The organism is Allorhizobium pseudoryzae (assembly GCF_011046245.1).
Lineage (GTDB): Bacteria > Pseudomonadota > Alphaproteobacteria > Rhizobiales > Rhizobiaceae > Neorhizobium > Neorhizobium pseudoryzae.
On record NZ_CP049244.1, the window covers coordinates 403,108 to 460,778 of the forward strand.

Consider the following 57,671-nt stretch of genomic DNA (forward strand, 5'->3'; position numbering starts at 1 on the left):
GACGACGCTGCATGAGGCGTCGCGTCGAGGCACGCCGATCGTGGTCTTCAATCCATTCAAGGAACGAGCGCTGGAGAAATTTGCCGCCCCGCAGGATCCGGTCGAGATGGCCACGTTCTCTTCGACGGAGATTGCGTCAGACTATCATCAGCTCCGCATCGGCGGCGATCTCGCTGCGATCAAAGGCATGATGAAGCTGATCTTCGAACGCGATACCACAGATCTCGCCATGGGTGGCTCTGGCGTCCTCGACCGTGCCTTCATCGCCGATCATACACTGGGCGTGGATGACCTGCGCCGGGATGTCGAAGAGACGAGTTGGGATGATATCTTCACCTATTCCGGCCTTTCACGCGCTTCGATCGAAAGCGCCGTAGATGTCTACTTAAAAGCCAAGAATGTCATCCTCTGTTACGGCATGGGACTGACCCAGCATGCGAACGGCACTCATAACGTTCAGCAGACAACCAATCTCTTGCTGCTGCGCGGCAATATCGGGCGCCAAGGAGCCGGCATATGCCCTTTGAGGGGCCATTCGAACGTTCAAGGGGATCGGACAGTGGGGATTACAGAAATCCCGAATGTGTCCCTTCTAGACGGCATCCAACGTGCCTTCGGATTTCGCCCCTCAGCCGACAAAGGCCACAATGCCATTGAAGCAATTAAAGCGATTGTCGAAGGTCGATCCAAGGCACTGATCTGCCTCGGTGGCAATCTGGCAGTCGCGATGTCGGATCCGACCGTGACATTCCCCGGGATGCGCAAGCTCAATCTTGCTGTTCATATTTCTACCAAGCTTAATCGATCTCATCTACTCCCCGCAAAGACATGCCTGATCCTGCCATGCCTCGGTCGAACCGATCTCGATACCCAGGCTTCCGGTCCGCAATCCGTGACGGTGGAAGATTCCATGTCTATGGTTCACGCCTCACGGGGCTTTCTCAATCCGCCGAGCCCACTCCTAAAGTCCGAGCCTGCCATCTTGGCCGGCATCGCGCAGGCGACGTTGGGTAGTCGATATGGGATCGACTGGGCCGGCATGATCGAGAATTATGATCGTATCCGTGACAAGATCGAGATCGTCTTCCCGGATTTTAAGGATTTCAACAGGCGCATTCGCGCGCGCGGCGGTTTCCGGCTGAATGTTCCGGCATCCCGGCGTGAATGGCACACCGCCACAGGCAAGGCACATTTCCGCATCGCGTGCGGCCTTGACGAAGACCCTCGCCTCAAGGACCCAGACACGCTCGTTATGGCCACAATGCGCAGCCACGACCAGTACAACACGAGCATCTATGGATTGGATGACAGATATCGGGGAGTGTTCGGTCGCCGCGACATCATTTTCGTCAGCCCCGCCGACTTGAAGGCGCGCGGCCTCCAGGACGGCGATCTCATCGACGTCCATGCCATAACCGAAGGACCGGAGCGGTCGGTACGTGGCTATACTGCCGTGGCCTATGATCTTCCGCAGGGCTCGATCGGCGGCTACTATCCGGAGATGAACGCCATCATTGCCCTCGGCCATTACGATCGCAGATCCGGAACTCCGGCTTATAAGGGAGTTCCGGTCAGGATCACACGCTCACAGGCTACGTGATCCGGAAAGGCATTCCAACCGAATGAGGGGCCCGAGAAAATCCGAAAGCATAATCGGCTCTCGGCCAAAGCCGGCGCATCCGACTTTCTGCTGGCCCCCTTTGGAGAGGGACAAGCCCGGAAGCCGGCCCAAGTCGCGCTGGAGCAGGATGCCGAAATCCGGCGTCATTATGGGACGGCATGCTGCATCGCAACAATGGCATGCGCACGATGAATGCACCTTCGCTCGGAGAGCTTGTGCATCTTGGCGGCGTTTGGTCCGGCCAAACGCTCTGAGGGTGTTGTAAAGCTCGGTCTCGCGTTCACTGAACTATCTGAGAACGGCGCGCAACATAGGCGACTTGTCAACCATGCGCTGCAAGGTTCGACGATGCATAGCCAAACTGCGAGCGCTCCGAGAAACATTCGCCCCGCAGGATATCAGCACCTGACGGATATGTTCTTCACGCACGGCGTTTGGTGCTGGCACGCAAGGCTGTTCAGAAAATCTGCGTATGTCCTCGTTGAAGAGGATTGCCAGAACAAAGCTTTCCGACATTGGTTTTGGCAGCACATCGGCTGCCCCCGCCTGCGTCAACGCGACCGCGACCGAAATATTGCAGTATTGGCTGTGGACGATTGTTCGACAGGCAGGATGGTGGACGGCCAGCAAACGAAGAATATCATGGCCCGTCCCGTCCTCAAATCTCAGCTCCGTGACGCAATAATCGATCGGCGAATTCGTGATATGGTGAGCTGCTGCTTCTACGTCCTTTGCCAACAAAACGCGATGTCCGTTGCTTTCAATCATTTGTTTTATAATTGAACCCTGCGAGTTCTGAGGGTCGACAATCAGTACAATTTTTTGTAATTCAACGCTACCAGTGTTGCTTTGCGCACGCCCGTTTTGCATACCTGTCAATCTCCTTTAGACAATGACAGGCTACGCCAACCGACGGCCTTGCTACACTATACTTTGCGGTATGTTTGCCCATACACTATGGCAAACTGTCGCGTTTCATGTGCGGGGGGTGAATTCGCTCTCAGTGCGCTTCGGCAAGGCCAGCGCCAGCTCTAAGCACTCGATCAATTTGGTGAGGTTGACCGGCTTTCCCAGGAACGCCAACGCTCCGCCATCAAGAACGGCCGCGCGGGTTCTATCGTCGTGATATGACGTCATGAAGATCATCGGAGGGCGATCCGCCTCATGGTTCAAGCGCCTCTGAAGTTCGATGCCGCTCAAACCAGACATTTTGACATCCACCACCATGCAATCAATCGCGGATCGCGGCTGAAAATCCAAAAACGCTTCTGCGGAGGCGAACAATCTACTTTCGTAGCCCAGCGACTTTACAAGATCATCGAGAGCTTCGCGGATTGCCAAATCGTCATCGACAATCGCTATAATGGAGGAATGTGACACGGAGATCGGACTTCCTGTGTTTCGCATCGATCAGCAGCGTCCTAGATCGTTGCGGGTTTCGTTGAGCGCACCGAGAACTCATGAGCCTGCTCGGTTGCACGGACCAGTTCAGCAAGCGATCTGACCTGCATCTTGCGCATCACATTCCCGCGATGCAGCTTCACGGTGATCTCACTGATGCCGAGTTGGAATGCGATCTGCTTGTTCATGAGCCCCTTCACAACCGCTTCCAACACCTGTTGTTCTCTCAACGTCAACGTCTGAAATCGTGCCGTCAGCTCCTGAAAGCGACGCGCCTCGCGACGTCGATCCGCATCACGTTCCAGAGCGGACAGAACAGCGTCAAGGATATCCTGATCACGAAATGGTTTTGCCAGGAAATCGACAGCCCCGGCTTTCATTGCACGAACGCTCATTGGTATATCGCCGAAGCCGGTCATAAAGACGATGGGTGTCAATCGGCACGGAAACTTGACCCCATATCGGCGTCCAATGTTGACCCCCATGTTGACGATCAGCACCTGGATCGCCCGGCGCTGGCCGGGGTTGCAGAGGGCGAACCAGGTGCGAGTGATGGGGCTCTTCGGCTTTAGCTTTGAGAGCGGTTTTTGAAGCGCCAGGACTCGTTGCCAGTTTCGACGATCTCGCAGTGATGGGTCAGCCTGTCGAGGAGCGCGGTGGTCATCTTGGCGTCGCCGAAGACGGTTGGCCATTCGCCGAACGCGAGATTGGTGGTGACGATGATGGATGTGCGCTCGTAAAGCCTGCTGATCAGATGGAATAGAAGCTGGCCGCCGGCCTGGGCGAAGGGCAGGTATCCGAGTTCGTCGAGGATGATGAAGTCCAGGCGGTTGAGATAATCCGCGGTCCGGCCTTGCTTGCCGCTGCGCGTCTCCGTCTCCAGCCGATTGACCAGATCGACGACATTGTAGAAGCGCCCGCGTGTGCCGTTGCGGATGAGCGCGCGGGCAATCGCGATGGCCAGGTGGCTCTTGCCGGTGCCCGTGCCGCCGACGAGAACAACATTGCGCTGATCGGCAACAAAGGCTCCGGTGGCCAGATCGCGGACAAGGCCTTCATTGACGGGTGTGTTGGCGAAGTCGAAGTCGTCGATGTCTTTGGCGAGCGGCAGTTTGGCGATGCTGAGCTGGTAGCGAATGGAGCGCGCCTGTTTCTCGGCGATCTCGGACTGCAGAAGATCGCCAACGATGCGCGGCGGTTCATGCTGGCGCTTGATGCCGTTGCCCATGACCTCGTCATAGGCGCTGCGCATGCCGTAGAGCTTCAAGGTGCTCATCAATTCCAGAACCTGTGTGCGTTCCATCAGCTTGCCCTCCTGAGGCTGTCATAGCGTGCGCAATCGGCGACCGGCTCATGGGTCAGCCGCAGTGCATCGGGGATTTGTAGGGGCGCAGCCGGAGCCGGATCGCGACGACGCGCCAGGATGTTCAGAATGACGGCAGCCGAGCAGACACCCTGTTCAAGCGCCTCCTGACAGGCGGCCTCCACGGCCGTGATCCCGTCGCCTGGCACGCATCCGAGGATAGTAACCATTTGCCGATCGCCATCATCGACTGTCTTCAATCGCTTGCGGACCTTCTCCATCGCCGCTGGCATTACCCAGTCGCGGAACGGCGCGCCATTGCGAAGAGCGCCGGGTTTGCGGGCCAAGACAGGCACATAATGCCAGGGATCATAGACCGTCTCGCCGCGTCCGAAGCTGCGCCGATGTTCGGCGATGACCGTGCCATCCTGCTTGACGACAATCCGGTCGGCATAGGCGTGGACTTCGACCGGGCGGCCGACTGCCGTTGAGAGGACCGAGTATTTGTTGTTGTCGAAACGGACCGTGCAGGTCTTGGACACCGAGGCCGGAACGCAGTGAAAGCCGTCGAACGGACCGACATAGGGAACGAGACTGCCGCGCTCGGCCTCGAACATCTGCCAGATCGTCTGGTCGGCCTGTTCCGGATGGTTGTGCGCCTTGGCATAGGCAACACATTTATCGAGCAGCCAGACGTTCAATTCCTCAAGGCTCTTGACCCTCAGGCGCGGGGTGAAGAAGCGTTCGCGCACCAAGCCAACCTGGTTCTCGACCTGCCCCTTCTCCCAGCCGGAGGCGGGTGTGCAGGCGACAGGCTGAACGAGATAATGACTGCACATCTGCAGGAAACGGCGATTGTATAGCCGCTCCTTGCCGACGAACACGGCCTCCACTGCCGTCTTCATGTTGTCGTAGATGCCGCGTGTGCAGGTGCCACGGAAGAAGGCAAACGCCTTGTCGTGGGCGTCGAACACCATCTCCTGGCTCTCGCGCATATAGGCGCGGGCAAATATCATGCGGCTGTGGCAGAGCCGGACATGGGCGACCTTTACGGTCGTCGTCGTGCCATTGATCAGCACGATCTCGTGGCTCCAATCGAACTGGTAGGCTTCGCCGGGTGCATAGTAGAGAGGCACATAAGCCTGCGCCGTCGCTGATCCGCGGTTCTTCGCCCAACCCTTGGCGTAACGGCGGATCGCATCATAGCTGCCGTCGTATCCGAGCGCCCGCAGCTCCTCGTAAATCCGGATCAGCGTCAGCCGTTCGCGCGATGGCCTGCCTTCGTTCGTCACGAGAAACTGCTCGATCTCCGCCTTCCAGGCCCCTGTCTTCGGCAAAGGTTGCCGCTCGCGCTCGTAAGAGAAGTCGGTCTCATCGGTGCGCAATATCTTGCGGACCGTGTTGCGGGAAACATGCAGTTCGCGGGCGATCTTCTTCATCGACCAGCCTTGAACATGAAAGGCCCGCCGGACGCGCGCAATCGTATCCACTCGCTTCAACTCCCTCTCCATCCGCCGTCAAAAGACGGATGGTCAGATAAATCCGAAGGGGGTCAAAATTGGACGCCGATTACCCCGCTAATGGGGTCAATTTTGCACGCCGAAACACAAGCGGCCGAGCGGCTCGCATAAACAGGCCGGATACACGACCGCAAGCACCGTCTCTGCCGTGACGTTCAAATTACTCCTTGCAAACCGGGAGCGGTCCATACACATCGTTTCGATCCACGCCTCCGCGAGGGAGGCGACGTTTCTCCAGCGACCCGCCACCATTTCCAACGAAGTTTCGATCCACGCCTCCGCGAGGGAGGCGACTTTCGAGATCGACGACAGGAGAGCCGTCCAAGCAATCGTTTCGATCCACGCCTCCGCGAGGGAGGCGACGGGTGCGGGACGGTCGGGCGGAGAACAGGCTCTCGAACAGTTGCACATTCGTGGTGACGATGACCGGAGCCGCCCAATCCTCCATCGCCAGCTTCAGCTTGTCGCGCCGCTCCCGCGCTTGAAACTTCTCCTCGTCAATATTCGAGTGATGTTCCAGCACATGCTCGTCGCCCAGGACACTGCGGAAGATGGCGGCTGCCTGGTCGATGATCGAGGTAAAGGGAATGGCGTAGATGATGCGTTGATGACCATGGGCTTTGGCATGATCCAGCGCAAAGCCGAGCGAGGCGAGCGTCTTGCCGCCGCCAGTTGGCACGGTCAGGGTGAACAGGCCGGGCCGGGCGGTCGCCTTGCTGCGCACGTGCGACAGGATGTGGGCACGCAGATCATTCAGTGCACCGCCCTTGCCGGATGTCCCGGACCGGCCGGAAAGGCCAGCCATGTGCGCCTCAAAACGTTCCCAAAAATCCGGGATCAGATCTTGCAGAGGCGGCCAGTCGCGATCCGCCTGCCGCTCGCCCTGAGAGACATAGAAGGCCTCGGTATCCCTGAAATCTGCATCAACCAGACACGAAAAGACCATTCGCCCAACAAAGGACAGGGCGAAACCCTGGCGCTCGCGGTCCTCGACCACAAAGCGCGTCAGGTTGTCTGCCATGCCGGAGATGCGAGCGGCAAGGTCGTCCCCCAACTCGTTGCGCCAGGCGTCAGCGATCCTGAGAGGCTGCCCGATCCGCAGGTTGAAACTCCCCCCGGTGGCATTGTCGCGATCCGGCAGGCCGGCATGGTGGCCGAGAATGGCATAGGCGATGATTTCCGCCACGGCCTTGTCCGGCCCTTGCGCAAGATCGCGCAGCACCTTGGCGCCAGCTGTCGAATGGTCTACCGACGCGCCCTGTCCTGCAATATAGGCCTGAAAGGCAGGATCATATTTGCCGAGATCATGAAACAGGCCGGCAACATAGGCTGCGCGCGCCAAACCGATCTTCTCACCGAAACTGCCGGACAGCCGGGCAACATTCAGCAGATGCGCATCAAGCCTCTGCCAATCGCTCCTGTCTCCGCAATTGCCGCTGTGACCAAAGTAAATCACAATCCAACCTATCGGCCGCCGCCTTGAATGGCGACCGCCCCCATGGATGCGTCGTGCAAAACTGGTATTGTATAAATCGGAGCACTTTACAATCCAAGGATGCGCCAAGGACGTTTAAATGGGCATCGCGCGCACTGGATCCGAAATCCATCAAAGACATCGTCAAGCAACGCGTGCCCACGTCTGGTGATATCGGATCGTGTCGTTGCTGATGGCGAGGTCTCAGGCGCTCCAGCGGCAAGTGCGGCTTTCAGCAATCCGCGCCATGGATCGGAACCCACCAATCCGATTAGGCGGTCTCTTTTCTGACGACCAAGCTCCGAATGAAAAATTGGATCAGATCTTGACAAAAGCCAATTATGGCTCGTCCGACGCAGACTGTCTCCGCGTAGCACGTCAGCTTCGCTACCTCTAGGTGAAACAGCACAACAAAGCCCGTGCATCGGCACATTAGCACGGCCTGCTTTAGAATCTGTTAACCATAAGAAGGAACTATAACCCAGTATCGTCAACACCTTGCGGCATTCCCCGAGGCGTAATCTAGGTCCTGTTGACAAAGTGGATTCCCAAATCAGCGGAAGCATGATTCAAGACTGCTTTTTAGGAGGCAGCTTTGGCTCGTGGCGACCTGACGGATATGGAGTGGCGGATCATTGAGGGTCTGTTACCCACCGAACGTGGTAGGAAATCCCGGCCCTCGCACGATAATCGACGATACCTGAACGGTATGCTGCATGTTCTTCGGGTCGGCTGCCCCTGGCGCGATATGCATGAGCGCTACGGAAAGTGGAACTCGGTCTATGTACGCTTTCGCCGTTGGGCCGAACAGGGCGTGTGGGACGCTCTTCTTGAGACCTTGGTCGAACTTGGGCTAACGGATGACTGGCAGCACATGATCGACAGCACCACGGTTCGCGGCCATTCGCAGGCTGCGGGCGCTAAAGGGGGACTTATCAGGAGGCTTTTGGTCGATCACGCGGCGGCTTTACGACGAAAATCCACGCCCGAGCAGACGGTCAGGGACGCCCTCTTGGCTTCATCCTGACGGGCGGAGAGGTTTCGGACTACAACGCCGTTCCGGACCTGCTGGCGATACCGGTCGGCAAACCGAGGCTGTTCCTTGCCGATAAAGGCTATGACGGCGATTTCCTGCGTGAAGAACTCCTGATCCACGGGATCAGGCCCGTCATTCCGCCGAAGGCCAACCGGAAGAACCCGCCTGCCTGCGACTTCCGGGCATACAAGGATCGAAACCGCATAGAGCGGATGTTCAACCGCCTCAAGCAGTTCCGTCGCATCGCGACCCGATACGACAAGACCCGAAAATCCTTCGCAGCATTCCTTGCCCTGGCCGCCGCAAAGATATGGCTGCCATACTTTGTCAACAGAACCTAGTTCTTTTCAAGGGAAAGTTTTTGATCGAGGCGCGATTGACATTTGTGGCGCTCATGCTGGCATTGGTGGGATGCAGCACGACCGGTGGCGTCAGACAGCCAAGCGGGCCTGAACTCGTGGCGGCCGACAAGGCGCTCATCATGCCTCCCCCCGGCGGACCCGGGATTGTCGGCGTCGTGCAACAGTCGCATGAAAACGGCACCGAGCAGACCGTGTCGCTGACAACCGTCTCCCGCATCCCCGGACAGAACTACCTCAAGATCAGTTTCTCGGGCGGTCGCGACGCCGAACAACCCACAAGCATTGCCTATCGGCCACTGGGTGAAGCGACGCTGCGCACAGAAATGAATGCTGCGGCACCAGGCGTGCAACTGACCCGCTCCACGCTTTATCTGCAGAACGCCTACGGGCCGTTCGGCTATGCTTCAGGGCATAGCCGCCATGGCGACGTGTGCATCTATGGTTGGCAGCAGCTTCGGTCCCGCTCGACAGGGAACGGCTTCGGGCGCGATTTCGGCATGATTCAGGTTCGCCTGCGCCTGTGTGACAACAGGGCGACCGAGAACGAACTGCTGAGTGTTCTTTACGGATATACGATTGTGGGTGGTTTTCAGGGAGAGATCTGGAACCCCTACGGAAGCCCGGCCCCGATCGATCCCCGTCTTGGCCAGACCGGACAGCCGATCTATCCGACACCAGACGCGGCAGCACGCCTGGCAGCCTTCGGATACTCTGCGGCCACTCCGATCACGACCAACTCGATACGCCCCGTTGCGGACCGGACCGTGCGCGCATCCACCGCACCCCACCCAACGCCGGCCCCCGCCCACCGCGTCCCGGTTCCAGGCGTTGAGGCCGGCGTCATCACCATCCCATCACCGCCAGCGGACGCCTCCGTCACCGGAAACGCGACGTCCGTGGTGGTTCCGTCACCTGACTGCATAGGCACGACAGCCATACCGGCAGCGTGCTCCAACAAAGGCGGTAGCAAACCCTCGCGGTGAAACGCGGATGTCTACCGAAGGAATAACGATGCGTAATGCGCCAAGCATCATTGTGTGGTCGATCATGGCGATTTGCGTCATTGGCCTTATCACGCTCCCCGTCAATCTGCAGACGCAGTTGATCGTGAGCGTGATTGTGGTTGCCATCATGGCCGCCCTCAAGATCCTGGGCGTCGGAGGACGCTGGCGGCTTGTGGCCCTCGCCTTCGGCATGGCCATTGTCTGGCGCTACGTCTATTGGCGCACCACGGAAACACTGCCGCCCATCAATCAGCCGGAGAACTTCATCCCCGGGCTTTTGCTGTACCTGGCGGAGATCTACAGCGTCATGATGCTGGCGCTCAGTCTGTTCATTGTTGCCATGCCCCTCGACTCGCGTCCGTCGCGAGCAGCGCGACAAAAGACTTTTCCTTCGGTCGATGTGTTCATTCCGACCTACAACGAAGACCCCGTTCTTCTGGCCAACACGCTGGCCGCGGCAAAGGCGATCGATTATCCGGCTGACCGGCTGACCGTGTGGCTTCTGGATGACGGCGGTACGATCCAAAAGCGAAATTCGACGGATGTGCGAGAGTCCGAAACGGCACTGTCGCGTCACGCCGAACTGACCCGTCTTTGCGACGCGCTCGGCGTGCGCTACCTCACGCGCGAACGCAACGAGCATGCAAAGGCCGGCAATCTCAACAACGGGCTTCAGCACTCAACGGGCGAACTCATTGCCGTGTTCGATGCCGACCACGCACCCGCACGCGACTTTCTCCTGGAAACGGTCGGATATTTTGAAGACGATCCGAAGCTCTTTCTGGTGCAGACCCCGCATTTCTTCCTCAATCCGGATCCGCTGGAGCGCAACCTACGAACCTTTGAGCGGATGCCAAGCGAAAACGAGATGTTCTACGGCATTATTCAGCGCGGACTGGATAAATGGAATGCGTCGTTCTTTTGCGGATCGGCAGCGGTTCTCAGCCGGAAAGCCCTTGATACAACAAAGGGCTTCAGCGGTCTGAGCATCACGGAAGATTGTGAAACCGCTCTTGAACTGCACAGTGCCGGGTGGAACAGCATCTACGTCGACAAGCCATTGGTCGCCGGCCTGCAGCCTGCGACCTTCGCAAGCTTCATCAGCCAGCGCAGCCGGTGGGCGCAGGGCATGATGCAGATACTTCGCTTTCGCAGACCGTTCCTCAAGCATGGCCTCACCCTGCCCCAGCGCTTCTGTTACATGTCGTCGACGCTGTTCTGGCTCTTTCCGTTTCCGAGAACGATTTTCCTGGTGGCGCCGCTGTTCTACCTGTTTTTCGATCTTGAGATCTTCACCGCGTCGGGCGGCGAATTTCTGGCCTATACGCTTTCCTACATGCTCGTGAACCTGATGATGCAGAACTATCTCTACGGCTCATTCCGGTGGCCGTGGATCTCCGAGCTCTACGAATTCGTGCAGACCATCCATCTGCTGCCGGCGCTCATCTCCGTCATGCTGAACCCGCGCAAACCGACGTTCAAGGTCACCGCCAAGGACGAATCCGTTTCCGTCAGCCGCCTGTCCGAGATCAGTCGCCCCTTCTTCATCATTTTCGCGGTGCAGGTCGTGGCGCTCGTGGTCACGATCTACCAGATCTATGCCGAGCCCTACAAAGCCGACGTGACATTGGTGGTCGGCGGCTGGAATCTCCTCAATCTCATTCTTGCCGGCTGCGCACTGGGAGTCGTGTCGGAACGCGGCGAAAAATCCTCGTCGCAGCGCGTTCGCGTGCGCCGCCGCTGTGAATTCGGCATCGAAGACCAATGGTATCCGGCCTCCATTGACGACGTTTCCGTCGGGGGGGCGGGGCTGCAGGTTTTCGGGCGCGATCTTCCCTCGATCTCGAAAGGCACCGAAGCGCAGATCCGTTTTCGCTCCCATAGCCAGACTGATCCAGTCGTCCTGCCGATTTTGGTAAGACACGTTAGCACGCAGGCCACGGGCGACGCGGCGCTCATCGGCTGCCAATACAGGCCAAGGGACCCGCAGGACCACAGGTGGATCGCCGACCTCATTTTCGCAAATTCCGAGCAGTGGGAGGAGTTCCAGCAAACTCGCCGGCGTAACCCGGGCATTCTGCAAGGCACGATCTGGTTTGTGGGCCTGTCGCTTTTCCAGACCAGCCGTGGCTTGATTTACCTGTTCCGCGGGATGGGAAGGAGCAAATGATGGCAAGATCCACGCTTCCCGCAGGTATCGTCGCGCTGATCGGCATGCTTTGCGGGCCGTTAGCGCACGCCCAGCCCGTCCCCTTTGATATGTCGCCCGAGGGTCCGGCACAGCCGCCTGCTGCACAGGAAACGACACCACCTCTGGCTCTTCCCCTTCCGCTTCCCGGCATTGATGGAAGCCCGAAGCCATCAGCACCGTCCGTGCAAGCAGCGGCCGAAGGCGACGACATCGATCGGCGATATCTGGTACCGGCCGAGGAGCTGACGCTTTCCGGCGAGTTCGCCCGCCGCGTCTGGACCATCTACCTGCCGGAACAGCAAGCCAGCCTGCCGGCTACGCTTTCGCTCGGTTATCGAAACTCGATCGTGATCGCGCCGGAAGCGTCCCGCCTTTCGGTTTATCTCAATGGGCGGGTACTGTCCGAGGAAACCATTGCGGCGACCGACACGCAAAAGGTGCTCAACCTCCAGATCCCCGAGGGGATGCTCCAGACGGGCGCCAACCGGATCGAGATGCGGGTGAACCAGCGTCACCGGACGGATTGCGATATCCGTTCGACCTATGATCTCTGGACGAGGATCGATCCGGCGCAAACCTATCTCAGCTTCCAGGGCAAGGCGTCCGCCCTTCCATCCGTTGCCGAGACGGTAAGGGCCATCGGCGTGAATGAGAGTGGAGGGACGCGGTTCAACATCGTGGCACCCGCTCTGGGCCAGTCGGCGGTTGTGTCGCCCCTTCTTCGGCTCTCCGAAGGACTTTCGCTGCTGGCGGCGATGCCAAACCAGGACTTCGTCTTCAGCAGTACAAATGCCCAAGCTTCGTCACCCGGCACGTTAACCATCGGCGTCGGCACCGCATCAGAACTGCAACCGCTGTTCCCGGATTTGCCTGCCGCCGCGCAAAGCACCGGCATAGCCTCGATCGTTACAGTTTCCCGCACGGGACAGAACATCATTCTGATCTCCGGTCCCACATGGAGCCATATTCAAGGCGCTATCGAGGGCCTCGTCGCGCCGCTCGACTGGACACCCAGCGTGCGCCGGGACGTCATTTCCACGCAACGATGGATGGCACCGGATGCGCCGCTCTTGTTTGGTGGAGAACGTCTACCGCTGTCGCAGCTGGGGGTGGATACCATCGAGTTTCCCGGTCGCCGGGTGCGAACCTCGTTTTCGATAGCGGTTCCGGCGGATTTTTATGGCAACGCCTACGGCGAAGCGCAGCTGCTGCTGGATGCCGCTTTTGCGAACACTGTCGAACCGGGCAGCCATATCGATGTCTACGTGAACGGAAACATCGCTTCCACGGTGCCAATCACATCGACCAAAGGCGGAATTTTTCGCCACCTGCCCGTCAAAATCGCGATGCGGCACATACGACCTGGCGTTAACACCATTGATATCGAAGCCATTATCCTGACAAAGGAGGATGCTGTTTGCGCACCGGCAGCGACGGCCTCGTTGCAACCCCGCCTGGCTATCTTCAACACATCCGAATTGCTGATGCCGAAATTCGCGCGGATCAGCCAGAATCCCAATCTGGCGGCTTTGGCCAACACCAGCTTTCCCTATGCCCGCAAGACGAATCCACTGATGTTGTCCGTGGACCGTTTCGACGCGGAAACGCTGGGCGCGGCGTCCACCTTCCTCGGAAAACTGGCGCTCATGGGCGGACAACCCATACCGATTGAGCTTCTGGTCTCGCCGAACGCCATTGGCGAGCGCAATGCGATCTTCTTCGGCACCATTTCGCAGATGCCGCCCAAGCTTCTAACCCAGCTCAGCCTGTCGCCCGATATCGCGACGGCCTGGCGACCGGATGTCAATGCCCCGGCACAAGGCGTCGAGACATCGCAAACCTTCGAGAAGTGGCGGTCGCGCGTCAGTGGTGGCATATGGAGCGGCCAGGTCGGCAGCCTGCAGGAATGGCTCCGACGCAACTTCGACCTATCCGCATCCTCCTTCCAGTTCATACCACGTGATGAGGTGCTCTTTACCCCCTCAGCCAGTCAGTCCTTGCTTGTGGCACAAGGTGCCAGTCCCGAGGGACGGGCAAGCTGGACGATCGTCACAGCCCCGACGACTGCCGACCTCCGGCAGGGTGTCTCTGCGTTTGCCCGGCAGGATCGGTGGGATCAGATCGCCGGAAGAGCAACGGCCTTTGCCGACAAGACGGACGAGGTGCAAATCGTCCCGGCTCTCCACGTCGATTTCATCTGGACCGGCCCGATGACGCTTAGCAATTACCGTCTCGTCCTTACGAACTGGCTGTCCACCAACATCCTGGCTTATGCACTGCTGCTGGTCGGGTTTACGGTGCTGTTCGGACTCTCGACGGCCTCGGTGCTGAACCGACTGGGGAGAAACCAATGACCCTCCATGTCTCGGCCTTCCTGGCCGTTCCATTTCTGATTGTTCAGCCAGCGCTCGCCACCCCTCAGTCGGACCCTGCGATCCTTGAACAGGAATGGGCTGACTACAGGTCGGAGCGCCGCGACGAAGCCGGCAGGATCACCGGTAACGAAGGCATCGTCCATAGCGAAGGCCAAGGTGACGGTCTTGCAGACCGTGTTGTGGATGGGAAAACCCTGCCAGACCAGCCGCAATCCAACGACTTCGCCACATTACAGTTGCTCGGACTGGCCTATGCAAGGGAGCAACATCCGAGATGTCTCTAAAACTCCCTCTCTTCATCCTCACCATGGCTGTCGCGGGCGGCAGCCTTTTTACCACGGTGCAGGATCGCGGACCGGTACCGGTCAATGCTCTGTCAGCGCCAGATGGCGCTGCCCAGCGTCAAGGCAGAATATCCGGCGCGCCCCCTCTCGTTGAGCCGTCCCATGTTGCCGAGCAGGTTCGCACAGCCCAGTTGAAAGAGCCAAACGAGGCAGTCCCTGCCCAGAATATGCCGTTCGATGAATTTGACGTCGTAGAGGCTCAGCAGCCTTCCCAACAGCAACCGGCTGAACCACCATCTGGCGAAGCTCGCGCACCATCGCAGGCACGACAACAAAACAACGGACAATCCTCCCCCGTAGCGGCGCCACCGACGGCTAGCCCCCCTGGACCGGACCTTACGGCATTGCGGTATTTCGCGGCGCAGGGCGATACGGCCCGCCTTCAGGCGGAAATCGCAAGACTTCGCTCGCTTTACCCGAACTGGACGCCACCTGCCGATCCGCTGGCCGTTCCGACCGGACGTGACGAACAGCTCGATCAGATGTGGAAGTTCTACGCGGACGGAAAGTATGCTGAGGTTCGCAAGGCCATTGCGGACCGGCAGGCATCCGATCCGCGCTGGCAGCCGCCGCAGGATTTGCTGGACCGGGTGAACGTGGCGGAGACGCGGACACGGCTGATCACCGCTTCCGAGCTGAAGCAATACGAAACCGTCATCGACCTCGCCTCTCAGACCCCCAGTCTCAGAAACTGTAGCGATGTCGATGTCCTGTGGCGGCTCGGTGAAGCCTTCATCCAAACGAAGCGGCAAGATCGCGGAGAGGCCGTCTATCGGTATATCTTGACGAATTGCTCCGACCCCGAGCAGCGGCTTGCAACAGTGCAGAAGGCATCGACACTGCTCCCGCCGGAGGCGCTGGCGCCCTTGCTGTCGCTGGAACGGGGCGACGAGTTTGCCTCCGTTCGCGATGATCTGGCACGCAATCGCGTGGCGCAGGCCAATAAGAAACCAGGCAGCGCTGTGCCGCCGGATGATCTTGCACGCCTGAAGGCTATCGCGGAACGGGACGGAAAGGCAACGGACGCGCTGCTGCTCGGCTGGTACGCCCTGCGGCATGACGACATGAACGAAGCGATGAAATGGTTCAGCGCCGCACGGGGTTTGGAAGACAGTTCGTCTGCCTCACAAGGCTTGGCGCTCGCCATGATCAGCCTCGACAAGGCCGGCGAAGCGGAAAACGTCATGTACAAGTGGCGCAACGATTCCGAGGAAGCCTCCGCTACCTATCTTGCCACGACGGCAAACCTGATGGCGGAAGATCCGCCGCCTTTGCTGTCCGAGGAGGTTCTGCGTCGTATAGCGGAAACGGTGATCGAGAAAAAATACGTGCCGACAGCACAGCAGTTTGGCTGGTACGCGCGCGCCCTTAACCAGCCGCAGACTGCGCTTCGCTGGTTCCAGACCGCCCTCGGCTGGAAGCCTGATGATGAACCCTCCGCATACGGCCTTGCCGTGACACGCCAGCAGTTGAACGACCGCGCAGGCGTTGCCGAAATTCAACGTCTTTGGGCTGGACGTTCGGCGCGGATCGCCAATCTGGGCCTCGTGACGCCGCCAATGGCCTCTGCTCGCGTGGTCAGACCCGGAGGACAGCTGGTTCAGCAACAGCCACAGCAAAGTGTTGTGCCGAGCGACAGCGTTCGTCCGCCCGAGACGACAGCCACGCCGCGACAAGTGCGGTTGGTGCGCGCGGACAAGGCCGGATCCGCATCACGCGTCTCGTGTTCAAGCTATGCCGATCCTGCCGAATTGCCCCCTGCTGCCGCATTGGCGCGGGGATGGTGCCTGATGGATCTCAAACGGCCGCTGGAAGCCGTCCGCGCCTTCGAGATCGCCTTGCGCAGCGACAACATCCGCGTGAAGCAGGACGCCGCCTACGGCGAGAGCCTAGCCTATCTGAGGCTGGGCCTCACCAGCAAGGCCGCCGTTGCGGCCGCAAAGGCGCCTCAGAGACCTGAACGTTCGGCCGAACTTCAGATCGCGATCCTTGCCGATCGTGCCAACGCCGCCTTCAACTCCGAACGGTATCGCGAAGCCCTCGTCTATCTCGACCAACGTTCGACGCTGCAACCGGAAACGAGCGATCTGTTGGTCCTTCGTGCCTATGCGCTCATGAAGCTTGGGCGTCCGGACGATGCGCTTCGCATTTTCGAGCTTGTGGCTGAAACCGGCAACCGCGCTGCTTCACGCGGCCTCCAAGAGGCCCGGATCGCATTGGGTCTGGACAGGAACTGAGGCGCCAGTCAGCGCTTCGACTGTGACCTTCTGCCAGAAGAGAGGCTTATTGCATCGCGTGTGTGTTTCGGCATGGAAAATTGGCTCTGACGCCATCCGGTGGTCAGAGCCCAGCCGGCGGCACTGACGCGGGCCTGAAGGATGCCGATTTTCCCTCGTCCGTCCATCTGGCGTTTGCACGATTGAGCTTGATGATCTGCCCCTCTGTCTGTCCATTTGACCGCGGCGAAGTGATAGCGGTACTTTCCAAAGCGATCTATCAGAGGCTGTCCATGGATTTGTTATCTGTTGCTATCTTTGCCGCCGCTCTGCTTCTGAACGCGGGAACTCCGGGACCGAGCATTGCTGCGCTAGTCTCGCGTGTGATCACCAGTGGTTGGCGCGATGTGATCCCGTTCATCGCGGCTATGTGGATCGGTGAGGTGGTATGGCTCACAATGGCAATGGCCGGTCTCACTGCCATCGTAAACACCTTCGAGTTTGGCTTTCATATCTTGAAGTGGCTAGGTGTTGCTTACCTCTGCTGGCTGGCGGTCAAGATGTGGCATAAGCCCGTTGACGAAAGCATGGGGGATCTTCCTCAGCGGGTCTCGCCATTGTCCATGTTCGGTGCGGGCATGGCGCTCACCTTGGGCAACCCGAAGATAATGGTGTTCTACCTTGCCCTTCTGCCGTCCTTGATCGACCTATCGAAGACGGGATTCGCGGAATGGTCAATCCTCGCCGCCGTTACACTGGTTACACTGGCCGGCATCGATCTCACTTGGACATTCCTTGCGCATAAAGCACGGCTTCTCTTGCGGACCCCGCGTGCCGCACGGGTTGCCAACCGGATCGGGGCCACCGCTTTGGCTGGGGCGGCGGCTGCCATCGCGGTTCGCAATTGATGATCAACGGGAGGCGCGCCTGCAGAGGGCCGGTTTTGCGGCGCGCCCCCAAGTCAGGGGCGCAATCAATCGGTGGACCAACGGATGGTCAGGCAGTGGGAATCGTCCCGCCGTCGATCACATGTTCTGTGCCCGTAATAGACGATGCTCGATCCGATGCGAGGAAGGCGATCAGGTCGGCGACCTCCTCGGGCGCGGCGGGTCGTCCAAGCGGTATGCCGCCGAGGGAGTCCACGATCACCTGCACGGCAGCGTCATATTCAATGCCGGCTTCAGCGGCGATGCGCTGGGCCAGGCCGTTGGCGCCGGGATTGGCGATCCAACCGGGCGAAACCCGCAACACCCGTATGCCCTTGGGAGAGACTTCCTTGGACAGGCTTTTGCTGTAGGTGTTGAGCGCTGCCTTGGCCGCTGCGTACCCGGTCGTCGCCTCCGGCAGTGGTAGATGTCGCTGGATCGAGGTGACATGGATGACGACGCCGCTTCCCTGCGCGACCATTCCGGGAACGAGCGCGCGGTCCAGTCGGACGGCCGGAAAGAAGTTGAGGTCGAATTCCTTGTCCCATTCCTCATCAGAGAGCGCAGCAAAGCCGCCTGAAGGAGCAGAAGAACCGCCCAGCACGTTGACGAGGATATCGATCCCGCCGAGTTCCCGATGCACCGCATCGACCACGACCTGAACTCCGCCCTTGGTCGTCAGGTCAGCCTCGACAAATGCTGCGCCGGAGAAGTTTTCCGGCTTCTTGCGGGCAGTGGTCAGCACGCGGGCGCCGAGATCCTTGAAGAGCGCGACGGTTGCAGCACCCGCACCCGAAGTGCCACCGGTAATGAGGGCTCTACGGCCCTCCAGCGTGAGAAACGGGGTCATACCGTGATCTCCAGTTCAGCGATCTTGTCGCCCGAAAGGACGAAAAAGTAGCGAAGGTCGATGGGGCTGCCCGGGAAGGTACCGACGAGATGGGCCGTCACCTGCGTCTTGTCGTTCTCCGTGCCGATGAAAAAAGGCTCGACGCTATAGCTGTATTGCCCGGACTCGTCCGCCACCCACTGGCGGATCGCATCACGGCCGCGATGGGTCTCGCCCTTGTCCTTTACGCGGCCGCTGCTGGTAAAAAGGGCAGCGACAGTATCGGGGCTGCCTTTTCGGTCCGCATCGAAATAGGCTTGAATGGCCTTGGGTAGTTTAATCGTCATCTGGTTCTCCTGTCTCGCCTCTGCCTTTGCGACCGAGGCTTCGATCTCCGTTCGAGGGTGACTGGCTTCAAGATAGACGACCCTTATTGACGAATAAGCGGGATAAAGGAGGATGTTGTATTGCGAAAAGAGGGACAATGACGCGATTCGTTCTTGCTGATCTTGATGCCGTTCTCAGCATCGCCCGCCTGGGGTCGTTCAGGGCTGCCGCCCTTGATCTCGGCATGTCCACGACTGCCTTGAGCAATTCGATCGCCAAGCTGGAGCAGCGCCTCGGCATCCGCCTGTTCAACCGGACGACCCGAAGCGTCTCGCTGACCGATGCGGGCAGGACCTTTGTGGAACGCGTAGGCCCCGCGGTCACCGATATCCGCGATGCCATGCTGGCGGCACAGTCGCTTCAGGAGGTCCCAACGGGCACGCTGCGCATCAACGCGTTTGCCACGGCAGCGCGGGAAGTGATGGAGCCGCTCATCCTGTCATTTCTGCAGCGCTATCCCCAGGTCCATGTCGACCTGGTCACCGAGGGACGGATCGTCGATATCGTTGCGGCCGGTTTCGACCTCGGGCTGAGACCGGCCGATCTCGTCCCGGCAGACATGATCGCCGTGCCTCTGGGCCTGAAACGCAGCAATGCGGTCGTGGCGTCGCCGGAATTTCTGCGCACCCATGGGAGGCCAACGGTACCAGCCGACCTTTACCGATTTCGCTGCATCCGCGTACGTCTTCCCAACAACGCGCTGTTTCGATGGAAATTCGAGAAGGACGGAAATGCCGTTCAGATCGACGTCCAGGGTTCGATTACCCTGGACGAGTCGAGCCTCGTGCGAATTGCGGCGCAAAACGGCGTCGGCCTCGGATATGTCATGGAAGCGGACGTGCGCGAAGACATCGCGGCCGGCAGGCTGGTACGTGTTCTCGAAGACTGGACGCCGGCCCTGGCACCGCTGGCGCTCTACTATCCCGGCAGGAAAAATCCACCGGCCGCCTTCACTGCGTTCATCCAGGCTGCCCGCCATTTTGCCAAGGGGTGATCGCGCAGGCGTCGTACGGGGCTATTGCTCAGGGTCGGGGTATTCCACACCTCTCTTCACCCTGAGCGAACCGATGTCGGCGCAGGCCTCTATGCCTCCAGCGTCAACGCTCGCCGGTCAGACAAGGGCATTCTGGGTGATGAGAACCCGTCGTATATCCTCAGGAACAGCCTTTCCTGTCTGCATCCAAAGGGCTGCGGCCACGCCGGCCGCGTGCCCGGTGGCAAAGGCCGTGCCCATCACCCGTACCGATCCATAGGCCGTCTGGTCGGCACCGACGACACGTCCTGCGAGGTAAAGATTGGCGATATCCGCAGCCTGGAGCGAGCCCATCGGGATATCGGCAAAACCTTCGCCGCCGAGATCGGTAAAGGAGGCCCGGCCCGGCGCCTCGTGCACCTCCATCGGCCAGGCGGCGCGGCCGATGCCATCGGAACGGCGTGCGCCGGTCTTGAGTGCGGCGCCGGTCATGTCCTCGCACGACTGCGGCCGGCGGGTCTCGCGGATGCCGATCTGTGGTCCGGTCGCCACCAGATAGGCCCGCTCGAAACCGGGCATCTGTTTGATGAGTGCGAGATTGCGCCAGGCCTGCCGCCGTGCCTCCCGCTCGACGACGCAAAAATCTTCGCCACTCAAACCGCCGAGGGGAAGATCGATCGTCATCCACCACACATCGCCCGATATCGGAAGCCGCGACATCACGCCGCCATCGGCGCGCAGAATGGGCGTGTCTGATGTGGCATTGTAGTGTGCGATGATGCCGGACAGCACTGCCCGGTCAAACGGGGCATCGGGTGCCACGCCGCCAATCCGGACGGGCATCGAGGCTGGCTGCACATGGTCGCCGCGACGGATGTCGCTCGTCAGGCGGGCGCCGGCTAACACTGACAACGTCGCCTCGCCGCTCGCATCGATGAAACTGCCGGCCTCGATCGTAACGGTCCCTGCCTGATCGGCGAGCGTGACGGAGGTGATGCGGCCCTCTTCCTTGGTAACTGCTGTCAGCTTGCTGTGTAGCCGCACCTCAACCCCAGCACGCTCGCACATCCGGTCAAAGGCGAATTTCACCGCTTCCGGATCAAGCATAACGATCCAGTTTCCGCTTCGCGATATGATCGGCGCGACGGATTGGCCGATGGTTTCAAGCTCCGCAAGCAATTCAGCGCCGATACCGAGCACGGCCGACACCGGCGTAGACCCCTTCTGATAGAAGCCGCAATAGGCGAGCACCTGCGAATTGGATGCAGCGCCACCGAGAAAGCCGTATTGTTCGATGAGAACCACCCGCGCTCCCAGACGCGCTGCGGCAACAGCCGCGCTCATGCCGCCGGCACCGCCGCCAATCACGACGACATCTGTCTTCTCCTGCCGGGCGTTAAGCATGATGGTTTCCGTCCATGATCCCCATAGCCTGCGCGAGCAGCTCGAACTGAGCCTTGGCCATCTCGACCCCGGTCTGCACGGCAAGACCGCGTGCAGCGGCGGCCTTCAGGAACACGGTGTGCTCGGGCGAGGTGATGACCTCGGCGGCCAGGCCGTCTGCCGGCATCATCTCGATGATGCTCTGCGCCACCGGTTGCGGGTCGAAGTCGCGCATGCCGGCGGGCGAGCAGTTCACCACCAGATCGAACGGTTGCACGTCGCCGGTCGCCACGGCGCAATGGCATTCTGGAAAAGCGGAGGCGAGCTTTGCCACCAGCATCTTGGCGCGCATCGCGTCGATGTCCTGGATCGAGAGTTCGGCAAGGCCTGTCTCAGCCAACGCCTGGGCAATAGCACTGCCGGCGGCCCCTGCACCGATCAGCAGGGCCGATTTGCCTTCGACCGAAAAACTCCGCGCGCGCAGCGCATCGACAAAACCGGCTCCATCGGTCATGTCCCCCGACAGATGTCCGTCGGGATGACGCCGCACGACATTGACCGCGCCGAGAAAGCGCGCGCGCGGGCTCAGATCCTCGATGAGCCTCGCCACCGCATTCTTGTGCGGGATGGTGACGACAAAACCGTCGAGGTTCTGCCATCCGCGCGCCATCGCCACGAAATCCGCGACCTGGCCTTCCGTTAGGTCGACCGCGATCATGGCGCGATCGAGCCCGTTATGCTCGAAATGGCGATTGAAGTTCTCCGGCGATTTCACCTGGGCGATAGGGGAGCCGATGATGGCCACGAGGCGGGTAGAAGCACCGATCATGTCGTACCAATCCATTCTGTTGCATCGAGCATAGCGGTGGCAGCGCCATTGACGCCAATACGTAAAGAGACGACATACATAAACAGAAGTTATAGCTTGAACGCGGGGAAGCGTGGCCACACCGAAACTGAAAGAACGACATCTCGAGATCTTCCGCATCGTCATGGCGACCCAGTCGCTGACGGCTGCGGCGAGGCATCTCGGCGTCTCCCAACCCAGTCTCTCGGTCGCGATCAAGCGGTTGGAGGATCAATTGGGGGTGGCGCTGTTTGCGCGCATCTCCGGCCGCATGGTGCCCACTGAGGAGGCGCGGCTGATCCTGGCCGAAGTGGAGCGGGTCCACCAGCAGTCCGAAATGCTGTCCGATGTCGTCTATTCGATCGCCCGCGGCCAGGCCACGACGTTCCGCTTTGGCGCAACCCCCAGCATCGGCATGCGCCTGCTGCCCAAGGCGGTTCGGCAGTTGCAGCTCAAAGGCACGGCCGGCACCTATTATTGCGATTCCCTGCCACAGCGCGATGTCAGGGATTACCTGCTATTCGGACAGGGCAGTTGTGTGGCCACCATCGCCACCGTGGAGGACCCGCTGATTGATACGGTGAAGATCGGGGAAGCCAACCTCGTCTGCGTGGTGCCGGCTGGCCATGCGCTGGCCTCGCGATCATCGGTCACGCCCGGGGACATCATGGGCGACACGCTGATTTCCTTCGCACCCGCCACGACGCACGGCCTGCATATCGACGAGACCTTCCGGCGCTGGGGCATCGTGCGTGAAACCTCCGTCTTCGTGCATTTCGTCGAGGCTGCGCTGTCCTTCGTCGCGGAGGGGATCGGTATCACCATCCTTGACGCTTTCTCGGCGATGGACTGTACATCGAGCGGCCTCGTTGCCATACCGATCGAAAACAGCGTCACTGTCTCGGCCTATGTGCATTCCTGCCTGCTGCGGCCGCGGCCGCTGGCTGCCGACAAGCTGATCGCCGAGTTGCGCACCATCGCTGCTGCTGCAGGAATGCGTTGAGGAGAGACGGACGTGACGAATAAGGAAGCGCTTTTTGCCGGCTTTGCCGAGACGGTGATCGAGACCACGGATGTCCATTTTTCGGTTCTGACCCATGGCCGCGGACCGGCGGTGCTGCTTTTGCACGGGTACCCGGAAACGCGCGCGGCCTGGCATCGCATAGCGCCCTGGCTTGCCGAAAGCTGTAGCGTCGTCGTGCCTGATCTGCCGGGCTATGGACGCAGCCGCGTGATTGCCGATTTCGAAGGCGCCGGTTCCAAGCGCCGCATGGCGGCGAGCTTGGTTGCGATGATGGGTGCACTTGGCCATGAGACATTCGCCGTTGTCGGCCACGATCGCGGCGGTCGGGTCGCCTACCGTATGGCACTGGATTTTCCCGACAGGGTAAAGGCGCTGGTATCCGTGACCGTCGTACCCACGCCAGAAATGTGGGAAGGCGCATCCAAGGCATTCGGCATGGGCGCATGGCACTGGTTCATGATGGCTCAGCCCGCGCCGCTACCGGAAAAGCTGATGGCCGGTGACCCGCGATCCCTGCTCGACACCACGCTTGAAAAAATGGCGGGCGGGCTCGATCGGCTCGATCCCAGAGCGCTCGCCGATTACCGCGCCTGCTTCGATGATCCCGCTGTGCGCCACGCCATGTGCGAAGACTACCGTGCCGGTGCGACCACCGACGAGGCGGACGACCTCGCGGATAGGGCAGCCGGGCGGATGATCGAGGTGCCGGTGCTGCTGATCTGGGAGGCTGGGCGACGCTATGGCGGCGGACGCGAGCCGCTTGATATCTGGCGCGACTGGGCAAGCAACGTCGAGGGGGTGGGGCTAAACGGTGGCCACCTGCTGCCGGAAACGGCGAGCGAACAGGTGCGCGAACGGATAGAGGACTTCTTCGGGAGGATCGGCCATGGTGGCTAACGATCTGGGCGTTTCTGGAACGGGCTCTGCCGAGCAGCTTCTCAGCCTGCGTCAGATCGAGGTTTTCCACACCGTCATGAATGCGCGCTCGATCACGGGGGCGTCCAAGGTGCTCAACGTATCCCAACCGGCGCTGAGCCGCACGATCCGCCGAATTGAGGACCTTCTCGGCATCGCCCTGTTCATCCGCGATCGAAACGGGCTGGTGCCGACATCGGAAGCGCTGGAGATCTACGCCGAAATCGATCCGCTGTTGCGCCAGCTGACCGGTGTCGGCGCACAGATTGAACGCATCGTGCGCGGCGAGACTGCGGTCTTCCGGATCGGTTCGACGGCGAGCGTCGCGCGCGCACTGGTGCCGCAAGCGCTGCGCGAGCTCTCCCAGGAAGTGCCCGGCATCGAACTCTTCTTCGATGTCCTGCCGGTAGACCAGATCGAGGACTACCTGACGACCGGGCGCGGGGAAGCGCTGGTGACGATCGCAACACCCGATCACCCCTTGATCGCGATCGAGCCGGTGGGTCGGGCCGATCTCGTCGCCGTCATTCCCCGCACCCATCCGCTATCAACAAAGACGCTGGTCAGGTCCAGGGATCTTGCAGGCGCCGACTTCATCGCCTTTGCCGCTGGCGGCGCCCATCAGCGCGTTGTGGACAGCTTTCTCGACCGCGCCAAGGTCAAGGTGAATGCGCGAGCCGTCGCCCGCTTTTCGGACACGGCACTCGCCCTTGCCAACGAGGAAATGGGCATCGTCCTCGTCGATTACATGACGACGCTTGGCCCGCTCGGCAGCAATCTCGTTGTCCGGCCGATCGAGAACGCGCCGCAATTCGAAGTCTCGGTGCTGTGGAACCGCCGTCGCCCGCATTCGGCAAATCTCCAGAAGCTGATCGAAATCCTCAGCCGCAAGCTCGCCAATCTGCCGGCACTCGGCTGACGGCCCGCAGCCCACCAGCAAGCGGCGTTCGTCACTCCCCATGCTCTCAGGGCATGGGAAACATAATCATTATTGGTTGTCATGCCCGATCGCGGGTGGCAATGAAGGCACATGGCGCCGGGGAGGCGTCATCTATCGGAGGAAACAGACAATGCAGTTCACAATGAAACGCCGTCAGGCGCTTTGGGGCATGGGCGCCTTGGGTGCCGCTGCGGCATTCGGCCTTCCTGCCCGCGCAGCCACCCGCAATCTTGCCGTCCTGCACCTTGCTAGCCACGCACCGAGCTTCATTGCCTTCGAGCGCGGTTACTACAAGGACGCCGGCCTCGACATTCAACTGAAGTTCTTTGAAGCGGCGCAGCCGATGGCCGTTGCCATCGCTTCCGGCGATGCCGATTTCGGGGTGACCGCCATGAGCGGCGGCCTGATCAGCCTGGCCCAAAAGGATGCCGTCAAGGTCATCGGCGGTGCACTCACCGAGGAGAAGGGCATCACCGGCGCGATCGTGCTCGCCTCCAACAAGGCCTACGATGCCGGCCTGACCGATCCGGCGAAACTGGCGGGCAAGAGCTTCGGAATCACCACTGCCGGCTCGTCGTTCCACTTCATGGCCCACAAGATCGCTCAGGCCAATAACCTCAAACTCGCCGACATCGAGCTTCGCCCGTTGCAGAAGCTGGGCGCTATCGTCGGTGCGCTGTCGACGGGCCAGATCGACGCGTGGGTCATCCAGCCGAGCGTCGCCAAGAAAATGATCCGCGAAGGTGCTGCCAAGCAGATTGGCATCATGTCGGATTATGCCCCCAACTATCAGGTAACCACCGCCTTCACGTCGACCAAAAACGCGAAGGACGAGCGGGCAATGACGGAATCCTTCATCAAGGCCTATTCCCGAGCTGTCGCCGATTACAATGCGGCATTCGTCGACAAGACCGCCGACGCGGCCGAGGTCGATGCCTTGGCGAAGATCGTTCACAAATATGTCGAGAGCGACAGCCCTGCGGATGTAGCCAAGCAGAACCTGATCGATGGCTCGATGCGCATCAACCAAGGCCTCGCTTTGTCGCTCGATAGCTGCGTCGAACAGCTCGAGTGGTTCAAGGCCGAAGGCATGGTCAAGGACGCCATCACTAACGAACAGCTGTTCGACACGACCTACGTGAAGACGATCTGATTATTCGACGTTCGGCATGCGGAGGCCAACCGGCCTCCGCCGGGAGACCGCCATGGACCTGAGACTCAACAATATCAGCCACTATTACGGAGCCGTCGAAGTCCTCAAGGACATCTCGCTCGACATACCGCAGGGGCAGATCGTCTGTCTGATTGGTCCGTCCGGCTGCGGCAAGTCCACGCTCCTGCGCTTCCTCGGCGGGCTTGAGCGCCCGTCGAAGGGCGAGGTTCTGCAGGTCGGCGATGCGCCCGCGGATTCGCTCAACCCGCTGACCTATGTCTTCCAGCATTTTGCGCTTCTGCCGTGGCGTTCGGTGGAAGGCAATATCAAGCTCGTTCTCGAAAATCACGGCCTCAGCCGTCGCGAAATGGATGACATCGTCACAGACGTTCTGGAGCGAACCCGCCTTTCCGATTTCCGTTCGGCGCTTCCAAAGCAGCTGTCCGGCGGCATGCGCCAGCGCGTCGCCATCAGCCGAGCGCTTGCCGTGCGGCCCGCCGTCATGCTGATGGACGAACCCTTGTCTGCGCTCGATAGCCAGACCCGTGAGCTGCTGATGGATGATCTGGTGTCCCTGTGGACCCGTCAGCCATTTACCTCCGTCTATGTGACGCATAATCTCAACGAGGCGGTGAGGCTTGGGCACCGCGTCGTCGTGCTGTCTCGCCGTCCCGGCCGTATCCGCGACATTGTTGATATCGAAATCCCGCTCGCAGACCGTCATCTCGGTGATCCCCAGCTGGAGGCCAAACAGGCCCAGCTCTGGGACCTCATGCGCGAAGAGGCCATGGCGGCGGACAAGGAGCTGGTCAATGTCTGAAACCACATCGACGGCAGGGCGTGTACCGCTGATGGACGCACACGACCGCAACTCCGGTCGCATCAAGGCCGTCAACTTTCGCGGCGGCGGCTTTGCCCCGGTGCCGGTGCGCGGGATGGGACTGATCGTTTTCGTGGCACTCATCGCGCTTGCGGAAGCCGGTACGCGCAGCGGCTTCATTTCCAACCTCACCCTGCCCCGCCCCTCTGCCGTTTTGGACACCTTCGTGCAGCTCTGGCAGACCGGCCTTCTGTGGAAGCATCTTCTGCCCTCGCTGCAGCGCCTGCTCATCGGCGGCCTGCTGGGCGTTTCTGTCGGCGTCGCCCTCGGCGTCCTGATTGGTCTGTTCAGCTATGTACGCGCCGGCCTCGTTCCGCTGGTCGCCGCTCTGTTTCCGATCCCGAAGATTGCGCTGCTGCCGCTGTTCGTCATCTGGTTCGGCATTGACGAGATGTCGAAATACATGCTGATCGCCTTTGGCACCTTCACCCCGACGGTGGTGGCGACCTACGGCGCCGTCGACAATGTCGATCGGACCCTGATCCGCATGGGTCAGAGCTTTGGGCTGAGCTGGTGGTCGATCGTGCGCAAGATCGTCCTTCCGGGCGCCTTTCCCGCCATCCTGTCCGGGCTCCGGGTCTCGATCTCGATCGCGATCATCCTGCTCGTGGCTGCCGAAATGCTCGGCGCACAGTATGGCGTCGGTTCCTACATTCTCGAAGCCGGTTCGCTCTACGATCTCGAAAAGCTGTTCGCTGGCGTGACCATCCTGTCCGTGCTCGGCCTGATCGTCAGTTTCGTCATCGGCAGGGTCGAAAAGCACTTTCTCAGCTGGCGCTGATAACCTCCGCGTCCTGATTTCTTGGAGACTGCACCATGCTTGCCTTGCAAAAGACCCGCGCCGCCGCGGGGCTGGACTTCCGCGCGCCCGATAAACCTGCGCCCCAGGCCGGAGAAGTGCTGGTGCGCGTCCATTCCGCCGGGATCTGCGGCACGGATCTCCACATCGCCGCCTGGACACCGGGCTATGAGTCGATGGAAAGCGCGATGCCGGTCACGCTTGGCCATGAATTTGCCGGCACGATTGTAAAGGTCGGGCCGGGCATTGCCGAGGAAGTGCTGGATATGCGGGTGACGGCGCGTCCGTCCACCACCTGCGGCCGCTGTGCGGCCTGCCTCGCCGGGGACGATGATAACTGCAGCGCCCGCAAGGGAATCGGCATCGGGCGTAACGGTGCCTTCGCGGCTCTGGTCAGTGTTCCCCATGCCAATTGCCACCGGGTGCCGGACGGGCTCGACCTGTCGATCGCGGCCCTGACGGAGCCGATGACCGTCTGCGCCGAGGCTGTCGCCACCGCGGATGTTCGAGCCGGCCAGACGGTGCTGGTGATCGGCCCGGGCTTCATCGGACAAGGCATCGCCATCCTCGCACGGGCCAAAGGCGCAAGGGTCGTAGTTCTCGGACGCGATGACCAGCCGCGGCTCGCCGCGTTGCGTGCGGCCGGTTTTGCCGACCTGATCGACACGCAGGACACGACGCTGGACATGGCCCTGACCGACTATCCCCCCTTCGATGCCATCATCGAGGCGGCCGGAGTACCGTCTCTGGTCAATGCCAGCCTGCCGTTCCTGAAGAAGCGCGGCATCTTCACGGTTGTCGGCATTCATCCGCGCGCTGCCGAGATCGACCTGACGCGGCTGGTGCGGATGCATCAGCAGATCCGCGGGTCGTATCGCGCGCCGCCGGCGACCTGGGACGACGTGCTGCGTTTCCTCGAAACAAACCAGGGCCTGATGCGCGGGCTGATCAGCCACAGTTTCGCCCTCGCCGATGCGCTGGAGGGCTTTAGGCTTGCACACACCCGTGTCGCGTCGAAAGTCATGCTGACGATCGGTGACGCACCATGAGTAAGGCCTTCCTCGCGCTCTGGAACGATTTTCCTACCGCCATGCGGGACGAATACGAGACGTGGCACACGTTCGAACACGTGCCCGAGCGGTTGACGCCGCCCGGCATCCGCGCCGCCCGTCGCTACGCCGCCTTCGGCGCCGCTTCGGATCGCTATTTCACCATCTACGAGCTCGATGATACAGCAGCGCTCGAACATCCCGACTATCTGGATCTCGTGCGCCACCCCACGCCGTGGTCTTCGAAGATGCGCCAGCATTTCTCCCAGGTTCTGCGCATACCGGCCGAATGCATCGCCTCCGGCGGCCGGGGGACGGGCACCCATGTGCTGATCCAGGCCTATTCCGTGGACCGCAGCCAGGCTGACGGCGCATCGGCCAAACTGGCCTTGGTTCTTCAGGATCTGGTCTCCGCCGGGCGGATGCTCTCCTATCGCATCGGGCTTGCCGAACCGAACCAGAAATACGAGGTGTTCGAGCAGGAGCCACAGGCGGATACGGGCATGCTCAATGTGGTGTTGCTTGCCGAAAGCAGCAGCCGTGGCGGACTGGAGGAGATCCATCCGACACTTGCGACGGCGGCCAAGGATGTGCTGCAACCGCAGGCCACTCTCCGCGATGGAGTGATGGAGCTGCTGGTAAGTTTTCATGACATCGACGTACCCGCGAACCGCTCCCAGATCTTGGCCAGCGAGACGATGAGGGCACGCTTCACCGACGCCAGCTGCGGGACCAGCAGCCCCGATCGGAGAAGCCGGAAGCTCCCTGGCTCTCACTCCGGCCAGGGTTGAAGAGGCGCCGACAAGGCATGTCGGGAGGCACTACGGGTTAGATTTTATCCGGGAGCGCCACGACGACAGAGGCAGTCCGTCAAGCAATAAATAAGAATAAAGATAGCCTAAGGGCGCTTTCCAGACGATCCGGGATCAAAGAGCCGCGCTCGACTGTGCTTTCACTGGAGGAGGAAGCCGTCGTTGTCGCCTTTCGCAGGCATACAGTGTTGCCGCTTGATGACTGCCTCTTTGCGCTCCAACCGACCATCCCTCATCTGACGCGCTCGTCACGGCATCGAGAACCCTCCAGAGCGCCCATGGAACATCCTGTCAATTGGCAGACGCCATGGGCACAAACGTTCGGATCAATGCTGGTTGGCCTTACTGCGATGTTGTCATGTATCTGCTGAGGATTTCGGAAATTTCCGGGCCGTCCTTATTATCGTCAACCTTCGCGCGGTCCTCAACCGAGTGCAGATGATGATCCATGATCTGCACCGCCGTTGATACGTCCAATTCCTTGAGCGCCTCGATCAATCGGACATGTTCATCGATCCCGCATTCGGCCGAATGCGGCCGGCCAAAGCGCGCAAGGATCAGCGATGAGCGCGACACGACCTGACTGATAAAGTCGATCAGCAGCTTGGAGCCGGTCAATTCCGCCAGAAGAATGTGAAACTCGCCTGCGAGCCGGATGGAGCGCGGTGACGCGGCCCGCAGAGCACGCTCCTCTTCCTTCACGTGTGAAATCAAGGCGTCGATGCCATCTTTTGGCATGCGTTTGCACAGCCGCTCGATCACTTCCCGTTCTAGGCAGCGCCTCAGGGCGAACACTTCGTCTGCCTCTTCCAGGGTCGGCATGGCAACCGATGCCCCGCGGTTGGGCTTGATCTCGACCAGTCCGTCAGACGCCAGTCGAAGCAGCGCGTTGCGCGCACTCGTGCGACTGACACCAAAGGTGTCACCGATGGAATCTTCCGGGAGTTTGACGCCTGGTTTCAGCGCCTGCTCGAGAATTGCACGCCGCAATGATGCGTAAATCGCGTCGCTGCGGCTTTGCTGAGTGGACATGCACGGCCTCCGGCACGGGACGAATTGATCTGTTGCGGCCTTATAGCCCAGGTTTCGCATTCTATCGACCGCAAATTTTTGAACGCAAATTTTTGTTGAAATTGCATGCAATCGACGATAATACTTCCTGCCAATGGGCCGTACAGATCATGCCTTTCGACCGGAAACGCTACCTGACGACGAGTCGAAGAATCTTCTCGTTGAGGATATTGCATGCAATTATGATCCGCCAACGAATGCCAAAAAAGGGGAACACAATGAACATTCTAATGAAGACGATTATGGCCAGCACAGCGCTTCTGGTGCTGTCACTGCCTGCTTCGGCCGAGACGTTTCGCTGGGGAGCATCGCGGGATATCGGGTCGCTTGACCCTTATTCCTACGGCGACAGTTTCACGCTTGGCGTTCTCAACCACGTCTACGAAGGTTTGGTGCGCTATGACCGGAATCTGGAAATTGAACCGGCGCTGGCAACATCCTGGGAAATCCTGTCGCCAACAACCTGGCGCTTCAAGCTGCGCGAAGGCGTAAAATTCCAGAACGGTGCCGAGTTCACCGCAGACGATGTGCAGGCTTCGCTGAAGCGCGCGTCTGATCCCAAGTCGCCGTTGAAAGGCAATATTCCCGCCTACAAGGGGTCGCGCGTCATCGATGCCCATACGATCGAGATCGACGTATCGGAAAACTATCCGCTTCTGCTCAACGATCTGACGACGATCTACATTTTCGACGCGGGCTGGCTGAAGGACAATAACGCGGAGGCACCCACCGATGTCGGTTCGGGCGTCGAGGGCTTTGCCACCTACAATGCCAACGGAACCGGTCCCTTCAAGGTCGAAAGCCGTCAGCCTGACGCCAAGTCGGTCTTCGTCAAGTTCGATGGCTGGTGGGACAAGCCGCAACACAATATCGACCGGATCGAATTCTCACCGATTGCCTCTGACGCGACGCGCGTTGCTGCTCTGCTGGCCGGTGACATTGATTTCACCGACAAGGCACCGGTGCAGGATATTCCGCGTCTCGAAGCGTCGCCCACCGTCAAACTGCTTGAAGGCACGGACCTGCGCACCGTCATGCTTGGCTTTTCGCAGCGCGACCAGCTGATTTCCGGTGCGCCCAACCCGATGAAGGACGTGCGTGTGCGCCAGGCGCTGCAGCTTGCAATCGATCTGGATCTCATCCAGAAGCGTGTCATGCGCGGCAAGTCGCGCAATGCTGGAACGCTCGTTGCGCCGCCCATTCCTGGCTATGATGCAGCACTCGATACCCCGATCAAGGCAGATCCCGACAAAGCCAAGGCGCTCCTGAAGGAGGCCGGCGCCGAGGGCTTCGAATTCGATTTCAACTGTACCGACACATTGGTCAACGAGGAGCAGATCTGCCAGGCGATCGCCTCGATGTGGTCGCGTGTCGGTCTGAAACCGAAACTCGATCAGGCCCCGCGTGCGGTCCAGACGCCGAAGCGGTCGAGCGGCAAGGTGGATGTCTACACACTCGGCTGGGCGACGTTGCCCATGCTCGATACCTACAGCCTCACGTCGCAGGTCCTGCACACCAAGGAAGGGACGTTTGGGATCTTCAACTGGGGCGGATGGTCCGACAAGGAGTTCGACGCACTGACCGAAGCAGCTGCAACAGAACTCGATCGCACCAAGCGGCTTGCCCTTGAGGCGCAGTCCTTAAAGGTAGCCAAGGAGCATGTGCTGATGATCCCGCTTCACCAGCAGCCGCTCACCTGGGCAACGACCAACAAGGTCGCAGATCTGCCGCTGATGCCGGACAATCTGCCGCGCCTCTGGCTGGTGAAGAAGTAAGTGAAGCAGATGCGTGCCGGTAATCCGGCACGCATCCTGCCATCCGTTTTTCTCATCCAGGACGCTGCACCATGATCGTCTTCCTCATCAAGCGGATTGGCAATGCCATTCTCGTGATGCTTGCCGTCGCCTTCCTGGCCTTCCTCATCTTCCGCTTCCTCGGCGATCCCGTGGAAATGATGATGAACGAGAGCGCAACGCAGGTGGAGCGCGACGAATTGCGCGCACGTCTTGGGCTGAACGATGGCTTTCTCGTCCAGTACGGTCGTTTCGTCGTCAATGCCGCGCAAGGCGAATTTGGCCTGTCCTGGCGCAATCAGCAGGCCGTCGTGACGCTGATTGCCGAGCGCTTTCCGGCAACGTTCGAACTGGTGCTGATTGCCACCATCATCTCACTCGTTGTGGGAATTCCGCTCGGCGTGTTTACGGCCATCGGGCGGGGCCGATGGTGGGCGGAGAGCCTTCAGTTTTCGTCTGTCATCGGCGTGTCGCTTCCAAGCTTTCTGGTCGGGATCCTCCTCATCCTTGTCTTTTCCGTGTCACTCGGCTGGCTGCCGGGATACGGACGCGGCGAGGTGGTCAACCTCGGTTGGTGGACAACAGGCTTACTGACCCCATCGGGCCGGGCTGCCCTGGCGCTGCCGGCGCTGTCTCTCTCGCTCTTCCAGGTCACCCTGGTGATGCGCCTCGTGCGGGCAGAGATGCTCGAAATTCTCCGAACGGACTTCATCAAGTTCGCCCGGGCGCGTGGCGTGCCGCGACGGCCTCTCTGGTTCCGGCATGCCCTGAAAAACTGCCTGATGCCGGTCATCACGCTCACCGCCATGCAGATCGGCAATCTCATCGCTTTTGCTCTCGTCACGGAAACGGTTTTCCAATGGCCGGGCATGGGCATGCTGTTCATGCAGGCGGTGACCTTCGTCGATATCCCGGTCATGGCCGCCTATCTGTGCATCGTTTCCTTCATCTTCGTTGCGCTGAACACCGTCGTCGACATCGCTTATGCCGTGATCGACCCGCGGCTGCGCAAAGCCTGAGACGGCAAGGAGCTCCCATGACACTCGTTCACCCCGGCAGTCCCCCGCAAAAGTCTCGTCTCGGGTGGGTGGCGCGCCTGCATAATTCCGATCTCTGGTGGAGCTTCACGCACAAGCCGTCTGCCGTTCTGGCAGCCATCGTGCTGGCTGTGCTCATTCTTTCCGCCTTCTTCGCGGCGTGGATCGTGCCCCAGAACCCCTATGATCTTGCGGCGCTGGAACTGCTGAATGCCGAAATACCGCCGATCTGGCATGCGGACGGCCAGTGGCCATTTCTGCTTGGCACAGACCTGCAGGGTCGCGACATGTTGTCGGCCATCCTCTATGGCTCGCGCGCGTCGATCATCATCGGGGCCGCCTCGGTCGCCGTGTCGCTCACCATCGGCGCCATTCTCGGGCTCATCGCCGGCTATTACGGCAAATGGGCCGACGGCCTGCTGATGCGGGTGGGCGACGTCCTTCTATCGATGCCGACCATGCTGATCGCCATTCTCGTCTCTGCTGTTGCCCGCGAACTGCTGCCGCCGCAACTGCGCGAAAGCGGCGCCGCAGCGGTGATCGTTCTGGCAATCTCGCTGTCTGCGTGGGTTCAATATGCCCGCACCGTCCGGGCGCTGGCGATGGTCGAGCGCAACAAGGAATATGTGCAGGCCGCCCGCCTCATTCGTGTGCCGGCTCGGCGTATCATGTTGAAGCACATCCTGCCGAACACCACGACGCCGTTGCTGGTGACGGCAACGCTCAATTTCGGGCTCGGCATTCTGATTGAGGCGACGCTCTCCTTCCTGGGTGTCGGCATGCCACTGGAGCAGCCGTCGCTCGGAACGCTGATCCGCATCGGCAATCAGTATCTGTTCTCCGGTCTGTGGTGGATCGTGCTTTTCCCCGCCATTCAGCTCTGTCTTCTCGTGGTGTCGATCAACGTGCTGGGCGATTGGCTGCGCGACGCCCTCAACCCAAAACTGCATTGAGGTTCCAATGACCGACCTTTTAATCAAGAATACCCGTCCAATGGGTGGCGAGACCGCCGATATCCTCATTCGCAACGGCCGGATTGATGCCATTGGCCCCGGCCTTTCAGCCGACGGCGTCGAGGTGGAAGATGGCGACAGACGGATCGCTATTCCGGGCCTGGTGGACGCGCATACGCATCTCGACAAGTCGCTGCTTGGCTACCCCTGGTACAGGAACGAGGTTGGCCCGCGGTTGATCGACAAGATCGACAACGAGCGCGCCGTGAAACGCGAATATGGTCTTGATGCCCATGTCCAGTCGATGCGCCAGTCGCTGCAGTCGGTGTCCTATGGCACGACGTTGATCCGCACCCATGTCGATGTCGATACCGATCAGGGCGTTGCCGCCATCGAGGGCGTCCTGGAAACGCGGCGCCAGTTGCAAGGCATCGTCGAGATCGAGATCGTCGCATTTCCGCAGTCGGGCCTGATACGCCGGCCGGGCACGCTGGAGCATCTCGACAAGGCGATGGCGCTTGGTGCCGATCTCGTCGGAGGTCTCGACCCCTGCGGCATGGATCGCGATCCGAAGGCGCATCTGGATGCCATATTCGCGATCGCCGAAAAATACGGGAAGGGCATTGATATCCATCTGCATGAAAATGCGGAACTCGGGGCCTTCTCGATGGATATGATCTTTGAACGGATCCGCGCCCATTCCATGCAGGGCAAGGTTGCCGTCAGCCATGCCTTCTGCCTTGCCGCTTCCGACTGGAACATGACGCAGGGACTGATCGACACCTGTGCCGAACTCGACGTTCCGATTCTGACCACGGCGCCGCCATCCCGTGACGTGCCATCCCTCAAGCGCCTGCATGCCGCCGGCGTGCGGTTTGGGGCAGGCGTCGATGGTTTCCGCGATACCTGGGGGCCTTACGGCAATGGCGACATGCTTGAACGCGCCATGCTGCTCGGCATGAAGAACAATCTGCGCCGCGACGATGAGGTGGCAAGTGCGCTTTATGTCTGCACAACCGGCGGTGCGCTCGCCATGGAACGGGCAGGACATGCGCTGGAAGCGGGCGGGCGCGGCGATGTGGTTCTGGTTGAGGGCGAGACGCTGGCCGAAGCCGTGGTGACACACGCGCCGCGGAAGCTTGTGGTGACAGCTGGTGCCGTGGTTGCCCGTGACGGGCAGAGCCTGAGGGCGCGTCCATGAGATGGCAGGATCTTCCCCTGGGCAAACGGCCGCCGGGCCGCTGGGCGCTTTCTGCCCGTTTCGTGATTGCCGACCTTCCCGAAGGTCGCCGGCTGATCGAGAACGGTGAAATCGTGATTGAGGCGGACCGGGTGATCTTTGTCGGCCACCGTTTCGAGGGCGAAGTGGCGGCGCGGTTCGACATGGGCGACGCAATGATCGGCCCCGGTTTCATCGATCTCGACGCGTTGTCCGATCTCGACACCACCGTGCTGTCGATGGACAACCAGCCAGGCTGGCAGAAAGGCCGTGTCTGGCCCGAAGATTATGCGTCGCGCGCCTATGAGATGTATTCGGCCGACGAACTCACCTTTCAGAAACGCTTTGCCTTTGCGCAGCTGCTGCTCAACGGCATCACCTCGGCGCTACCGATCGCATCTTTGTTTTACCGTGCGTGGGGTGAGACCGTTGCCGAGTTCGAAGCGGCAGCCGATGCAGCGGAGGATCTCGGCCTGCGGGTCTGGCTGGGACCGGCTTATCGCAGTGGCGGCGTCATTCTGGATGTCGACGGCGCGATGCAACCGTTTTTCGATGAAGAACGAGGCATGGCTGGATTGAACGAAGCGGCTGATTTCGCTGTTCGGGTGCAGGGGACCGGTGGTGGCCTGATTTCCGGGATGTTTGCACCCGATCGGGTGGAAACCTCGACGGAGACTTTGCTGCGCGAAACCTTTGCGCGGGCCGATGACCTCGATATGCCCGTGCGCCTGCACATGGCGCAGGGCGAGATGGAACTTCACACGGTCAGGCGCCTCTACGGCAAAACTGCACCCGAGTGGCTGGATGGCCTGGGGCTGCTCTCACCGCGGCTGATTGCGCCGCATGCCACCGTCGCGACGGACGAGGATCTCGCGCGCTACGCGGACAATGGCGTAACGGTAGCTCACTGTCCGCTGGTGTCTGCCCGTCACGGATCGGCGCTCACATCCTTCTCGCGCCTCAAGGCAATGGGAATCCGCATCGGCATGGGCACGGACACTGCACCGCCCGACATGGTGCTGAACATGGCCGTGGGCCTGATGATGAACAGGGTCACCTCCGGCAAGGGCGATGCCGGCTCCGCTGCCGAATTCTACGATGCGGCGACACTTGCCGGTGCCGACGCCCTCAAGCGGTCGGATCTTGGCCGCCTTTCTATCGGGGCCAAAGCGGATCTTGCCGTATTTACGATGGCCGATCCTCTGATTGCCCCGCGCATCGACCCGGTGCAGACCCTCGTCTATGGGGCGACAGGCCGCGTGACGAAGGCAACCATCGTCGATGGAAGGCTGTCGATGCGCGATGGTGCCGTCGCCGGCATGGACATGATCTCGGCACGCGTACAGGCACAGGCGCAGTTTGACAGGCTGGTCGCATGTTATCCCGAACGAACCTATCGCCATCCGCCCGTCGAGACGATTTTTCCGCCGAGCTATCCCCGTCCGGAGCAGCCATGATGAGCCAGCCCCTTGCTCTTGAAGTCAAAGATCTTTCGGTGGAGTTTCCGACGCGGCGTGGAACGCTGCAGGCGCTATCGCAGGTCTCTCTCACCATTGCGCGTGGAGAGATCCTCGGCGTCGTTGGCGAATCCGGTGCCGGCAAGTCGATGACTGGCATGTCTGTGCTTGGCCTGCTCGAACCACCCGGCCGCATTTCCGGCGGCGAGATCCGCATCGCCGGCGAGCGGACCGACAATTTGCCGGAAAACCAGATGGCCCGGGTGCGCGGCCGCGTGGTCGGAGCCATCTTCCAGGATCCGCTCACATCGCTCAATCCTTTGTTTTCGGTGGGCCAGCAGCTGGTGGAAACCATCCGCCTGCATGCCGATCTCGACCGCAAGCAGGCGCAGTCTCGGGCGATCGATCTGCTGGAGCAGGTCGGAATTCCAGGGGCAAAGGAGCGTGTCGATCATTATCCTCACCAGTTCTCGGGCGGCATGCGCCAGCGTGTGGTGATTGCCCTTGCACTTGCCGGGAACCCGCAGCTCATCATCGCCGACGAGCCGACGACCGCCCTTGACGTGTCGATCCAGGCGCAGATTACCGCACTGCTCAAGACGCTCTGTCGCGAACAGGGAGCCGGTGTGATGCTTGTCACCCACGATATGGGCGTGATCGCTGAGACGGCCGACAGGGTTGCCGTCATGTATGCCGGTCGCGTGGTCGAGATCGGCTCGGTGGAGGATGTGGTGAACCGCCCCATGCATCCCTACACGCGGGGCCTCATGGGCTCCATCCCGGCACTCGGTGCCCGGGTCGAGCATCTGACGCAGATCGACGGAGCCATGCCCCGACTGAATGCCGTCCCGGCCGGTTGCGCCTTCAATCCGCGCTGCCCAGATGCCGGCCCGCGTTGCAAACTGGTTCGTCCAGCGCTGGTGCCCGCCGGCACCAGCGCGGCGGCTTGCCTGATCCACGACGGAGGTGTTGCATGAGAAGTCCCGACAACGCGCTCGAGATCGACCAGCTGACCCGCATCTTTGACGTGTCCAGTCCGTGGCTGAACCGGGTCCTCGAACGCAAGCCGAAACGCTATCTGCGGGCGGTGCAGGACGTGACGTTTACGGTCGGCAAGGGGAAATGTCTGGCACTGGTTGGGGAGTCCGGCTGCGGAAAGTCGACGGTTGCCCGCCTTGTGACGGGTCTTTACGCCCCGACCGAGGGCGCCGTCGTGTTTGCACCGGATCGCAACGGCCGACCGATGGAAGCCCAGATGATCTTTCAGGATCCGCATGCCAGCCTCAATCCCCGCTGGCGTGTAGGGGATATCGTTGCCGAGCCGATCCGCGAGTTCAAGCTGCGCGCAAGCGAAGAGGAGACGGCAGAACGGGTTGCCGAGGTTCTGCAGATCGTTGGCCTTTCTGCCGATGATGCCAGGCGCTATCCGCATGAGTTTTCCGGTGGCCAGCGTCAGCGCATCTCAATTGCCCGCGCCCTTGCCTCCGAGCCGGAGTTTCTCGTCTGCGACGAGCCCACCTCGGCGCTTGACGTATCGGTCCAGGCCCAGATCCTCAATCTGATGCGCAGGCTGCAGGACGAGCTGGGATTGACCTATCTGTTCATCAGCCACAACCTTGCGGTTGTCCGTCACATGGCTGACCGGATTGCGGTGATGTATCTTGGCCGGATCGTCGAGGAAGCAGATACGGAATCGCTGTTTTCCAATCCGCAGCACCCCTATACGCGCCTGCTGTTGGCAACGATCCCCGACGTGCGAGCGCCAAACCGAGACCGTGCCCTGATGGGGGGAGAACCCCCAAGCCCGCTCGATCCGCCGGGGGGCTGTGCTTTTCATCCGCGTTGCCCACTGGCGAGCGAGCTTTGCAGCCGCGAAGCGCCGGCCGTGCGAATGCGCGCAGATGGCGGCCGCGTCGCCTGCCATTTTGCGGATCAGAAAGCCTGATTGCAGGCGCTGTCACGCCATTTCCATTTTTCCAAAGAGAGAGCAAGACATTGAGCACAACCCTTTTTACCAATGCCAAGCTGATTGATGGCAGGCTTTGCGATATCGCCGTCGCGGCAGGACGCATCACGGCTATCGAGCCGGCAGGTGTCAGCTCACCACAGGCTGAGCGCATCGATATCGCCGGACAACTGCTCGTCCCCGGTTTCGTTGAGGGGCACATTCATCTCGACACAAGTTTCTACGGTGACACCTGGGTGCCGCACCGTCCCTGTACCAACGGCTTCGACGTGCACGAACGTGTTGCCTTCCAGGCCGACAATATGGCGAAGGCAGCGCCCATGGAGGAGCGCGCGCGCAAGCAACTCGATCTGTGCATCGCCAATGGAACGCTGCAGATGCGCAGCCACGTCATGGTCGATGGGTCGGTGGGGCTGACATCACTGGAGACGATCCTTGCCGTACGCGAAACCTATCGGGAGTTGATCGATATCCAGATTGTTGCGTTCCCGCAGAGCGGCATTTTGAAAAGCCCGGGAACGCCGGACCTGCTGGATGCCGCCATTGGCCTTGGTGCGGATGTGGTCGGAGGGCTCGACCCGGCAAGCTTCGATCGCAGCATCGACGGCCACCTCGATGTCGTGTTCGGAGTGGCGGAAAAGCGGGGCGTCAGCATCGATATCCACCTGCACGACGCGGGTACGCTGGGTGCTTTCACGATTGAGGAAATCTGTGACCGAACGGTCGCATTGGGCATGCAGGGACGCGTTGCCGTCAGTCACGCCTATGGTCTCGGAGACCTGGGCACGGATGCGGCGCGAAAGATTGCCGGAAAGATCGCCAGAAGCGGCGTTTCGATCATGACCAACGCCCCCGGCAATCATAGCTTTCCACCGGTCGCACTTTTGCGTCAGGAAGGGGTGACAGTGTTTTCAGGCAGTGACAACATCCGGGATTCCTGGTGGCCTTTCGGAGACGGAGACATGTTGCGCCGCGCAGAGATCATCAGCTACCGGTCCGGTTTTTATACGGATATGGACCTTGCCTCCGCTTTCGATGTTGTGACCTCTGCAGGCGCCATGGCGCTGGGGCTGGAAGGCTACGGAATAGAGATTGGCGCTAAAGCCGACTTCGTCACCCTGGACGCCGAACATGTTCCGCTTGCTGTGGTCTCCGTGCCAAAGGCCCGGCGGGTGTTTAAGGCGGGAAAACTCATCTCCCAACCTAGCTAGACAACGGCAACCGCAAGGGCGCCACAGTTTTACGCTTGCCGCCGCGCAACGCTGTGCCGCCGCTTGTCATAACCCCATCTCTCACGAGCTAGGGTCTCGGACACATCCGGGACGGTTCACCTGGGCGACAATCGCAACGCTCCTTTAGACAGCAAAGATGAACAACGTCGATCCGCAGGCTTGGCTCACCCAGACCCTTGAGCGCATCGCCAACGGCTGGCCCAGCAGCGATCTCAAGACGCTCATGCCGTGGAATTACGCCCGCTGAACGGCCTCGGCTTGCCGCTTACTTTCTTTGTTGTACATGACCACAATGATGACTGACAAAACGCAAAAGCCGCCCCCGTTAGATGGGAGCGGTAATTGATTTGAGATACTTGGTTGCGGGGGGTCTGATGCCGCAGAGATTTGTAAATTTGCGCCGCATTTAAAGACTGGAAAGCGTTAGGCGGTGCGGCACTGCATAGATGTTTCGTCAGTGCGAAGCTTTTCGCCCTAAGATCAGTCGCTCCAGTCCGCAAGCGGTTCGCCTGTGTCCAAGCGCGAGCGATAAACGACGGCTAAAGAAGAGCTGTAAACTCCGCTTTTGCAGCAGCCGGAACAACCAATGTCACTGCCCGTCCCATCGACTATAGATCACGACGCACCTGCCGGAACGGCAGGATCCGCACGACATGGCGGCATGCCCCGGCTTTATGCTGTGCTGGCCGGTCTCTATCTCGCCCAGGGCATCCCGACCTATCTGCTGCTCGTGGCGCTTCCGCCGTTGATGCGAGAGGCCGGTGCATCGCGCACGGCCATCGGCCTGTTTTCGCTGCTGATGCTGCCGCTGGTGCTGAAATTCGCCGTTGCGCCGTTCGTCGATCGCCATCGGCTTTTGCCCCGCTTGGGCCATCGCCGGGGCTGGATCGTGCCGACCCAGGCGCTGGTGTCGCTGGCCATCGCTGCCATGGCCTTGCTCGATCCATCCCAGGCATTGCCGCTCTTCGGCCTCGGCCTCTTCATCACGCTTCTGTCGTCGTTGCAGGATATCGCCACCGATGGGTACGCCGTACGCAACCTCAAGGGAGGCACGCGCGCCGTTGGCAATGCTGTTCAGGCAGGGGCTGTCGCGCTCGGCGTCATCATCGGCGGCACGCTGGTTCTGGTGCTCGTGCAAAAGATCGGTTGGACACCGACCATTCTCATCGTGGCAGTCCTGTCGCTCCTGCCGCTTGTCGCCACGCTCTATATGGCGGAAGACAGTGAGCTTGCGAAAACCGGTCCCACGCAGGTGAAGCCCAGCCTCTCAGCCTTCTTCCGCCGTCCTCATGCCTGGCTGATCCTCGGCTTTGCGCTCACATACCGCGCAAGCGAAGGCCTTGTGCGTGGCATGGAGGGCGTCTATCTCGTTGACATCAAGGTTCCGACAGCCTGGATCGGTTATCTCTCCGGCACGGCGGCTGCGACGGCGGGGCTCGCCGGCGCGCTGCTTGCGGCCATCATCATCCGAAGGCTCGGTCTCGGCACGACGCTGCTTTTGCTCGGTGGCTTGCGCAGCCTGTGCTTCCTCGCCTTTTCCCTCAGTGCCTTCGGTTTGGCGCCCGGCATTGCCGTGGCGCTCGCCGCCTCCGGTTTTCAGACACTGATCCGCTACATGGAACTGGTCGCGATCTATGCCTTCTTCATGAAATCCGCCTCCGACGACCAGCCAGGCACCGATTTCACGCTCCTCGCTTGCGCCGAACTTGTGGTCTACATTATCGGGACGTCACTCGCCGGCATCATCGCCGACCGTGTCGGTTATGCTTGGCTCTTCTCGCTGGCAACGGTGATCTCTGTCCTGGGCATCGCGCTGTCGCTGTCGATGCTGCGCCGGCTCAGGCAGCCGGCCGAACCTGCCGCTTGAGATCCGACGGCCGGATTTGGTAGCGGCTCCGAAACGACCGGTTGAAATAGGACAGGTCGTTGAAGCCGCATTGATAGGCCACGTCGGCGATCGACAGGCGCTCGCCCGAGGCCATCATCAACGTTTTTGCCCGCTCCAGCCGCCGCTCCAGCACATGGCGGGAAAAGGTCGTCCCGTCGCGCGAAAACAGTTTCTGGATTGCTCGAGGCGTGACCCCCTCGGCCAAGGCCACGTCATTGATCGAAAAGCCGCCATCGCCCAGGCGTGCGTCGATCAGCGTGCGGATGCGGGCCAGCCGATTATCCGGGATTGTCTCTTTGGCCCCACCTCCCAAGGCTTGCGAGAGAAGCGGCAGGAAATCGTAGAAATGGCTGACCATCATGGCCACATCTTCGGCCGTCTGCTGCTCGCTTTGCAGCAGATAGCCGGCATAGCTGGTCATCATGTGCAGCGGCAAACTGGCGGCGGACACTGTCTTCAACATTAGCGGCTCGATCGTCGCGCGATGGCGCTCGATGGCCTGCTCGGGCAGATGCGCGCAGTCCAGCCGCCCCCCGTCTGCCAAGGTGACGCGCAATTCGCTCAGCGCCGGCAGAAACACCACATCGCCGCTTTCCGCTTTGATCCACACCTGCGCCTGTTCCACCACAACGGGCTGGCCAACCGAACGCAGGAGCAGCACCCCGCGGTCCCGGCTTCCCTCACAGGTCAGCTTCACCGGTGTCTTCGGGAAGTAGACGGTCGCCAGGGATAGCAGCGGGCCTTGCCAGTGCAGACCATTGAGTCCGCTCAGGTCTTCCGCATCAAAGCTGATGCTGGCTCCTCCGGTCATGTCGATAAGGATGCTGCCGCACAGCACTCGGGCATCCGTGTCGGACAGTGTTGCAGAACCGAACTTCAAGGGGCGAAACAAGCTCATGCGAACGGTCAACTTTCCTCCGGAAACTTCGCGCTGGTCCAACCCGCGTTCGCCTCCATCCAAGCGCGGCCCACGGCCATGTCTTAAAGATGACAGAAGCAGTAGTGTTTTATCTCGCGTCGCTCAAGTCTTGAGCGTCGTGAAAATGAGAGTGATGAGGGGATCTATGACATTCAGTGGGGAACAAAGGCGTGAACTGGCAGCGACCCAGGCCTTGGCACGTTCGAGCACATCGTTGACGGCACTCGCGTTCGTTGCATTTCTGGCCGGCGCGAATGCAGGCCTTGCGCAGAATGCGGCCGGCGAAAATGCCGTGACGGCGACCGAGCCATCCGGCGAAACTGTTCTTGACCGCATCGTCCTCACCGGCAGCCGCGCCCCGGAAAAGATCTCCGAGATCGCGCGCACCATCAAGGTGGTCGATGAAGCCCAGATCAAGGCCGCCGCGCTGCAGGGCAAGAGCCTGCAGCAGATCCTCGCCGAAACAGTGCCTAGCTTCGATGCAGCGAGCGAGGGTTCCCGGACCAGTTACGGCCAGAACCTGCGCGGTCGCACGGCACTTGTGCTGATCGATGGCGTCTCGCTCAATTCCGCCCGTGGGCTCAGCCGCCAGTTCGATTCGATCGACCCATTCAACATCGCCCGCGTAGAGGTGCTATCCGGCGCCACCGCACTTTATGGCGGCAATGCCACCGGCGGGATCATTAATATCATCACCAAGAAGGGCCGGGACGCGGGCGATGGCCTGCATGCCGAAACCCAGGTCGGCATCGTCGGCGGCTTCCAGGGGAGCCAGGATCTCGACCGCAACGCGGCTGGCGCCGTCACCTATAACAGCGCCAACTGGGACGCACGCCTGTCGGTCTCCGGCAACAGAACCGGGGCCTACTACGATGGCTCTGGCGAGATGGTTACGCCCGACATCACCCAATCCTCGACCGCTTTCAACAAGCGCATCGACGTGATGGGCTCAGTCGGGGTGCAGATCGACGAAGATCGCCGCCTCGACGCGACGATGCAGTATTTCGACAGTGCTCAGGACAGCGATTACGGCCTCTATTATGGACCGTTTCTCTCCGGTCTCACCAATCCGAGGCTGTTTGAAGCCCGCTCCGGCTACTCATCGGATGTCGAGCCTCAAACCCGCCGCAAAATGCTGACGCTGAGCTATACCGATGCGGATTTCTTTGGTCAGCAATTGCTGTTGCAGGGAGCCGCGCGTAGCGAGGATATTGTCTTCAATCCCTTCCCCTCGACCGGCACCGCTGCCGGCACGTATTTCGGCGCCAGCCAGCAGAAGACCGAATACTACAGCTTCAAGGCTGCCATCGTGTCGGAACTCACAGACACGGTGACCCTGACATACGGCGTCGATGCCGATCGTGACAGTCTCTCGGCTGACCAATCGATTTTCAATCTGACTACGGCTGTTATGTCCGGCGGTCTGGATTTCGACACGATTGGCATCACTGGCCTCTATCCGGATATCGACGTTTCAACGATTGCGGGCTTTACCGAGGCCTCCTGGGAGGCAACTGACCGGCTGACTGTCAGCGGCGGCTTGCGCTACCAGTTTGCCAAGACGGAAGTTGGCGATTTCGTTGGCGCAGCCCAGCAGGTGGCGATCCTCAATCGTGCGGCGACCTCGGCCGATGCCATCCCCGGCGGCGATGTCAACTACGACGCGCTGCTGGTAAATGCCGGCGCGACCTATGACGTCACGCCAGACCAGCAGATCTATGCGAACTTCTCGCAAGGTTTCGAACTGCCGGATCCGGCTAAGTATTATGGGGTCGGCACTTACAAACTGTCCAATGGGCACTACGTCCTGAAAAACAGCGTCAACGTCTCCACCTCGGCACTCGAAGCGATCAAGACCGACAGTTTCGAAGTCGGATTCCGTCATGACGACGGCAGCCTCAATGTCACGACAGCTGCCTATTACTCGACCTCCGACCGCTCGATCAGCCTCAATCGCACGACGCTGACCATCGGGATGAACGACGAGAAGCGTCGGGTCTACGGTATCGAGGCAGAGGCTGGTTACAAATTCGACAACGGTTTCGATGTCGGTCTGCTCGGTCACTGGGTAAAGTCGGAAAAGAAGGGCGCCAATGGCTGGTACCAGGAATCGGTCGGCACGGCGAGCACGTCAAAGGCCGGCGGCCACATCGGCTGGGGCAACGAAGCTTTTTCCATCCGACTGACCGCCGAGCATGTCTTCAGTCTTGAGGATGACGCCGGTTACGAGATCGAAGGCTACAATCTCTTCAATCTCGGCGGTCGCTATACGTTCGCCGAACAGGCCACGACGATCAATTTCGGCATTCAGAACCTGTTCGATACGGATTACACCACGGTCTGGGGCTCTCGTGCGAAGGCGCTCTACGGCGGATTGGTCGACGAGTCGGTCTTCGATTATCACGGTCGTGGTCGCACCTTCGCAATTTCCATTACCAAGGTCTTCTGACCAAACACGAGATGGCGTGGAAGAGGTTCTGCGCCATCTCGGTGGCAGCCGAGGCCGAGCACAGCTGAGTAGCCCCAGATTTGGGGACGCCTTTATAACTTCCCAAAGTCCTCACTTGAGCCGTGCCGTGTTTGCCGGAGACCCGGCGCGTTAGAAGTAGGGTTATAACAAGCAAGACGACGAACAAGTTTCCGCTGAGGTCCGTGCACGCGCCGTTCGGATCGTGACGGAGCATGAAGCCGAACATCCTTCCCGATGGGCCTGGAGAGATCGTCGCGACTGGTGGTCATGAGGCGTGCGACAGTCCGTGCCAAGGGCGTACGGGTCAACGCCTCGAAATCCATCTTTTCCGGCTTTCTCCGAGGCGTCGCTCATTCGGTTACGACGCGAAGGCAGCCACGGAACCCGTGGCGCGTCGGCTCTCGCCACAAGTGTGTGCCATTGCGGTGACCGGCACTCCACTGTGCACCGAGCCATGGCAGAAAAACTTCAAGGGAGTTCTCCCGCACGCGGATCACGTCGGATCTCTGACCGCGCAGCACCCGCCTGACGACCCACGACTGTGCCCGGTGCGACGAATGATTTTTTGGTTGCAACACCGGACTTGGCCAAGTCCAGAATCGCGGCGTTCGTATTTCCTCGATGCAGATATCCCTGATATTTGGATCCGCTCAGCGGCCGTCAACAGGTCCGGATTGATCGTTGCGATCCCAGTCGCCGTTCTGATCTGTCGCATAGATTTGCGGTCGGCCTCAAGGAATGCCCGACTGGCGTTTTCCCAGACACCTGTCACCCTTCCATTGGCAATATCTAGGCCTCTGAGGGTGGCGAACGACACGCCTTGCGCCGATCCCTGGCGTTTTACCAATCAGGCTTCTTCGATGGCTCCAAGGTTTGCCTGAGCGGGATAGGATCGCTGGCGGTGAAGACGCCGATAAGGCGTTTGGGAGCCGACAGTTGGAGGCCAAAATTTACTACCAAAGCCCGGATTAAATTCGCAATGATCTGCGTTTGCAGATGCTCGCGCGGTGAAAAATGACCGAAGAAGCGGGGCACGGTCTTCTTACGAAGCAGTCGGTTGAGTCTGCCGATAACTCCAAGCGAACCGAGGTCAGCGATGCAAACGCTTCTGCTTAACAGGGACCAAGTCACGCATCTCGTCGACATGCGGCAGGTCATCGGCGCTGTGGAAGATGCCTACAAGGCGTATAGCAGCAATCAGGTGGAGCAACCCGACTATCTCAGCATCCACCTGCCGGAGGGGCGCGGAGAGATCGATTTCAAGCTGGGCTATCACAAGCAGACGGAACTGATCTCGATGAAGGCGCATTCCGGGGGCTTCAAGCACAACCCCCAGGCCTACGACGTCCCCAACAGCATGGGAACGATCCTCCTTTTCGACGCCAGAAGCGGCGCGCTGGCCTGTATCATAGACGGAAGCCTAATTACCGGTCTGCGAACCGGCGCCTCCGGTGCTGTCTCCGTTAAGGCGCTTGCGCGGAAAAACGCCCGGGCCATTACGGCAATCGGCACCGGCAATCAGGCGCGAATGCAGATCCGGGCGATCAGCCAGGTCATGCAGATCGAAGAAATTCACGCCTGGAGCCGCACGCCGGAAACCCTGTCCGCCTTCCAGAAAGACATCGAACGCGAATTCGATATATCGGTCAGGATTGCGGCGTCGAAAAAAGACGCTGTCGAAAAAGCAGATATCCTCATCACAACGACCCGCGGCAAGGGCGATCTGGTGCAGGCAGACTGGGTCAAGCCCGGCACCCATATTGTCGCCATCGGGACGGACCAGCGCGGCAAGCAGGAGCTTGACCCCGAACTGTTCAGAAACGCGAAAATCGTGGTCGATTCGATCTCTCAGTGCACGCAGAAGGGTGAAACCTATCACCCGCTCGCCAATAGAATCATCTCCATGGAATCCATTCACGCTGAAATCGGGCAGGTTCTGCTGGGCACGAAGCCCGGTCGAACAAGCGATGACGAAATAACGATCTTCGATTCAACCGGCATGGCCATACAGGATAACACCACGGCCGGTTCCATCTATCAGAACGCTCTCGCCGAAAATGTCGGCACATTCTTCTCTTTCATTGAGTGACGATCATGAGAACTTTCCCCACGATACAGGACATACTTGACGCGCGCGCGCGTCTGAAACCCCATATACGGCACACGCCACTTCTGCGCGCGGACAAGATCGAAAAGTCCGTGGGTTGCGAACTCTACCTCAAGCCAGAGATCTTGCAGGTTACCGGCGCCTTCAAAATACGCGGCGCGCTCAACAAGGCTCTTTCGCTTTCCCGTGACGATATTGCCAACGGTATCATCGCCACCTCATCGGGCAATCATGCGCAGGGATTGGCCTATGCCGCCAAAATGCTGGGCGTGAAAGCGATATTGGTGCTGCCAACAACCTCGCCCAAGATAAAGATCGAGAACACGAAGGCGCTGGGAGCAGAAGTCGTTCTCTTCGACGGCGACAATGCAGCCCGTTGGAAGCACGTTTACGAGATCGCCGCTGAAAACGACTACGTGCCCATCCACGCCTTCGAGGACCCGATCGTCATGGCGGGACAGGGAACGATTGGTTGCGAAATTCTCGACGATCTTGCGGATGTGGATACGGTCATCGTTCCCATGGGCGGCGGTGGCCTGATTTCCGGCATTGCCACTGCCATCAAGGAGACAAAACCGTCGGTCCGCGTCATTGGTGCAGAGCCTGCGCTGACCCCGAAATACCACCAAAGCCGGATCAACAAGGAGCGAACCTCTCTTCCCTTACTCAACACAATTGCAGACGGTCTGCGGCTCAGCGTACCGGCCAAGAACCCCTTCCCTATCATCGAGAAATATGTCGATGAAATCATACTGGTCGAGGATCAGCACATCATTGAGGGTATGCGTGTTCTGGCAAAGGATGCAAAACTTATCGCTGAACCAGCCGCCGCAATTACGATCGGCGCCTTGCTGGCCGGGTCTGTTGGCCTGAAGCCGAACGAAAAGGTCTGTGCCGTCCTGTCGGGCGGAAACTGGGACTTGAGCGATCTCGCGGCGATCTACGCCGACGGCTGAACGTTTGCCGGCTCGCGAAGCGTCGGCAAACACCATGAAATGGTTAGCGCCTCCGTGGCATCACGTGCCGCAGAATTTGCTCGATATCTCTCCGCTATCCTTGCAATTTTCCATCGAAATGAACGCGGCTTCGGCATGCAATCCCGCAAGAATCCGCCATTTTACTTCCTAGAGACATTGCCGAAGAAGAAGATCGCAGTGGCGCTTCTGTCTGGTGCCAGCAGATGATCTTCAGCCTGAAGGAGCGCGCGGTTTGACCTTTTTGTTTAACTCCGACGCCAGCCGCGGTTCAGTTTTTGCCGACGCCTTTGCCGCTGCATTGCCTGACATTCCGTTCTGCATGGATGCCGCAAGCGTGGATCCGGATGCGGTGCGGTATCTCATCACCTGGAAAGCACCGACCGATCTCTCTCGATATCACAATCTTGAGATCATCTTCTCGATCGGGGCGGGTGTTGATCAGTTCGATCTTGCGTTCATCCCCCATCATGTGAAGCTCGTGCGGATGGTCGAGGATGGCATCGTTCGGATGATGCAGGAATATGTGCTGCTGGCGACGCTGGCGCTCCATCGCAACCTGCCCGCCTATCTCGACCACCAGCGGAACAGGCGCTGGGCACCGCTCCCGCAGAGGCAGACAGCAGAACGGCGCGTCGGCATCCTCGGTCTTGGCATGCTGTCGCAGGCCGTTCTCCAACGCCTCAAACCGCTCGACTTTCCGCTGGCAGCGTGGAGCCGCAGTCCGCGATCTCTTGACGGGGTGACCTGCCATCATGGTGCAGACGGGCTCGAGACAATGCTGGCGCAGACCGATATCCTCGTCTGCCTTCTGCCCCTGACAGCACAAACCCACGGCATCTTGAATTCGGCTCTCTTTTCCAGACTGCCTAAGGGAGCTGCGCTGATCCATGTCGGTCGCGGTCCGCAGCTCGATCAAATGGCGATGCTTGCGGCGCTGGATAGCGATCACCTGAACGCGGCAATCATCGACGTTACCGACCCGGAGCCTCTGCCTGAAGATCATCCATTCTGGATGCATCCGAAGATTATCATGACACCGCATGTCGCCAGCGTCACTCAGCCGGTGAGCGCGGCAAGCGCCGTTATCGACAATATCCGGCGCCATCTTGCCGGTAGCGATCTCATCGGCCTCGTCGACCGAACACGCGGTTATTGACATTCAGGTTAATGCAGAGACGCCCGCAAGCGGTAGGGGCCAAACGGCTGGGCACCTGTCTTTACGCCTGACCGTTGATGATACAGTGCCCCTCCCAACGCTTCACGTTTCGGGAGAAGAGGTCCCCGTCACGGCGATGGCATCAATTTCCACCAGATATCCATAGTGGAGTTCTGGCACTGGTACGACAGTACGCGCCGGTCTCGCATCCCCCAGCTTTCGCGCATAGATCTGATTGAAGCGCGGCCAGTTGCTCACGCCCACGATATAGGCGGTCACCCGAACGAGGTCGGCAGGCGTGCCGCCGGCGGCCTTCAGGATCGCCAGCATATTGTCGATCGCCTGCTCGGCCTGCGTCTCGAAGGCGTCGGTGTCGAGCGGCGCACCATCCGGCCGGATGGGGAGTTGGCCGGAAATGTAAACGTGCTGACCGGCGATCTTTGCCTGCACATAATGGCCTGCCGGAGCCGGCGCATGATCGGTATTGACGTTGATAAATCCGGACATCACCAGCCTCCGAAGCGCGACCAGCGGGCGTCGACGGCGTGCGATGTTCCGCGCACGACATGATAGGCATCGTGTTGGGCGCCCGTCGCACAGGCATGGTTCGGCAGGATGCGCACGCGGTCGCCGACCGCGAGGTCTGGCAGTAGAGCATCGGAACCGGGCCGCACGGCGATGATGCCATGTTCCTGATTCGCATCCGCCACGATGATATCGCGGTAGAGCTTGCCTTCGATGTCGCAGACCAGACCGTAACCCTGATCAACCGCCTGTTTGGCTGTGCCACGGTCGCGCGACAGCGACATCCATCCGCCATCGGTGATGATCCATCCCTTCTCGTGCTGATGGCCTATGACTGTCGCCATGACGCTCATCGCAATTTCGTCGACTTGGCAGATGCCGACACCGGTCATGAAGAGATCGAAGAAGACGAAGACGCCGGCGCGGACTTCCGTAACACCCGATAAATCCAACGCGTGATGCGCGGTCGGTGTCGAGCCGACGCTGACGACCGGGCAAGGCAGGCCGGAGGCGCGCAGGAACTGTGCTGCCTCGACAACGGCCGCGCGCTCGGCTTCCGCGAACCGCTCTTGCGCTTCCGGTCCGCCGCCCTTGTAGCTGTCGCCCGCATGGGTCAGCACGCCGCGCAGTTCCGCGCCCGCCGCCAGGCTCTGCCCAATTTCCAGAAGCAAGATTTGATTGGTCGGCGCAACGCCCGAGCGGTGGCCGTCGCAGTCGATCTCGATCATGGCCGGGATCCGCGTCCCGGAATTCACCGACGCTTCCACAACCGCACGGGCCTGATCCACGTTGTCCAGAACGACCACGAGGTCAACCCCCCTCGCCCGCAACTCCAGAACGCGCGCCAGCTTGGCGGGCGTGATCCCGACCGCGTAGATCATATCGCGGACCCCGGCGGCGGCAAACTGCTCGGCTTCCTTGAGCGTGGAGACGGTCGCCGGTCCCTGCGGCGTCGTCATGACCCGGCGGGCGACTTCCACAGACTTGGCCGTCTTCAGATGGGGGCGAAGCGAAACGCCGAGACCGTCCAGTCGGGTTCTCAGCCGCGAAATATTCCGCTCCATCCGCTCGGCGTCCAGCACCAGACAGGGCGTTTCCAGCGATTCGAGCGTCATTGCGTTTTCCGTGCAGGTCATATCGACCACTGACTGTTCCATCGGTTCCAACTTTGCTTAGGTTTGATCTTGTTTCTGTACAGTGGTGAGGGCGTCAGTAGCCGAGAATGGATTTCGTCTCGAGATATTCCTCAAGCCCATAGACCCCATATTCGCGCCCGTTGCCTGACCGCTTGTAGCCGCCGAAGGCGGCCGCGCCGTCCCAAGCCGGATAATTGATGTGAACCTGGCCCGCCCGGATGCGCGCCGCGACCTTGCGCGCCCGCTCGCGATCAGAGGACTGCACATGGGCGCCGAGCCCGTATTCCGTGTCGTTGGCAATGACAATCGCCTCTTCCTCATCCCGGTAGGGCATGATGGAGAGCACTGGCCCGAAGATTTCCTCCCGCGCGATGCGCATGTCGGGTGTTACTTCGGAGAAGATCGTCGGTTGCGTGTAATAGCCGTGGTTCAGCCCGTTCGGGCGACCAAGGCCACCGACAATTAGTTTCCCGCCATCATCGATGCCGGCCCGGATCATCGTCTGCACGCGCTCGAACTGGGCGCGATTAGCGATGGGCCCCATGCTGGTCTGCGGATCGAGCGGATCGCCGACGACGAGCGCCTGCGCGGCCTTTGCCGCCAGCATCTCGACTTCCGCAAGCCGGTGAGCAGGAACCAGCATCCGCGTCGGCGCGCTGCACGACTGACCGACATTGCGCATGCCCGCCAGCACGCCCTTTGGCACCGCCTCTTCGAAATGTGCGTCGTCGAGAAGAATATTCGGCGACTTGCCGCCGAGTTCCTGCACGACGCGCTTTACGGTCGGAGCAGCGGCCTGCGCCACCAGGACACCGGCGCGGGTGGAGCCCGTGATCGAGATCATATCGACTTCCGGATGACACGACAGAGCCGCACCGACGCTTTCGCCGGTGCCGTTGACGAGATTGAACACGCCCGGCGGCGTGCCAGCATCATGCATCAGCTGCGCGAAGAGGAGCGCGCTGTACGGCGACAATTCGCTTGGCTTCAGCACGATGGTGCAGCCGGCGGCAATGGCAGGCGCCACTTTCGCGGTGATCTGGTAGAGCGGCCAGTTCCAGGGGGTGATCAGGGCGCAGACGCCGATGGCTTCCTTGGCCGTGGCACGGTTCCCGTCCACGGTCACGAACCGGTATTTTTCCAGCACCTCCATCTGCACCCGGATATGCTCGGCGGCAAACGGCACCTGCGTGGCGCGGGCAAAGCTGATTGCGGCGCCCATTTCCGAGACAACGGCCTCCGCAAAGACCTCGGCGCGCTCATTGAGCAGCGCGTGCATCCTGCCGAGCAGAGCGAGCCTCTCCGGGACAGGCATTTGCGAGAAGGCCGGAAACGCCTTGCGGGCGGCGGCAACGGCCAAATCCACATGGCGAGCGTTGCCACCAGCAACATGGCCCGTCACCATTTCCGACGCCGGATCGATTACTGGGAGCCGATCGACATCGGAAAAATACTGCCACTGTCCGTCGATGTAGAAGCTGTTTTCTCGTTCGATCATGGAGATGTCCTTGCGTATAAGACGGTGGCCATTCAAGCGCGACACCTGAAAGTGCGGAGGGGTGAGTGCGAGCTCGGTTCAGCGCGCTCGGAAAAAGAAATGGCAATATGATTTAGCCGAGCGTCTGGCTGACCAGCGAATAGGTGATGGGTGCATCGGCCTCGCCGGACGCAAAATCGGCGAGCGACTTTCCGAGCGACATTGTCAGGACTGTATCGAACACGGCAAGACCGCTGCGTACGACGAGAAGTGCAAAATCGCCCGTCTCGAAATGTGTGTCGAGACGCAGGAACCGTCCCTCATGATCGCGGATATGCGGCGCCACGACGGCCATCGCGTCCTCATCATTCGAGGCCACGATGGGACCGACGACATGGCCGCGCCCAAAGCGGCGACACAGGGCGAAGGCGACGAGGCGCCCGTCGCGGAAGAGACCGTAACCGCGAGAGTGCTGGAAAAGCTTGGCCATCAGCTCCGTCCGCGCCACCCCGAAAGCGCCCGCGTCCAGTCGCGCCGCCGCGTCCACGTCGGCATCCGTCAACGGGCGAAGTTCGCCGGAGACAGTCAGATCGGCCGGCGGATGCGTCGCGACGCCCTGACACTGATACACTTTCTTTTCCGGCTTGAAGCCGAGCGACAGATAGAGGCGCTGGGCGGCCCGCGTCGCGTTGAGGCGGAGATTAACGCCGGCCAGATCCTTCAGCGCATATTCCATCAGCCAGAGGCCGGTTCCTTGCGTTTGCAGGCGCGGCGAGGTGATGACCATGCCGATGGTCGCGAGCTCCGGCGATTGGCTGAACCACATGGCCGAACTCATGATGCGGCCGATCTCATCGGTCGCCACCACGCCCTTGCCGACCTCGCGCAGGAATTGCCAGTCCTCGGCCCGATGCGGCCAGCCAACGGAAATAGACAGGGCGTGCAGCTGCCCAAGATCGGCATCAGCCACATCGCCGATCTCCATGGCGAAGGCATCGATCTGAAGTTTCTCGCTTGGCATCATGGTTTCGACCACCGATCCATTCTTGAACTGTTCACGATCAGGCTGCCACAGCGATGCGCGGCAGCACATGCATCATAAAGTCCCCTCACCGCACAATTTGCTCGAAAATTCCGTCGACGCGCAACATTCGACCGAAACGCATGCAGGTTCCGCATGGAATCCTGTCGAAAAGCGCCATCCTGAAGCACCGCCGAAGCATGTCACAGACGTGCCAAAGCCGCATCGGGGAATACATGAACGCGACCGAAATTCTGGAAAAGCTGGTGTCTTTCCCATCCGTCGTCGGCACGCCGAACGGCGAAATTGTCGGCTGGATCCGTCATTACCTGAGCGCCCATGACATCGATGCGGCCTTGTATGCAGGGCCGGAAGGCGACCGCTGCAACCTCTTCGCAACGATCGGGCCGGCGAATGTACCCGGTTATCTCGTCTCCGGCCATATGGATGTCGTGCAGGCCGAGGCGAGCGAATGGACGTCGGCCCCCTTTCGGCTCCGCCGCAATGGCGAAAAGCTCTTCGGGCGCGGCACGACCGACATGAAGGGCTGTCTCGCCGCAACGCTGGCCGCCGTGCCGCAATTGGTAAAGGCCCGGCTTAAGCGACCAATCCATCTCGCCTTCTCCTATGACGAGGAGGCCGGTTGCCGCGGCGTGCCGCATCTGATTGCACGGCTGCCCAAGCTGTGCGCGCCGCCACTTGGTGCAATCATCGGCGAACCGAGCAATATGCGCGCCGTGCTCGCCCACAAAGGCAAGGCCGCTGCCCGCGTCACCGTGCGCGGTCGTGCCGGCCACTCGTCGCGCCCCGACCTCGGGCTCAACGCCGTTCATGCCATCGCGAGCGTGCTCAATGCGGCTATCGAGCAGGCGCAGAAGCTGACTGAAGGTCCCTTCGACGCAGCCTTTGAGCCCGCCTATTCCTCGCTCCAGGTCGGAACGATTGCCGGCGGCAAGGCCATCAACATCATCCCCGATCTCTGCGCGCTGGAGTTGGAGGCCCGGGCCATTTCCGGCGTGCGCCCGAACGGTCTGCTTGCGTCTGTTCGGGAGAAGGCCGAAGCGCTCCGCACGGCGGGGTTTGAGGTGGAATGGGAAGATGTCAGCGCCTATCCGGCGCTTGCTCTGTCTCCCAAGAGACCGCTGGCTGAGCTCGTGGAAGACTTGACCGGCCAGACACCGATTAGTGCAGTTAGCTACGGCACCGAGGCCGGGCTCTACCAGGCGGCGGGTGTCGATGCGATTATCTGCGGCCCAGGCGATATCGACAGAGCCCACAAGCCGGACGAATTCATTCTGACAAGCGAGCTTGCTGCCTGCCAGCGCTTCATCGAAGCGCTTGGCGATCGCTGCACCACGTGAAGGATCATCTCACAGGCTGTCGGGCTACCGACCAGCCTCAACTCATCCCACAAACCGACCCTCGAAAGGAATGACATGTCCCTCCTCAAGACCCTCGACCCGAACCCGACCTTTACGCCCCGCGAATCCGGCCCGTTGCCTGAGCGGCTGATCACTGGCTCGCCTGCCTTCAGGACCTGGGCGATGGATGAGGCGAAGGACGGCAAGGTGCTTTCCGGCGTCTGGGAAGCAACACCCGGCGAAACGAAGTCCATCAAGGGCGAAGTCTTCGAATTCTGCCACATTCTCTCCGGCGTTGTCGAAATCACGCCCGATGGCGGCCAGCCGATCGTGTACAAGGCCGGCGACAGCTTTGTGATGAAGCCCGGCTTCACTGGCGTCTGGAAGACGATCGAAACCGTCCGGAAAATTTATGTCGTCGTCAACTGACGGGACCGAAGGAGGAAGCATCGTGAACACGCATAAGATAGCATTGATCCCCGGTGACGGTATTGGACGCGATGTCACAAATGCTGCCTGGGCCGTCCTGCAAACTGTGGCGAATACCTCCGGCTTTGCACTGGAAGGCACCGAATTCCCGTGGTCCTGCGCCTTCTACAAGCAAACTGGCCGTATGATGCCGGAAGACGGCATCGAGACGCTCCGCGGTTTCGATGCTATTCTACTCGGCGCGGTCGGCTGGCCGGCGGAAGTTCCAGATTCGGTGTCGCTGCACGGCCTACTCCTGCCGATCCGCAAGGCCTTCGTGCAATATGCCAATATCCGCCCACACCGGCTGCTGCCGGGGGTCGAGGGGCCGCTGAAGGCCGAAGGCTTCGACATTCTCTGCATCCGCGAGAATACCGAAGGTGAATACTCAGGGGCTGGCGGCCGCGTACACCAGGGGACGGAAGATGAAGTGGCGGTGGAAACCGCGATCTTCACTCGCACTGCTGTCGAACGCATTCTTCGCTTTGGCTTCGAGCAGGCCCGCGCGCGCCGCGGCAAGCTCGCCTCGGTGACCAAATCCAATGCGCAGAAACATTCCATGGTGTTCTGGGACGAGATCACCCGGAAAGTCGCTGCCGACTACCCGGATGTCGAAGTAACGAGCTATCATGTCGATGCGATCTCCGCCCGCATGATCATGGCCCCGGAAAGCCTCGATGTCGTCGTCGCCTCCAATCTCTTCGGCGACATTCTGACAGACATCGGCGCTGCCATCCAGGGCGGCCTCGGCTTTGCGGCGTCTGCCAACATCAACCCGGGCCGCTCCGCACCCTCCATGTTCGAACCCGTCCACGGTTCGGCCCCGGATATTGCCGGCAAGGGCATCGCCAATCCAATGGCCACCATCTGGTCTGGCGCGATGATGCTGGATCATCTCGGCGAAAAGGACGCCGCAGCGCGCGTGATGGCTGCGTTGTCGAGCGTCACGGCAATAGGGATCGGCACCGTTCCGGGCAAGGATTCCACCGATGCAATCACCGCTGCGGTCATTGCCGCCCTTACCTCTTCGAAGGACTAAATCCATGCTGAACCTCAAGGACAAGAGCCTGCTGCGCCAGGCCGGTCTCATCAATGGCGAATGGATCGCCGCCCGCTCGGGCAAGACCGTCGATGTGATCGACCCAGCCACCCAAGACGCCATCGGCACCATTCCGGACATGGGCGGTGAAGAGACCCGCGCCGCTGTCGTCGCGGCCGAAGCGGCCTTCAGGCTCTGGAAGACGAAGACCAATGCCGAGCGGGCCGTGATCATCGAAAAATGGTTCGATCTGATGATCGAGAATGTCGATGATCTGGCGCTGATCCTGACCTTGGAGCAGGGCAAGCCGCTGGACGAGGCGCGCGGCGAGATCCGCTATGGCGCCTCCTTCGTCAAATGGTTTGCCGAGGAAGCCCGTCGCATTAATGGCCAGATGATCCCCGCGCCCTCGCGCGACCGCCGCATTCTGGTGATGAAGGAACCGGTGGGCGTCTGCGGCATCATCACGCCGTGGAATTTCCCCAATGCGATGATCACCCGCAAGGTGGCGCCCGCGCTCGCTGCCGGCTGCACGGTCGTCATAAAGCCGTCCGAGTTCACCCCCTATTCGGCACTGGCGCTGGGCGCACTCGCCGAACGCGCCGGCATTCCGGCGGGGGTTATCAACATCGTCA

The 57,671-nt window shown here is 60.6% G+C and carries 49 protein-coding genes and 5 pseudogenes (2 of these 54 only partly in view); 36 read left to right on the top strand and 18 right to left on the bottom strand.

The window, feature by feature from the left end; genetic code table 11:
* A protein-coding gene (locus tag G6N78_RS20805) for an FdhF/YdeP family oxidoreductase (RefSeq protein ID WP_165223361.1) crosses the window boundary here: on the top strand, positions 1-1,600 show its 3' portion. It extends 692 nt beyond the left edge of the window; only the last 1,600 of its 2,292 coding nucleotides appear in the window; the start codon falls outside the window, past its left edge; its stop codon occupies positions 1,598-1,600.
* A 309-nt stretch (positions 1,601-1,909) separates the two neighbouring features.
* On the opposite strand, the gene G6N78_RS20810 is transcribed toward G6N78_RS20805, so the two are convergent.
* The 6 genes and pseudogenes from G6N78_RS20810 to G6N78_RS20835 form a co-directional block, all read right to left on the bottom strand.
* A complete protein-coding gene (locus tag G6N78_RS20810; protein ID WP_165223363.1) occupies positions 1,910-2,491 on the bottom strand; it encodes a response regulator transcription factor in 582 nt (193 codons plus the stop codon).
* A 105-nt stretch (positions 2,492-2,596) separates the two neighbouring features.
* Positions 2,597-3,001 carry a response regulator transcription factor gene (locus G6N78_RS20815; protein WP_165223365.1) on the bottom strand — a complete coding sequence of 135 codons (405 nt, stop codon included), beginning with the start codon at positions 2,999-3,001 and terminating at the stop codon, positions 2,597-2,599.
* A gap of 41 nt (positions 3,002-3,042) precedes the next feature.
* Positions 3,043-3,453, bottom strand: a pseudogene (locus tag G6N78_RS20820) (response regulator transcription factor); the annotation flags it as partial.
* Positions 3,454-3,590: 137 nt separating this feature from the next.
* Entirely contained in the window at positions 3,591-4,325 is a 735-nt protein-coding gene (gene istB / locus G6N78_RS20825; RefSeq protein WP_165217142.1) for an IS21-like element helper ATPase IstB, read from the bottom strand.
* A pseudogene (gene istA, locus G6N78_RS20830) lies at positions 4,258-5,824 on the bottom strand (IS21 family transposase). The gene istB and the pseudogene istA overlap by 68 nt, the downstream one beginning before the upstream one ends.
* A gap of 181 nt (positions 5,825-6,005) precedes the next feature.
* Positions 6,006-7,301 (bottom strand): CRISPR-associated endonuclease Cas3'', encoded by a 1,296-nt coding sequence (locus tag G6N78_RS20835; protein WP_234906064.1) that lies wholly within the window; start codon positions 7,299-7,301, stop codon positions 6,006-6,008.
* A gap of 613 nt (positions 7,302-7,914) precedes the next feature.
* Between G6N78_RS20835 and G6N78_RS20840 the strand changes: the two genes are divergently transcribed.
* The 5 genes from G6N78_RS20840 (at position 7,915) to G6N78_RS20860 (ending at position 14,571) form a co-directional block, all read left to right on the top strand.
* A protein-coding gene (locus G6N78_RS20840; RefSeq protein ID WP_234905797.1) for an IS5 family transposase occupies positions 7,915-8,696 on the top strand; the annotation gives its coding sequence in 2 pieces (ribosomal slippage) (positions 7,915-8,245 and positions 8,245-8,696; 783 coding nt in all).
* Positions 8,666-9,700, top strand: a complete 1,035-nt coding sequence (gene bcsN, locus G6N78_RS20845; protein ID WP_165223367.1) for a cellulose biosynthesis protein BcsN — start codon at positions 8,666-8,668, stop codon at positions 9,698-9,700. The genes G6N78_RS20840 and bcsN overlap by 31 nt, the downstream gene beginning before the upstream one ends.
* Positions 9,701-9,728: 28 nt before the next feature.
* Positions 9,729-11,891, top strand: coding sequence for a UDP-forming cellulose synthase catalytic subunit (bcsA, locus tag G6N78_RS20850; protein ID WP_165223370.1), 2,163 nt, complete (start codon positions 9,729-9,731; stop codon positions 11,889-11,891).
* Positions 11,891-14,266: a cellulose biosynthesis cyclic di-GMP-binding regulatory protein BcsB gene (locus G6N78_RS20855; protein ID WP_234906065.1), complete on the top strand. Its 2,376-nt coding sequence runs from the start codon at positions 11,891-11,893 to the stop codon at positions 14,264-14,266. Before bcsA ends, G6N78_RS20855 begins: the two co-directional genes overlap by 1 nt.
* A complete protein-coding gene (locus G6N78_RS20860; protein WP_165223373.1) occupies positions 14,263-14,571 on the top strand; it encodes a hypothetical protein in 309 nt (102 codons plus the stop codon). Before G6N78_RS20855 ends, G6N78_RS20860 begins: the two co-directional genes overlap by 4 nt.
* A 92-nt stretch (positions 14,572-14,663) precedes the next feature.
* Here G6N78_RS20860 and G6N78_RS25850 read toward each other — a convergent pair whose 3' ends face one another.
* Entirely contained in the window at positions 14,664-14,918 is a 255-nt protein-coding gene (locus G6N78_RS25850) for a hypothetical protein (protein ID WP_234906066.1), read from the bottom strand.
* 57 nt (positions 14,919-14,975) lie between these two features.
* On the opposite strand from G6N78_RS25850, the gene G6N78_RS20865 reads away from it, so the two are divergent.
* Entirely contained in the window at positions 14,976-16,868 is a 1,893-nt protein-coding gene (locus G6N78_RS20865; protein ID WP_234906067.1) for a tetratricopeptide repeat protein, read from the top strand.
* A gap of 272 nt (positions 16,869-17,140) precedes the next feature.
* A complete protein-coding gene (locus tag G6N78_RS20870; RefSeq protein ID WP_165225321.1) occupies positions 17,141-17,755 on the top strand; it encodes a LysE family translocator in 615 nt (204 codons plus the stop codon).
* Between the two features lie 88 nt (positions 17,756-17,843).
* Here G6N78_RS20870 and G6N78_RS20875 read toward each other — a convergent pair whose 3' ends face one another.
* Complete coding sequence (locus G6N78_RS20875; protein WP_165223379.1) at positions 17,844-18,623, bottom strand: SDR family oxidoreductase; 780 nt, start codon at positions 18,621-18,623, stop codon at positions 17,844-17,846.
* Complete coding sequence (locus tag G6N78_RS20880; RefSeq protein ID WP_306416229.1) at positions 18,620-19,087, bottom strand: nuclear transport factor 2 family protein; 468 nt, start codon at positions 19,085-19,087, stop codon at positions 18,620-18,622. Before G6N78_RS20880 ends, G6N78_RS20875 begins: the two co-directional genes overlap by 4 nt.
* On the opposite strand from G6N78_RS20880, the gene G6N78_RS20885 reads away from it, so the two are divergent.
* On the top strand, positions 19,087-19,983 hold the full coding sequence (locus G6N78_RS20885) for a LysR family transcriptional regulator (protein ID WP_165223382.1): 897 nt from the start codon (positions 19,087-19,089) through the stop codon (positions 19,981-19,983). The two genes, G6N78_RS20880 and G6N78_RS20885, sit on opposite strands and share 1 nt — an antisense overlap.
* Positions 19,984-20,100: 117 nt before the next feature.
* On the opposite strand, the gene G6N78_RS20890 is transcribed toward G6N78_RS20885, so the two are convergent.
* Both G6N78_RS20890 and G6N78_RS20895 read right to left on the bottom strand, forming a co-directional pair.
* Positions 20,101-21,366, bottom strand: coding sequence for an FAD-dependent oxidoreductase (locus tag G6N78_RS20890; protein WP_165223384.1), 1,266 nt, complete (start codon positions 21,364-21,366; stop codon positions 20,101-20,103).
* The gene (locus G6N78_RS20895) at positions 21,359-22,189 is read right to left on the bottom strand and encodes a shikimate dehydrogenase family protein (RefSeq protein ID WP_234906068.1); all 831 of its coding nucleotides are present in this window, start codon (positions 22,187-22,189) and stop codon (positions 21,359-21,361) included. Before G6N78_RS20895 ends, G6N78_RS20890 begins: the two co-directional genes overlap by 8 nt.
* A 97-nt stretch (positions 22,190-22,286) precedes the next feature.
* Here G6N78_RS20895 and G6N78_RS20900 point away from each other — a divergent pair, with 97 nt between their 5' ends.
* From G6N78_RS20900 to G6N78_RS20940, 9 genes and pseudogenes are all read left to right on the top strand, one after another.
* Positions 22,287-23,195, top strand: a complete 909-nt coding sequence (locus tag G6N78_RS20900) for a LysR family transcriptional regulator (protein WP_165223387.1) — start codon at positions 22,287-22,289, stop codon at positions 23,193-23,195.
* A gap of 12 nt (positions 23,196-23,207) precedes the next feature.
* Complete coding sequence (locus G6N78_RS20905; RefSeq protein WP_165223390.1) at positions 23,208-24,113, top strand: alpha/beta fold hydrolase; 906 nt, start codon at positions 23,208-23,210, stop codon at positions 24,111-24,113.
* The gene (locus G6N78_RS20910; RefSeq protein WP_165223393.1) at positions 24,103-25,050 is read left to right on the top strand and encodes a LysR family transcriptional regulator; all 948 of its coding nucleotides are present in this window, start codon (positions 24,103-24,105) and stop codon (positions 25,048-25,050) included. Before G6N78_RS20905 ends, G6N78_RS20910 begins: the two co-directional genes overlap by 11 nt.
* Positions 25,051-25,201: 151 nt before the next feature.
* Positions 25,202-26,224, top strand: coding sequence for an ABC transporter substrate-binding protein (locus G6N78_RS20915; RefSeq protein WP_165223396.1), 1,023 nt, complete (start codon positions 25,202-25,204; stop codon positions 26,222-26,224).
* A 52-nt stretch (positions 26,225-26,276) separates the two neighbouring features.
* The gene (locus tag G6N78_RS20920; RefSeq protein WP_165223399.1) at positions 26,277-27,044 is read left to right on the top strand and encodes an ABC transporter ATP-binding protein; all 768 of its coding nucleotides are present in this window, start codon (positions 26,277-26,279) and stop codon (positions 27,042-27,044) included.
* A 31-nt stretch (positions 27,045-27,075) separates the two neighbouring features.
* Positions 27,076-27,885: an ABC transporter permease gene (locus G6N78_RS20925; protein ID WP_206531687.1), complete on the top strand. Its 810-nt coding sequence runs from the start codon at positions 27,076-27,078 to the stop codon at positions 27,883-27,885.
* Between the two features lie 35 nt (positions 27,886-27,920).
* The gene (locus G6N78_RS20930; protein ID WP_165223403.1) at positions 27,921-28,952 is read left to right on the top strand and encodes a zinc-dependent alcohol dehydrogenase; all 1,032 of its coding nucleotides are present in this window, start codon (positions 27,921-27,923) and stop codon (positions 28,950-28,952) included.
* Positions 28,949-29,743, top strand: a complete 795-nt coding sequence (locus tag G6N78_RS20935) for a carbohydrate kinase family protein (protein WP_165223405.1) — start codon at positions 28,949-28,951, stop codon at positions 29,741-29,743. The genes G6N78_RS20930 and G6N78_RS20935 overlap by 4 nt, the downstream gene beginning before the upstream one ends.
* A gap of 41 nt (positions 29,744-29,784) precedes the next feature.
* Positions 29,785-30,024, top strand: a pseudogene (locus G6N78_RS20940) (IS481 family transposase); the annotation flags it as partial.
* Between the two features lie 82 nt (positions 30,025-30,106).
* Here G6N78_RS20940 and G6N78_RS20945 read toward each other — a convergent pair.
* Positions 30,107-30,796 carry a GntR family transcriptional regulator gene (locus tag G6N78_RS20945; RefSeq protein WP_165223407.1) on the bottom strand — a complete coding sequence of 230 codons (690 nt, stop codon included), beginning with the start codon at positions 30,794-30,796 and terminating at the stop codon, positions 30,107-30,109.
* Positions 30,797-31,059: 263 nt separating this feature from the next.
* On the opposite strand from G6N78_RS20945, the gene G6N78_RS20950 reads away from it, so the two are divergent.
* The 10 genes and pseudogenes from G6N78_RS20950 to G6N78_RS20995 all read left to right on the top strand — a co-directional run bounded on the left by G6N78_RS20950 (position 31,060) and on the right by G6N78_RS20995 (position 42,359).
* The gene (locus tag G6N78_RS20950; protein ID WP_206531688.1) at positions 31,060-32,610 is read left to right on the top strand and encodes an ABC transporter substrate-binding protein; all 1,551 of its coding nucleotides are present in this window, start codon (positions 31,060-31,062) and stop codon (positions 32,608-32,610) included.
* 71 nt (positions 32,611-32,681) lie between these two features.
* Entirely contained in the window at positions 32,682-33,647 is a 966-nt protein-coding gene (locus G6N78_RS20955; protein ID WP_165223442.1) for an ABC transporter permease, read from the top strand.
* 17 nt (positions 33,648-33,664) lie between these two features.
* A complete protein-coding gene (locus G6N78_RS20960) occupies positions 33,665-34,618 on the top strand; it encodes an ABC transporter permease (RefSeq protein ID WP_165223445.1) in 954 nt (317 codons plus the stop codon).
* Between the two features lie 7 nt (positions 34,619-34,625).
* Positions 34,626-35,819 (top strand): amidohydrolase family protein, encoded by a 1,194-nt coding sequence (locus G6N78_RS20965; RefSeq protein ID WP_165223448.1) that lies wholly within the window; start codon positions 34,626-34,628, stop codon positions 35,817-35,819.
* The gene (locus G6N78_RS20970; protein WP_165223451.1) at positions 35,816-37,294 is read left to right on the top strand and encodes an amidohydrolase family protein; all 1,479 of its coding nucleotides are present in this window, start codon (positions 35,816-35,818) and stop codon (positions 37,292-37,294) included. Before G6N78_RS20965 ends, G6N78_RS20970 begins: the two co-directional genes overlap by 4 nt.
* Complete coding sequence (locus G6N78_RS20975; protein WP_165223454.1) at positions 37,294-38,271, top strand: ABC transporter ATP-binding protein; 978 nt, start codon at positions 37,294-37,296, stop codon at positions 38,269-38,271. The genes G6N78_RS20970 and G6N78_RS20975 overlap by 1 nt, the downstream gene beginning before the upstream one ends.
* Positions 38,268-39,239 carry an ABC transporter ATP-binding protein gene (locus tag G6N78_RS20980; protein ID WP_165223457.1) on the top strand — a complete coding sequence of 324 codons (972 nt, stop codon included), beginning with the start codon at positions 38,268-38,270 and terminating at the stop codon, positions 39,237-39,239. Before G6N78_RS20975 ends, G6N78_RS20980 begins: the two co-directional genes overlap by 4 nt.
* A 50-nt stretch (positions 39,240-39,289) precedes the next feature.
* On the top strand, positions 39,290-40,471 hold the full coding sequence (locus G6N78_RS20985; RefSeq protein WP_165225330.1) for an amidohydrolase family protein: 1,182 nt from the start codon (positions 39,290-39,292) through the stop codon (positions 40,469-40,471).
* Positions 40,472-40,580: 109 nt separating this feature from the next.
* Positions 40,581-40,739 (top strand): annotated as a pseudogene (locus G6N78_RS20990) (transposase domain-containing protein); the annotation flags it as partial.
* A 414-nt stretch (positions 40,740-41,153) separates the two neighbouring features.
* Positions 41,154-42,359 (top strand): RhtX/FptX family siderophore transporter, encoded by a 1,206-nt coding sequence (locus G6N78_RS20995; protein WP_234906070.1) that lies wholly within the window; start codon positions 41,154-41,156, stop codon positions 42,357-42,359.
* Here the strand turns inward: G6N78_RS20995 and G6N78_RS21000 are convergent.
* Positions 42,331-43,320 carry an AraC family transcriptional regulator gene (locus G6N78_RS21000; RefSeq protein ID WP_234906071.1) on the bottom strand — a complete coding sequence of 330 codons (990 nt, stop codon included), beginning with the start codon at positions 43,318-43,320 and terminating at the stop codon, positions 42,331-42,333. The genes G6N78_RS20995 and G6N78_RS21000 overlap by 29 nt on opposite strands.
* Before the next feature lie 124 nt (positions 43,321-43,444).
* On the opposite strand from G6N78_RS21000, the gene rhtA reads away from it, so the two are divergent.
* Positions 43,445-45,748 carry a TonB-dependent siderophore receptor RhtA gene (gene rhtA, locus G6N78_RS21005; protein WP_165223461.1) on the top strand — a complete coding sequence of 768 codons (2,304 nt, stop codon included), beginning with the start codon at positions 43,445-43,447 and terminating at the stop codon, positions 45,746-45,748.
* Between the two features lie 260 nt (positions 45,749-46,008).
* Here rhtA and G6N78_RS26115 read toward each other — a convergent pair.
* A pseudogene (locus tag G6N78_RS26115) lies at positions 46,009-46,526 on the bottom strand (ISL3 family transposase); the annotation flags it as partial.
* Between the two features lie 339 nt (positions 46,527-46,865).
* Here G6N78_RS26115 and G6N78_RS21010 point away from each other — a divergent pair.
* From G6N78_RS21010 to G6N78_RS21020, 3 genes are all read left to right on the top strand, one after another.
* Entirely contained in the window at positions 46,866-47,858 is a 993-nt protein-coding gene (locus G6N78_RS21010) for an ornithine cyclodeaminase family protein (RefSeq protein ID WP_165223463.1), read from the top strand.
* 5 nt (positions 47,859-47,863) lie between these two features.
* Positions 47,864-48,832, top strand: coding sequence for a threonine/serine dehydratase family protein (locus G6N78_RS21015; RefSeq protein WP_165223465.1), 969 nt, complete (start codon positions 47,864-47,866; stop codon positions 48,830-48,832).
* A 253-nt stretch (positions 48,833-49,085) separates the two neighbouring features.
* Positions 49,086-50,009, top strand: coding sequence for a 2-hydroxyacid dehydrogenase (locus tag G6N78_RS21020; RefSeq protein WP_165223467.1), 924 nt, complete (start codon positions 49,086-49,088; stop codon positions 50,007-50,009).
* Positions 50,010-50,111: 102 nt separating this feature from the next.
* Here G6N78_RS21020 and G6N78_RS21025 read toward each other — a convergent pair whose 3' ends face one another.
* From G6N78_RS21025 to G6N78_RS21040, 4 genes are all read right to left on the bottom strand, one after another.
* Positions 50,112-50,516, bottom strand: a complete 405-nt coding sequence (locus G6N78_RS21025) for a RidA family protein (protein ID WP_165223469.1) — start codon at positions 50,514-50,516, stop codon at positions 50,112-50,114.
* Entirely contained in the window at positions 50,516-51,649 is a 1,134-nt protein-coding gene (locus G6N78_RS21030) for an alanine racemase (protein ID WP_206531681.1), read from the bottom strand. The genes G6N78_RS21025 and G6N78_RS21030 overlap by 1 nt, the downstream gene beginning before the upstream one ends.
* Before the next feature lie 94 nt (positions 51,650-51,743).
* Positions 51,744-53,168 (bottom strand): aldehyde dehydrogenase family protein, encoded by a 1,425-nt coding sequence (locus G6N78_RS21035; protein ID WP_165223473.1) that lies wholly within the window; start codon positions 53,166-53,168, stop codon positions 51,744-51,746.
* 112 nt (positions 53,169-53,280) lie between these two features.
* Positions 53,281-54,171 carry a GNAT family N-acetyltransferase gene (locus G6N78_RS21040; RefSeq protein ID WP_165223476.1) on the bottom strand — a complete coding sequence of 297 codons (891 nt, stop codon included), beginning with the start codon at positions 54,169-54,171 and terminating at the stop codon, positions 53,281-53,283.
* A 233-nt stretch (positions 54,172-54,404) separates the two neighbouring features.
* Here G6N78_RS21040 and argE point away from each other — a divergent pair, with 233 nt between their 5' ends.
* The 4 genes from argE to G6N78_RS21060 form a co-directional block, all read left to right on the top strand.
* Positions 54,405-55,529, top strand: coding sequence for an acetylornithine deacetylase (argE, locus tag G6N78_RS21045; RefSeq protein WP_165223479.1), 1,125 nt, complete (start codon positions 54,405-54,407; stop codon positions 55,527-55,529).
* A gap of 75 nt (positions 55,530-55,604) precedes the next feature.
* Positions 55,605-55,958 carry a cupin domain-containing protein gene (locus G6N78_RS21050; protein WP_165223482.1) on the top strand — a complete coding sequence of 118 codons (354 nt, stop codon included), beginning with the start codon at positions 55,605-55,607 and terminating at the stop codon, positions 55,956-55,958.
* A gap of 22 nt (positions 55,959-55,980) precedes the next feature.
* Positions 55,981-57,036, top strand: a complete 1,056-nt coding sequence (locus G6N78_RS21055) for a tartrate dehydrogenase (protein ID WP_165223485.1) — start codon at positions 55,981-55,983, stop codon at positions 57,034-57,036.
* Positions 57,037-57,040: 4 nt separating this feature from the next.
* Positions 57,041-57,671: the beginning of an NAD-dependent succinate-semialdehyde dehydrogenase gene (locus tag G6N78_RS21060; RefSeq protein WP_165223488.1), read on the top strand. The gene runs 827 nt beyond the window's last position; 631 of the gene's 1,458 nt are visible here — the first part of the coding sequence; the start codon lies at positions 57,041-57,043; its stop codon lies off the right edge, out of view.

Coding starts and splice junctions, on each gene's coding strand:
- G6N78_RS20810 (WP_165223363.1), bottom strand. CDS start 2,491: ATGCAAAACGGGCGTGCGCAAAGCAACACTGGTAGCGTTGAATTACAA.
- istB (WP_165217142.1), bottom strand. CDS start 4,325: ATGGAACGCACACAGGTTCTGGAATTGATGAGCACCTTGAAGCTCTAC.
- bcsN (WP_165223367.1), top strand. CDS start 8,666: ATGGCTGCCATACTTTGTCAACAGAACCTAGTTCTTTTCAAGGGAAAG.
- bcsA (WP_165223370.1), top strand. CDS start 9,729: ATGCGTAATGCGCCAAGCATCATTGTGTGGTCGATCATGGCGATTTGC.
- G6N78_RS20855 (WP_234906065.1), top strand. CDS start 11,891: ATGGCAAGATCCACGCTTCCCGCAGGTATCGTCGCGCTGATCGGCATG.
- G6N78_RS20860 (WP_165223373.1), top strand. CDS start 14,263: ATGACCCTCCATGTCTCGGCCTTCCTGGCCGTTCCATTTCTGATTGTT.
- G6N78_RS20870 (WP_165225321.1), top strand. CDS start 17,141: ATGGATTTGTTATCTGTTGCTATCTTTGCCGCCGCTCTGCTTCTGAAC.
- G6N78_RS20875 (WP_165223379.1), bottom strand. CDS start 18,623: ATGACCCCGTTTCTCACGCTGGAGGGCCGTAGAGCCCTCATTACCGGT.
- G6N78_RS20885 (WP_165223382.1), top strand. CDS start 19,087: ATGACGCGATTCGTTCTTGCTGATCTTGATGCCGTTCTCAGCATCGCC.
- G6N78_RS20890 (WP_165223384.1), bottom strand. CDS start 21,366: ATGCTTAACGCCCGGCAGGAGAAGACAGATGTCGTCGTGATTGGCGGC.
- G6N78_RS20895 (WP_234906068.1), bottom strand. CDS start 22,189: ATGGATTGGTACGACATGATCGGTGCTTCTACCCGCCTCGTGGCCATC.
- G6N78_RS20910 (WP_165223393.1), top strand. CDS start 24,103: ATGGTGGCTAACGATCTGGGCGTTTCTGGAACGGGCTCTGCCGAGCAG.
- G6N78_RS20915 (WP_165223396.1), top strand. CDS start 25,202: ATGCAGTTCACAATGAAACGCCGTCAGGCGCTTTGGGGCATGGGCGCC.
- G6N78_RS20920 (WP_165223399.1), top strand. CDS start 26,277: ATGGACCTGAGACTCAACAATATCAGCCACTATTACGGAGCCGTCGAA.
- G6N78_RS20925 (WP_206531687.1), top strand. CDS start 27,076: ATGGACGCACACGACCGCAACTCCGGTCGCATCAAGGCCGTCAACTTT.
- G6N78_RS20930 (WP_165223403.1), top strand. CDS start 27,921: ATGCTTGCCTTGCAAAAGACCCGCGCCGCCGCGGGGCTGGACTTCCGC.
- G6N78_RS20935 (WP_165223405.1), top strand. CDS start 28,949: ATGAGTAAGGCCTTCCTCGCGCTCTGGAACGATTTTCCTACCGCCATG.
- G6N78_RS20945 (WP_165223407.1), bottom strand. CDS start 30,796: ATGTCCACTCAGCAAAGCCGCAGCGACGCGATTTACGCATCATTGCGG.
- G6N78_RS20955 (WP_165223442.1), top strand. CDS start 32,682: ATGATCGTCTTCCTCATCAAGCGGATTGGCAATGCCATTCTCGTGATG.
- G6N78_RS20960 (WP_165223445.1), top strand. CDS start 33,665: ATGACACTCGTTCACCCCGGCAGTCCCCCGCAAAAGTCTCGTCTCGGG.
- G6N78_RS20965 (WP_165223448.1), top strand. CDS start 34,626: ATGACCGACCTTTTAATCAAGAATACCCGTCCAATGGGTGGCGAGACC.
- G6N78_RS20970 (WP_165223451.1), top strand. CDS start 35,816: ATGAGATGGCAGGATCTTCCCCTGGGCAAACGGCCGCCGGGCCGCTGG.
- G6N78_RS20975 (WP_165223454.1), top strand. CDS start 37,294: ATGAGCCAGCCCCTTGCTCTTGAAGTCAAAGATCTTTCGGTGGAGTTT.
- G6N78_RS20980 (WP_165223457.1), top strand. CDS start 38,268: ATGAGAAGTCCCGACAACGCGCTCGAGATCGACCAGCTGACCCGCATC.
- G6N78_RS20995 (WP_234906070.1), top strand. CDS start 41,154: ATGCCCCGGCTTTATGCTGTGCTGGCCGGTCTCTATCTCGCCCAGGGC.
- rhtA (WP_165223461.1), top strand. CDS start 43,445: ATGACATTCAGTGGGGAACAAAGGCGTGAACTGGCAGCGACCCAGGCC.
- G6N78_RS21010 (WP_165223463.1), top strand. CDS start 46,866: ATGCAAACGCTTCTGCTTAACAGGGACCAAGTCACGCATCTCGTCGAC.
- G6N78_RS21015 (WP_165223465.1), top strand. CDS start 47,864: ATGAGAACTTTCCCCACGATACAGGACATACTTGACGCGCGCGCGCGT.
- G6N78_RS21025 (WP_165223469.1), bottom strand. CDS start 50,516: ATGTCCGGATTTATCAACGTCAATACCGATCATGCGCCGGCTCCGGCA.
- G6N78_RS21030 (WP_206531681.1), bottom strand. CDS start 51,649: ATGACGCTCGAATCGCTGGAAACGCCCTGTCTGGTGCTGGACGCCGAG.
- G6N78_RS21035 (WP_165223473.1), bottom strand. CDS start 53,168: ATGATCGAACGAGAAAACAGCTTCTACATCGACGGACAGTGGCAGTAT.
- G6N78_RS21040 (WP_165223476.1), bottom strand. CDS start 54,171: ATGATGCCAAGCGAGAAACTTCAGATCGATGCCTTCGCCATGGAGATC.
- argE (WP_165223479.1), top strand. CDS start 54,405: ATGAACGCGACCGAAATTCTGGAAAAGCTGGTGTCTTTCCCATCCGTC.
- G6N78_RS21050 (WP_165223482.1), top strand. CDS start 55,605: ATGTCCCTCCTCAAGACCCTCGACCCGAACCCGACCTTTACGCCCCGC.